The sequence below is a fragment of the Vasconcelosia minhoensis LEGE 07310 genome (genome assembly GCF_015207255.1).
Taxonomy (GTDB): domain Bacteria; phylum Cyanobacteriota; class Cyanobacteriia; order Phormidesmidales; family Phormidesmidaceae; genus Vasconcelosia; species Vasconcelosia minhoensis.
Window position 1 is genome coordinate 1 of record NZ_JADEXG010000020.1, and the last position, 57,671, is coordinate 57,671.

A 57,671-nucleotide genomic window follows, 5' to 3' on the forward strand; every position below is an offset into this window, starting at 1 on the left:
GCCGTTAAGCACAAAGCCGTTACTGCCATTCAGGCTAGAGAGCTCTAAACTGCCGCTGTTACCGACAGCGCTGCCGCCAAACACCACGTAGCTCTCGCCAGAATAGCTGCCGTTGGGGTCGGCCAGGTATGCGCCAATAATCAGGTCATCGATGCCGTCGCCGTTGAGGTCCCCGGCCCCGCTCACCGAAATGCCAGAGAAGTCACTGGCATCAATGCCGTTAAGCACAAAGCCGTTGCTGCCATCCAGGCTAGCCAGGTCGAGACTAGCGTTAAAGGCATTCTTGCTGCCAAACACCACGTAGCTCTCGCCAGAACCGCTGCCGTTGGGGTTAGCACCGTCTGCGCCAATAATCAGGTCATCGATGCCGTCGCCGTTGAGGTCCCCGGCCCCGCTCACCGAACGGCCGGAGCGGTCATAGGCATCAATGCCGTTCAGCACAAAGCCGTTGCTGCCATTCAGGCTAGAGAGTTCTAAACTACCGCTGTTACCGACATCGCTGCCGCCAAACACCACGTAGCTCTCGCCAGAATTGCTGCCGTTGGGGTTAGCACCGTCTGCGCCAATAATCAGGTCATCGATGCCGTCGCCGTTGAGGTCCCCGGCCCCGCTCACCGAAATGCCGGAGCGGTCACCGGCATCAATGCCGTTAATCACAAAGCCGTTGCTGCCATTCAGGCTAGCCAGGTCGAGACTAGCGTTAAAGGCATTCTTGCTGCCAAACACCACGTAGCTCTCGCCAGAACCGCTGCCGTTGGGGTCGGCAGCGAATGCACCAATAATCAGGTCATCGATGCCGTCGCCGTTGAGGTCCCCGGCCCCGCTCACTGAACGGCCGGAGACGTCACTGGCATCAATGCCGTTAATCACAAAGCCGTTGCTGCCGTCTAGATCAGAGAGGTTTAAGACTGAGTTAAATGCCATGGTGGTTCTATTTATACGAATAGGTCTAAGTGAATTCTCGGAAGTTATATTTTAAAATTTACCATCGGCTACCTGCTCTCCGATTCTGCATCGGTAAGTTTTGGATAAAATTTTACAAACGTGCGCCATGGGTATAGTTTGCAAAAAGTAGAAGCCTTTCCCCTTCTCCCCGAGGAGAAAGGGGAAAGGAACTCGGCCCGAAAGCTGAGCAAAACTCAAAGTCCCTCGCCCGGGGGAGAGGGATTTAGGGTGAGGGCTGGCAAAACTGGGATGCGCATGCGTGCTGCTGCCTGCACTGAGCCGGTGACGACTGGGGTAGCGCAGTCGTCACCGGCTCAGGCATCCCATTGCGAGGACCCGCCTAGCCAGTCGTGAAGATGTCCTGGTCGTTGAGCGCCAATGCTTCCCTAGCCGACTGAGGTCCCACTGCTAACCCTGTCTAGCCTTAGCAATTTGCCAGCTGAGTAAAACAACCGGCAACAGCCCCACCAGCAAAATCATCAGAGCTGGAGCCGCCGCCTCGATCAGCCGCTCGTCTGAGGCGTACTGGTAAACCTGCACCGCTAGCGTGTCAAAGTTAAACGGGCGCATCACCAGCGTGGCGGGGAGTTCCTTCATCACGTCGACAAAGACCAGCATCACCGCTGTCAGCAGGCTGCCGCTAAGCAGTGGCGCATGGACCTGAGCCAGCGTGCGAGTCGGCGTGTAGCCCAAGCTGCGAGAGGCGTCATCCAGGCTGGGACGAATTTTTGCCAGGCCAGACTCAACAGCGCTGAGGGAAACCGCCAGAAATCGCACCGAGTAGGCAAAAACCAGCGCCGCAATCGTACCGCTGATCAGCAGCCCCACAGAGATACCCAGCGGCTGGAGCCCGGTCGCGATCGCGCGATCCAGCCGGGTCACGGGCAGCAAAATGCCAACGGCAATCACCGAGCCGGGAATAGCATAGCCCATAGCCGCTACCCGCACGCCAAACCGCATGGGCGGACTGTTCTGTAACCGCACGCCATAGGCCAGAATCAGCGAGAGCACGCTGACGACTCCTGCCGTAATCAGCGCCAGCAGCAGGCTGTGATAGGTCAGGGGCCAAAAATTTGAGTCTAGAGTCTGGTCGGCATGGGTGACGGTCATATGCAGCAGCAGTCCGCCAGGCAGCAGCAGTCCCAGCCCAATCGGCAGGCTACAGGCCGCCAGCGCTAGCAGGGCTCGCCAGCCGCGCAGGTCATAGGCCGTGAGCGACTGAAACCGGTTCGCCGTTTGGTAGTATCGGGCCTGCCGCCGCGACCAGCGCTCCAGTAAAATTAGCACCAGGATAAACAGCATCAGCACCGCCGCCAGCTGTGCCGCCGCAGTGCGATCGCCCAGGCTCAGCCAGGTCCGATAAATACCCGTCGTGAAGGTAGAAACGCCAAAATATTGCACTGTGCCAAAATCGTTGAGCGTTTCCATTAGGGCCAGGGCGGTACCTGCCGCGATCGCGGGTCTAGCCAGCGGCAGGGCCACCGTAAAGAAACTGCGCCAAGGGGTACAGCCCAGTGCCCGACTGGCCTCTAGGGTACAGCTTGACTGCTCCAGAAAAGTAACCCTGGACAGCATGTAGACATAGGGATAGAGGGTAAGGCTGAAAAGCGCGATCGCGCCCCCGAGCGATCGCAAATTGGGAAACCAATAGTCCGCAACCCCTTCCCAGCCAAAAAGCGATCGCAGCGTGGTCTGGACAGGCCCAAAATATTCTAGAAAATCAGTGTAGGTATAGGCCAGCAGATAGGCCGGGGCCGCCAGCGGCAGCAGCAGCGCCCATTCTAAAATGCGGCTACCCGGGAACCGACACATTGACACCAGCCAGGCCGTCCCAACTCCCAGCAGCAATACGCCAGACCCGACCCCCAGCATCAGCCCCAGCGAGTTGAGGATGTACCGGGTCAGCACTGTCTCGGCCAGATGCGCCCAGACATCGCTGGAATTAGTGAATACGCTACTGAGGACAACCAGCACCGGCAGCATAGTCAGCAGCGCAATCAGCAGCACTGCTGCGGTCCAGCTATTCCATAATGAAGCGCTCGCCTGTTTAAGCGGAGCCAGAGCTTTAGCCAAAAGGGGCCATTTTGCAGTCATACTCCCTTTAGAGCGATAGTAAAGCTACTCTAGCATTCTGTATCGGTGGGCTGAATAGCAGACCGCTGGCGCTTCAGCCAGCCTGATGATCCGGCTGACCGAGTGCAGATAGGGAACTTTGTATACTGTCTCCGATGTCACTATGCTGCCGTTAAACTGGGCTATAGGGTTAAACGTACCTCCGAAGGGTACTGGTGAACGTGGATACTTTCTCTCAAAACTCGCACTCTGTGATTCATATGTCCGCAGGCTCTGTTTACGTTAACGGCGAAAAATATCCTCTGCCCGAGCAGGTGGTTCAGAACATTGAAACGGTCATTGGCCTTCAGGCCAAACAGGTCCAGACCGAGCCGCTGCATAAACAGCTGCTAGAGAAAGTAGCGGCGGCCTTTGGAACGGCCGCTTTTTTGTATACGCTAATCCTGTTTTTTGTCGTGTGGATAGGCTGGAGCCACCTAACAGGGGAACCTACGCTGCTGTTTAACCTGCCTAAGTACGATTTGCAAAATCAGATGCTGGATACGGCCGCTTTGCTAATCGCTACGGGGGTGCTGGTGCATCAAACTCGTCAAGAAAAGCTGGCCGAGCAGCGATCGCACCTGATGTTGCAAATCAACCTTTTAACTGAGCAAAAAACTGCAAAGCTGATCGCCCTGCTAGAAGAAATGCGGGCAGACCTGCCTGAGCTCCGCGATCGCAAAGACTGGGAAGCTGAAATCATGCAGCAGGCGACTGACCCGCAGGTCGTGCTAGATATTTTGCAGGAGAACCTGCAAGACGATGACGCAATCGCGGATTTGACCTCTGACGTCACCCCAAGCGCCTAGTCAGAAACTGAAGATTTAGCCAGCATGTGCCTCATTTCTACTACGTCTGTAATTTTCGCCGAGTGAGACGCCGCGGGCCGCGACTACCATAGAGGCAGAGAGTCACGTCAACCGGGCCGAGCGCGGTGCATCCGCCATTAGGGAGTCAGACTATGAGTGCTGAGAAAACGTTCCACCGCGCTAACTGTCGCTTTCACCTGCGCAACTATACGCGCTGGCGGCAGCTGCAAAGCAAGACTCAGATTCTGCGATCGCAGGTCGGCTTTGCCGAAACTCCGTCCACCTGTTCATCAGTCTGCCAGGGCTGTCTTAACTACCACGGCCTGAGCTACGGCACCCGCCAGGCCACTCGCACGCTGCTGGTTTGCGCTATCCATCCCTACGGCTGGCAGCAGGAAGCGCCTTGCCCCGACTGGGGCGGCTGAACCGGGTCAATTTTTTGCGCTTCACCCGAGAGTAGGCTTAATCAATCGCTGCTTTTAGCTCTCGGCAAAATTTGCCAATGGCCGCTAATCCTTCTTCAGAGGAACCCTCAGCCAGCCGTTTGACAAAGGCGCTGCCGACAATCACGGCGTCAGCTCCCCACTGCCTGAGCTGTTGAGCCTGCTCTGGGGCCGATACGCCAAACCCAACCCCGACCGGATTTTCAGTCGTGCTGCGCAGCTCGGCGAGCAAATCCTTAACCCGGTCGGCAATACCGCTGCGAACGCCGGTGACGCCGGTGACGCTGACCAGGTAGATAAATCCCTGGGAGCGGGCCGCGATTTCGCGGATACGGGCCGCCGGTGTCGTCGGTGCCACCAGCAGCGTTACTTCAATGCCAATGGCCTGGGCCAGAGATAGCAGACTCTCCATTTCCTCTAAGGGCAGATCGGGGACGACTAAGCCTCGAGCCCCAGCATTATAAATGTCTTGTAGAAAAGCTTCGATACCTCGATTCAAGATCGGGTTGTAGTAGGTAAATAGTATCAGCGGCGCTGAAAGCTGTGGGCTGATCTGCTCCACCAAGGTCAGCACGTCGTCTAGCCGGACGCCGCGCTGCAAAGCGCGCGTTGCAGCCGCCTGAATCACCGGGCCATCAGCCAGCGGGTCAGAGTAGGGGACGCCCAGCTCAATTAGGTCAGCACCGCTACGATCAAGCACCCGTAGGGCTTCAGCCGTCGTCTCTAATTCTGGGTCGCCCGCCGTAATGAAGGGAATTAGGGCGCACTGTTTGAGATCGCGCAGCCGCTTAAACTGTTCAGACACAGAGATCATAAAAACCTAATCGGGCGCTCGTTCACATTTTGTTCATATACAGTGCAGAACTCTAGATTACAACGCCTGGTTCAGCTATTTTGGCTGTTTCGGTTCGGCTTCTTTGATCTGCCGCTCTTGCTCAATCTCTGCCTGGAGCGCTGCCAGCTCCGCCGGCGTCATTTGGTCCAGCCGCTTTTGTAAGACGGCATCTTCGTAGTCTTTGAGCTGCTGATTGTAGGTCATGTTTTTACCTAGCACCCGGGTCAGGTAGGTAATCACCCAGCCGAGCAACCCACCGACAAAAATAACCTGGCTCCAGATTCCCGCTGACAGGCGATCAAACCCCGCTTGCAAGAACAGCAGATACAGCCCGCCGCCAGCGATAAATACCCCGAGGCCAATTCCAATTACGTCAATCCGCCGCATCGCCTGGCCTAGACTTCACGTCGCTGGGGGCGGAAGTTGAGCAGTGGGCTGAGCAGCAGCATACCCGGAAAAAAGACAAACATCAGCGCGTATAAAATCAGGCGCTCCACCGAGCTCACCGTATTCCAGCGCAGCTTCAGGTAGTACATCAGCGCCGCCGGAATCACCAGCAAATACAGTCCGCCCAGGGCAGCATAGAGGAGAGCCGCAATCAGCATAGGTTCCGTCACTCAGGTTCAGCTATATAATCTTAGCGCTTTCCCGGCGGGTGGGCGCGGGGTGAATAGCGCGATCGCGGCAATTCAGATTAGCTGAATAGGTTGCGCTTAACCCAAGTTGGTGCTCGAATAGATTGGGGAAAGCTTAGGCATCCTCTGGGGGCGTGGCGGAATGGTAGACGCTGCGGATTTAAAATCCGTTGACCGTTAAGGTCGTGAGGGTTCAAGTCCCTCCGCCCCTATTCAGAAGCCCGGATTGCCGCTCTGTGGATGAGCTGGTCGGAGCCCAGCGCCAATGCCGCCTGATGGACCTGCTTCCAGGGCACGCCGTGGATCTGGGCCAATCGGGCACAGTCTTCGTACTCAGGCTGGAGATTCAGAATCTCACCCCCGGCCTGGTAGCGGGCAATCTTGACCTGCACTTCGCCGTAGGGCGTTGCGATCGCGGCCCACTGCCGCTGCAAAACCTGCCGCTGCTGCACAGTCGAGCGTACGCCCAGAGTCGTCGTCTCACGGAAAAGTACTGCCGTACAGGCCGCTGCCGCCTGGGGCGGACAGAGCACCGTCACCAAAGTTCCGGGGCGGCACTTCTTCATACTCACCGGCTGGGTGAACACATCGACGGCCCCGGCGGCAAAGAGCTGGTCATAGAGATAGCCAATGCCCTGAGGGCTAAAGTCGTCGAGCTGGGTTTCAAGCTGGCTGATCGCTTCGGTCTGGGCGGCGGAGATAGAAGGTTTGGCATCAACATGCTGGTGCTCGGTAGGGCTAGCGGGGAACCGCTCAGGCTCGGACGCTGCCCCCACCCACAGCCGCAGAATATTCGGAATGGGCAGGTCATGGCCGCCAGCACCCAGCCCTACCTTCTGCAAAGTCATGGGCGGCGGTGGGCCAAACTGGGTGGCGAGGGCGGTCGCGATCGCAGCCCCCGTTGGCGTCACCAGCTCTTTCTCAATGCCGTTGCTGTAGACCGGCACCTGAGCCATCGTCAGCAGCCGCAGCACGGCGGGGGCAGGCACCGGTAGCAGGCCATGGGCCGCGCGGACTAATCCACCGCCGGTAGGCAGCGCCGAGCAGTAGAGCGTATCGACCTGGAGCCAGTCTAGGCCCAAGCAGGTACCAACGATATCGACAATGGCATCGACCGCGCCAACTTCGTGGAAATGAACCTGCTCAGGGGCAATACCATGTACGGCAGCTTCGGCCTGGGCCAGCTGTTGGAAGATAGCCAGACTCTGCGCTGTTACCGGCTCGGGCAGCTCCGCCGCCTGAATCAGGGCCTCAATTTGGGGCAGCTGTCGCCCCTGGGAATGACTGTGCCCATGGCTATGCCCATGGCTATGCCCGCGGCTGTGCTCACCTGTCTCGGGCGGAAGCAAATCGACATGCAGCTGGGTGGCGACCTGCTGCTGCCGTTCTACCCGCTCGGCCCAAAGCTTAAATTCTCCGTGCAGGGGAAGCCGTTCGAGCTGCTCCACCAGATAGTCTAGGGGAACGCCCGCATTGACTAGCGCCCCCAGGCACATATCTCCGGCAATCCCAGTGGGGCAGTCTAGATAGGCTAGGGTTTTCATAACAGGCATTCCAAAGCGGGAAGAGCCGCTGCGATAATGGAGATGCCCCGATTTTAAAGCAGATCCCTATTCGCGTTTTATTCCCGACTTCGTCTCTAATAGGCAGCATGACGACTCAGTATAGAATCCATCCGCAAAACCCCCAGCCGCGTCAGGTGGAAGCCGTGCGAGCCACGCTACAGCAGGGGGCTGTTTTGCTTTACCCCACCGATACGGTTTATGCCATCGGCTGTGACCTCAGCAATCAGGCCGCGATCAAGCGCGTCCGTCAGCTGAAACAGCTGTCTAACGATAAGCCCTTGACCTTTCTCTGCTCGTCGCTTTCCAATATTGCTCGCTTTGCCCAGGTGAGCGACCCGGCCTACCGCTTAATCAAGCATCTAATTCCGGGTCCCTATACCTTTCTGCTACCGGCGAGCCGCGAGGTGCCCAAGCTGGTAATGAATCCCAAACGGCGGACGACCGGCATTCGCGTGCCCAATAATCCGCTTTGCCTGGCAGTGATTAAGGCTCTGGGAAATCCAATTATTTCGACCTCAGCGCTCTCGGTCGCTAGGCAAGCCGATGACGAACCCCTGTCTAAAGCCGAGCTGTTCGACCGGTTGGGCAGCCAGGTGGATGGCATTGTCGATACCGAGACTGAGCTGGGCTATCAGGTGTCAACTATTCTGGATTTTACCGGCAAAGACCCGGTGATTACCCGTCAGGGGCAGGGCTGGCAGGACGCGATCGCATGGGGAGCCAGCCTTGCCCAATCGTAGACTGTTCGTTCAACTGGCACAGGCCATAGCGAGCGAGCTTAGCGCCTCTAGTGAATTTAGCCTAGATTCTGTAAGCCTTTTTGGTAAATTATTCTGGCGATTACATTCGGGACTAAGAACGGATTTTTGTCACTTCCTGGCAGGTTCAGCTGTGACAGTTTTCCGGGATACTGTCACAAGGATGAAACGGTCAAGGCGAAGCTCTTTTTAGAGTGAAATTGTCAAACGCAGCCGGGTTGGCAGACTCGCCCAGCGCTCTGGCAACCCGATGCAAGTCCCCAGGAAATTGTTATGAAAACCCAATCTACCTCCGGCTCCAGGACATGGCCGCGGCGGATATCGACCAGGTTCTGGGCCTGACCGCCCGCCAGCGCGACTACCTACAGCAGCGATTTAAATACCATGTCCAGCGGTTTGCTCAGTTCCATAGCTGGGAACTGGTGCACCAGTGGCTGGGGGCTGACCTAGAGAAAAATTTCGGCCTTACGCCCCAAGCCTGGCAGCGCTTTTTAGCGCAGCTCAACCCCGCACAGCGCCAGCTGCTCGAACTGAGACAGCAGGCCCAGCGGTCTGAGTTGCCCGACGGACTGAACGCGATCGCCCAGCGGCTGGGCCAAACCCCCAAGCAGGTGCGGCGCAGCTGGAGCCAAATTGTCAGCCTGGCCTGGCAGCTCCGCAACTCAGCCGACCGCTGAGCCCGGGCCTAGCCGACCACCTCTGTACTGCCAGCCATATCGGCGGGTGGCTCAAACTTATAGCCCACGCCACGTACGGTTTGAATCAGGGTGGGCTGGGTCGTATCGATCTCAATTTTTTTACGAATCTGGCCGATATGGACATCGACGACGCGCTGATCGCCTACGTATTCGTAATCCCAGACCTTTTGAATCAGCTCTGTGCGCCGCCAGACTCGCCCCGGATGGCTGGCAAGAAAATGCAGCAGGTCAAATTCCAGCGCCGTCAGCGGGACCGGATCTTCGGCCAGCGATACCTCTCGCCGAATCGGATCGATCGATAGCTTGTCAAAGGTCAGACATTGCTGCTCAGCGGCGGTCACCGGGCGCTGGCGCTTGAGGATTGCCCCCAGCCGCACTTCTAGCTCACCCAGGCTAAACGGCTTGGTAATGTAGTCATCCGCCCCCTGATTAAAGCCGCGAATCTTATCGGCCTCATCATTGCGGCTGGTCAACATCAGGACAAAGACGCCGGTGCGGGCCTGCATCTCTTTACAGAGGTCATAGCCGTTAGCATCGGGCAGGTTGACATCGAGGATCACCAAGTCGGGATTAAACTGCTCAAAAATGGCCAGAGCGCTTTTGCCGTCTTCAGCCGACTCCATTTGATAGGCCTGCTTAGCTAAGAAGCGGTGGATTAAGTTGCGGATAGCAGGCTCATCATCAACCACGAGGATTTTGGCGGTGGTCATAGTCATCACCCGATTGCTAAGAAACTATAAGCAATAAAAACGGCGGCTTGGGGCCATCTGTCCGTCAGGGCTGCCGATTTTGGGCTTAAACCCTCCATCTCCCCGATCTTCGAGCCCCCACAGCGCCCACAAAAATTTTTACAATGCATCCATAACCCTATCAGGAAAAGCTGTCGTTCGTTGAGTTTTATAGCGCAAGCTAGCATTAGATTAAGCCGATTTTATCTTTCGTAATTTGGTTTTGGCAATTCTCTGAAAATCTGGCAAAACTTTTCTGACAAAGTTTTTTGACATTGATGAGCTGCCGTTCTCGTTTCGGACTGTCCATGGTTACACTGGGGGCTAGGGCTTTTATACTGAAGCCACATCCTGATTATGCCCAATCTCTTCATGAAGTTTTCTATGCTGAGCATGGGTCTACGCTGAGGTTGGCTAGAGGTCTCTAAGATGAGCGAACAAAACGCCCACTACAAAACGCTAGGACTGGACGAGGCTTCGTCATTTGAGGAAGTCCAGTCGGCCCGAAAGCGGCTGGTTAAAGAATATGAAGATGACCCGAAAAAGCGGGAAAGCGTCGAGGCTGCCTACGACTCTATTCTGATGGAGCTCTTCCGGCTGCGTAAGGAGGGCAAGATTAAAGTGCCCGACCGGATTCGCTATGCCGAAAAGCAGGCCGACCCGCCAGCTACGGTTGGCAAGGGGCCAAGTCTGCCCAGCGGCGGCAGCCCCCAGTGGCTCCAAGATTTTTTAGACCAGCCGGAAAGAGAGGAGTTTCTCTGGCCTTCGGTGACCTTTTTAGGCCTGGCGATCGCGAGCTGGTTTGCCGCCTCGTCTGATCCGGCCAGCGCTTCTGCCCTACTCGGCTTTGGCGTGATGGCGAGCGTTTATTTTCTGAATCGCAAAGAGCGTAAGTTTTGGCGGGCGATTCTGCTATCTGCTGCCGCGCTGGCGGTCGGTTTGACCATTGGCTTTGTACTGGTGCAAATTTTAGCTTCCCAGGGGACGACCTTGCCCGCTGGGCAGGCTGCGGCGATCGCGTCCGTGATCGCCTTTATCGTGCTCTGGTTTGTCACCTGCTTCCTGCGCTAGCCCACGGCCTGTCTAAGGGCTATCCCGCTAAAGGCTGCCCCGCTAAAGGCTGCCCCGCTGCATCTGAGCCCGCTCAATCGCTTCAAACAGGGCGCGAAAGTTGCCTTCTCCGAAGCCCTGGGCGGTTTTGACCCGGCTGCCGTCGCGGTAGCGGCTGCGCTGGATAAATTCAAAGAAGAACGTCGGCTCAGCAAAAATCGGCTGGGTAAAGGTCTGTAGCAGCCGCGCCGCCGTATTGTCAGCGGCCCAGTCAACCAGGATGGACTGAGCCGCGATCGCGCGCCAGTCTACCTCAGCCTCAGCCGCCCCTGAACGCAGCTGGAGGCTGTCGTAGTAGGTGAACGGCACCGATATGAGGGGCAGGCCGCGATCGCGAAAGGCCGAGATCGTGCTGACCATATCCGGACAGCCCAGGGCGACATGCTGGATACCTGCGCCCCGATTGTGGGTCAGGAATTCCTGAATCTGGGAATTCTGCGAACTGGGCTGATTAATCGGCAGCTGGGCCGTTCCATCAGGATGGCCAATCACCTGACTACACAGGCCCGAATGCGCCGTCTCGATCGTAAATGACTGGCGCGGCTCGAAGCCGAAGACGGCTGCATACCACGCGATCGCGGCGGCTAGCTGCCCCTCAGGCACGTTCAGCACCGTGTGGTCAATCGTCGAGAGATAAGTTCCCCGAGGCTGACGTTCCAGCCAGTCGGGATCGACTTCTACCAGGGTGTGACACAGATCTCCCCAGCCCTGAATCTGACAGCAGCGCTCGGTCTGTCCTGGCAGCGCTGCAGCGGTTGGGTCCGGTAGCCTAGCGCCCTGAGCCCTGGCCCGGCTCACCCAGGCATCCAGGTCGGTTACGGCAAAGGCAATATCGGCGACCCCTGGCGGGTGGGCCTGTAAGTAGCAGGCAACGCTGCCATTCTGATCCAGCGGTGCCGATAGACGAATTTGGATGGCGCCTTGAGCCAGCACTTCGGTATGCCGATCTGCCTGTTGGAACGCGGTCAGCGGTTGAAATGCCAGCATTTGAATGAACCAGTCTCGCCAATTCGCAGCATTCTCAACATAGAAATGCAGATGGTGAAAGTGCATAGTCTCTCCGCTACAGATTCCTTCGCTCATCCTATTGTTCTTAGTGAACATTTGCACTCAAGTGCGCCTTGCGAGAGAATGCTCCCAATTCTGCCGTATTTTTTCGCAAAACGATGCCCCGCATTCGTATTATTCAGCACATTTGTCTGCTCGGTAGCCGGGTATAGCTTTTGCGGTGGAGGGTGCAGAGTAAAGAGTAGAGGGGTTTAGGCGACTTGGTTTTGAGCGGGAAGCGTTCCCTGGTAAACAGCGTCAATGTTGGCCAGTGTCGTTTTGGCAATTTGCTCCAGGGCATTGCGGGTAAAAAACGCTTGGTGGCCGGTGATCAGCACGTTCGGGAAGGTCAATAGGCGCTGGAAAACGTCGTCCTGGATCACCCGCTCGGACAGGTTTTCAAAGAATAAGTCGCTTTCCTGCTCATAGACATCGAGGCCCAGGTAGCCAATTTTATGGGTCTTGAGCCCGTTGATGATGGCTTCCGTATCGATTAGCGCTCCCCGACTGGTGTTGATCAGCATCACCCCCGCCGGCATCTGCTCAACCGCTTCGGCGTCGATCAAATGATGGGTCTGGGGCGTTAGCGGACAGTGTAGGGTCAGAATGTTGGCGGTCTTCAGCAGGGTTGGCAGGTCCGTGTAGGTTACGCCCAGAGCTTCGCAGTCGGGGTTGGGGCGGACATCGTAGGCCATCAGCCGACAGCCAAAGCCGTGGAGGATCTGACCGACCAGGGCACCGATTTTACCCGTTCCAACAATGCCTACGGTGCAGCCGTGCAGGTCGAAGCCCAGCATCCCTTCCAGGTCAAAATTGTTTTCCCGCACGCGGGCATAGGCGCGATGGATTTTTCGATTCAGGGCCAAGATGAGTCCTACGGTATGTTCAGCCACGGCGTAGGGTGAATAGTCAGGAACGCGAGCCACAGTCAGGCCCAGGCGCTTTGCAGCGGCAATATCGACCTGGTTGAAGCCCGCGCAGCGTAGCCCAATCAGCTGGGTGCCTTGAGCCGCGATCGCGGCTAGGACCGCTTCATCTAGCTCATCGTTAACGAAGCAGCAAACAACCTCATAGCCGTTGGCTAACGGCACCGTGGCGCGATTCAGCCGAGGTTCAAAGTAGGTCAGCTCGTAGCCATAGCCCTGATTGGCCCGGTCTAAAAACTGGCGGTCGTAGGGCTTAGTACTGAAGACGGCAATTTTCATAGGACTCAGTGGCGTTTAATCCGGTGGGCTTTGCTGCTAACGCTTGCGACAAAGGAGAGCGGATAGGAAAATCTATCAGTCATCTCTCATAGGATATCGGTGTCTCAACTTCAGCGACTGACGATCTCGGAGCAGCAATGTCAGGGGCGAACGCTGGATCTGCTGCCTGAGCAAGTGCACTATCTGCGCCGCGTCCTGCGGCTCGCGCCCGGCAGCCGCTTTATCGCGCAGGATGGCCAGGGACAGCAGTGGCTAGCGACGCTGGGAGATAAATTGGACCAGGCTGAGCTGGAGGAGGTGCAGCGGGGAGGGAGCGCGATCGCGCCTTTCATCCTGATTGCTGCTCTGCCCAAAGGCAGCGGCTTCGATGCGGTGGTTCGCCAGGCCACCGAAATTGGCGTCACCGATATCTATCCGGTTTTAAGCCAGCGCACCTTGCTCAACCCTAGCGACAGCCGGGTCAGCCGCTGGCAGCGGATTGCCCAGGAAGCTTCAGAACAGTCTGAACGGCTGACGATACCTGAAATTCATCCGCCGGTATCGTTTCCCGCCCTGCTTCAGCAGCCCGCCCTAGCTAGCCAGCAATACCTCTGCGTGGCCCGGGGCGAATATCCGCATTTGCTGACCCAGCTCCAAAAAGATTTGTCAGCCGCCGCAGCTGTCGCGATCGCTATTGGGCCAGAGGGCGGCTGGACCCCTGAAGAAATTGCTGAGGCCGCTGTGAAAGGATATCAGCCCGTCTCTCTAGGCTCTGCGATCCTACGGGCAGTGACCGCCTCTATTGTGGCATTGGCTATCGTTGCTGCGGTTAGGGAGCCTTACCGATAAAGAAATCTCAAGTATTTGCCCGGATGGCCAAACCAACTGCGCTTGCTTAAGCTGTGATTGTCGAGCATCTTTTGGCTAGTCCCTTAGTATAGCACAGACAAACGTTACGATATCCCATTCTTAAAGTGTGACGGTAATGCCTAAACCACTGACCTCTGAAACAGTTTTTTCTGGATTCCACGCTCTGTCCGAGCCGATTCGGCTTCAGGTGCTCGAACTGCTGCAAGGTGGAGAGCTCTGCGTCGGCGATATGTGTCAAAAGCTGAATATCGCCCAGTCAAAACTCTCTTTTCACCTGAAGACGCTGAAGGAAGCCAGCTTAGTCAGAGCCCGCCAGCAGGGGCGGTGGATGTACTACAGCCTCAATACCGACCAGTTTAATCTGCTAGAAAACTATCTGGCTAACTACGGCCAGATGAGCCAATATTCCGCTGAGAAACCTGCGCTCATTGATTACTAGAAAGGCCAGCCGCCAAGCGCCGAAGCTTTATGAATGAAGCTCCGGCGCTTGACAATCGGGCAATTTGGCTTCAGGCATCCACCATTTGCAAAATTTCAGTGGCCACAGCCAGACTTTCCTCAAATAGGACATCTTCGCCCCAGCGCTGTAGCTGCTGCCCAAGTAATAAGTCGGAGCGCTGGTCTGATAGCGCGGTGACTTCCTGAAAGAGGCAGCTCTGCGCTCCACCGCCGGACTCCATCCGCATACAGCCTACGGTTTCAGAGCAGAGCACCGTACAGCAGTTGGCTTCGGGATTAGTCGATGACAGCCGCAGTCCCGTCAGGTCGCCTAGAATTTCGCCCCAGTCAGCGATGGGCACGGCGGCTAGCTCTGTTTCAATCTGCCTACCGTCTGCTCGAGAAAACCGGATGCGTTGAATATCGTAGTCGCCCCCTTCATCCTTGTATGCTTCGGGCTGCCAGTCCAGGCGGCTAGCCATCCAGCCCAAATACATCAGTGCCTGAGCCGGGTTGCCGTTTTCATAGTCAATACTGACCTGATCGACCTCCATCAGCGCGACGCGACGCTCAGGCGGGTCGAAGGAAGATGCCGTTAGCTCTTGCCAAGGGGCCAGCCGATACCAGTTGAGGTCGGCGACGTTTGTGCCTGAGTCAATCAGTTTCTTGATTTTAGGCAGCTCGGCGGCGGCGTCGCTGAAATAGCTGGAGTCGAGGATGACGCAGCTGCTAGAGGCCGCCAGCGACCGAAAGAGTGGTTGCTCTTCATTCGGCGTGGCTTTCCACCAGACGAACTTAGGCAAATCCGATACGATTAGCGACTCCACCAGATCGCCTACACGCTCCAGCGCTGACTTGGTACCCCGCAGCGTGATGTATTCGCAGCAGATCAGGTTGCTGGTGTTGTTTTTCTGCACGGGGCAGTAGGCCGATACCTGAGCTGTGACGCCGGTATCTTCGCCCAGGATGGGGCAGAGGGTAATCACCCGGCAGGGATTTTGGGCGGCTAGAGACTCGCTGAAGGTAAAACCGCGAATATCAGAATTTTTGAAGCTGAGCCGGTCTGGCGGAAGGCGATCGCACTCTTCTCGCAGTCGCGCCAGCGTCTCGGTATCGACCCGGCCCGTAATTCTCAAATTGTAAGCCTTCTGAAAATCGGTCACGGCGGCTTTGGTCGCCGGGCCATGTTCCCCGTCGATGGCCTCTTTGTAAAGACTGAGTGCCGCCAGCCGCTGTTGAATCTCCTCTGGCTCGTAGATCACCATGCTAAAGGTGGTGGCCCGAGTGGCGCCCGGGGCCGAGCTGCCGTCGCTTTGACTGCGCCAGATGTTACGCAGTTCAGCTTCGATTTCATCCAGGGAAATATCTTTGGGCTTTTGGAGCGCAACGAGAGGAGTAGCCATAGTTACCTATGAGATGTGCTGCTGGGTCGAATCAGTCTTGAAATCTAGCGTTGACGGGTTGACTAAATTTAATGAGTATCTGCTTGAGGACGGTATTTCAATCTTAAGAAATTTTTGTCAAACCGATCAGAGCCGCCGCCAGCGCCGTCCGTTGCGGTTGAGCAGCAGCTCAGCTTCAATCGGCCCCCAGGTTCCCGCTTCATAGAGCGGGATTTGGTCGGGATCGGCAGCCGCATCCCAGACTTCTAGCAGCGGCGTCAGCACGCGCCAGGATTCCTCTACCTCATCCCCTCGGGTAAAGAGGGTTTGGTCACCCAGCATGGCATCGACCAGCAGGCGGCTGTAGGCGTCGGTGCTGGCCTTGCCAAAGGCCGCATCATAGCGAAAGTCCATATCGACCGACCGCGTCCGCAGAGAAGAACCCGGAGTTTTGACTTCAAAGCGCATGGCAATTCCCTCATCCGGCTGAATTCTCAGCGCTAGAATATTGCGGTTCATCTGCTTGGCTGCCGACTGGAACATCAGATGAGGTACTTCTTTGAAATGAATTGAAATCTCAGAGACCTTTTTAGGCAGGCGCTTACCCGTCCGCAGGTAAAACGGGACACCCTGCCAGCGCCAGTTATCAATCTGCAGCTCCAAAGCGGCAAAGGTGTGATTGGTCGAGCCTTCCGCTACGTCGCCTTCGTCTCGATAGCCGGGGACCTCTTTCCCCTTCATCCAGCCAGAAGAATATTGGCCGCGAATTGCGCTTTTCCCTAAGTCCTCAACGTTGGCCAGCCGCGTCGCCTGCAACACCTTGACTTTTTCATTGCGGATGCTGTCGGCGTTGAGCGAGTTGGGCGCTTCCATCCCAGTCAGGCAAAAGAGCTGCATGAGGTGGTTTTGCACCATGTCTCGAATCGCCCCAGCGGTTTCGTAATAGCCCGCCCGTCCTTCTAACCCGACGGTTTCAGCCACCGTAATCTGAACGTGATCAACGAACTGACGATTCCACAGCGGCTCGAAAATGGCATTGCCAAATCGAAACACCAGTAGGTTTTGCACCGTCTCCTTACCGAGATAGTGGTCGATGCGGTAGATTTGCTTTTCTGAGCAGACATTGCGAACCTTGTAGTTCAGCGACTGAGCCGACGCCAGGTCTCGACCAAAGGGCTTTTCGATCACCAGCCGCTGCTTGGCCTTGTCTTCTAGCATCCCCGCTGCGCCGAGCTGCTGAGCAGCCTCGGCAAAGAAACGAGGCGCCACAGATAGATAAAAGGTGCGGTTGCCCCGGGTACCCCGCTTTTCGTCTAGCTCTGAGAGAAAGTCTTTGAGCTCCTGATAGCTTTCGGGATTGTCAATGTTGCCCGGGCAGTAAAACAGCCCCTGGGAAAACTTTTCCCAAACCGCCTGATTGCCCAGCCCATCGCCATAGTCCTCGATCCCTTCTCGCATGTGCTCACGAAAGTAGTCGTGACTCCATTCCCGCCGGGCGACGCCGACAATCGTCAGCTCCGGCGGCAGCCGTCGCTCCTGACGCATCTGGTAAAGGGCGGGCACCAGTTTGCGCTGGGTGAGGTCGCCTGAGGCACCGAAAATGACCAAAATTTGCGGCTCGGGGATACGGTCTTTTTGGAGGCCAACGCGGAGTGGGTTTTCGAGGAGGGTGACCATGGGTGGGTAGTGCGTGGAGGGTGGTGGGTAGAGGGTGGCCGGTAGAGGGTGGCGGGTAAAGCGTTGATAGGAATAGTGAATCTGGATAGTAGGGTATTTTCTATCTCAATTCTGTACCCTGTCTAACCCACTGCCCTCTACCCCGGCTAAGCCGGTGATAGCTGCTTGACCTTCATCACCAGCGAGTCCATGAGCTGGTCAAAGGGTTGGACGAACTTATCGATACCTTCTTTGAGCAGCTCGTCCATTATCTGGTCAAGGTTGATTCCCAGCTCGGGCAGTGAATTGATCAGGGCGCGGGCCTCGTCTACGTCTTGCTCAATCCGGCTATCGACGTCGCAGTGATCGGCGCAGGCTTCGATTGTGCCCGGCGGTAGGGTATTGACCGTGTCTGGCCCGATCAGCTGATCAACGTACATGACATCGCTATAGGCGGGGTCTTTGGTGCTAGTGCTAGCCCAGAGTAGCCGCTGTACCTTAGCCCCTTTAGCCGCAAGGGCCTGCCAGCGATCGCTGCTGATAATCTGCTTATATTCCTGGTAGGCCAGCTTGGCATTGGCGATCGCGACTTTACCCTTAGTATTGGCCAGTCGCATTCGCTTTTCGGAACTTCCGGCTTTCTCAATGAGCTTATCCAGCTGGCCGTCCACCTTGGAATCAATCCGGCTGAGAAAGAAGCTGGCGACGGAGGCGATTTGGCTGATATCTTCGCCTGCCGCGACCCGCGCTTCAAGCCCCCGGATGTAGGCCCAGGCGGTTTTAACATAGCTCTTAACTGAGAAAAGCAGCGTCACGTTGACGTTGATGCCCTCGCGGATTGCGGTTTCGACAGCAGGCAGACCCTCCGGGGTGCCGGGAATCTTAATCATCAGATTGGGCCGATCAATCGCCTGAAAGTAGCGCCGGGCTTCGGCTATGGTCCCTTCTGTATCATGGGCCAGGCTCGGCGGTACCTCTAAGCTGACGTAGCCGTCTAGCCCCTGGGTCGATTCATAGACCGGCTTAAGGACATCACAAGCCTGGCGGATATCGGAGAATACTAAGGATTCGTAGATTTCCTCGACCGACTTACCCGCCCGGATGCCTGCCTCAATGTCTTCGTCATAGACCTGATTACCCGCGATCGCCTTTTCAAAGATGGCAGGATTCGACGTAATTCCATGCACATCGCGACGGTCGATTAGCTCTTTCAGCTCACCCGACTGGAGCAGGTTGCGGCTGAGGTTATCCATCCAGACGCTCTGGCCATAGTCCTTCAGATGCAGGATAGGATTGTCAGTCACGTTCATATAGAACCTCCTAATTCTCAAACTCTATTTTTAATTTATCGATTTTTGAAAGGGTCTGACAGCCTCAGCTCAGACCGAAGCTGCTGACTTTTCACGCTGTCCCTCTTTGATAAAGGACTCGACCAGGGACACATCTTCCGTACTTCCAATGACCAGGGGCGATCGCGCATGGAGCTTATCGGGGACCACATCCAAAATATCCTGAGTACCCGTACTGGCCCGCCCTCCGGCCTGTTCTGCTAGAAACGCCAAGGGAGCCGACTCATAGAGTACGCGCAGCTTGCCCTCAGGCTTTTTCACCGAACCCGGGTAGAGAAACACGCCGCCTTGCATCAAAATCCGGTGAAAGTCCCCCACCAGCGCCCCGCTGTAGCGAGCCGAGTAGCCTTCATGGCGATGAACATAGCGAATATAGTCCCGCAGAGACTCTTCCCACTGCCAGAAGTTACCTTCATTGACGCTGTAATTTGGCCCGTGGGCGGGAATCTGAATGTTTTCGCTGGCTAAAATAAATTCTCCCAGACTGGGATCGAGGGTAAAGGCATGGACGCCGTGGCCGATCGAGTAGACCAGTACCGTACTCGGCCCGTAGAGGATATAGCCTGCTGCAATCTGGTCACGTCCTGAGCTCAGCAAGTCTGACGCAGTCTGATCGAGATCGCTGCCCTGCTGCTGACGAATAGCAAAAATTGAGCCGACGTTTAAGTTAATATCAACATTGGATGAGCCATCAATCGGGTCGTAGAGCAGGGTGTAGCGCCCTAACGGGCAGTTCTCTGGAATATAGTAAGGCTCGTCCATTTCTTCCGACGCTAGGCGGCAGACCAAGCCGCTCTGCTTAAAGACAGAAATAAAGACATCGTTGGCGTAGATGTCCATCTTCTTCACCGACTCGCCCTGCACGTTGGTGCGACCCGTGAAGCCCAGCGCGTCTTCCACCAAGCCCGCTCGCGTCAGCCGCCGGGCGATCAGCTTACCTGCCAGCGCAATCCGGTTCATCAGGGCGCTCAGGTCCTGAGCATCAGGCCCAAAACTCTGAAGCTGCTGTAAGACATGGCGCGAAAGCGTCGTACTATCCCGGTCTAGGGTGCTACCCTGAGCGGGCTGATAGCCATCAGCCATAATATGTTTCCTCCCCTACGGGCCTGCGACTAGGAAAGTTTAACAGCTCGTCCTAAAGCCTGCCGTGAAGCTCCCCACAATCCCACTTTAAAGGCCCTGTCTCCTGATTCGATGAGACAGAGATTAAAGCTGCGTCATGCAGGCAGGGGGAACCCTGCCCCTACCCATCCCCCCTAACTTCCCTTGGTCGCCATTCCGGGATCACCCGCTGCGGAGCCCGCGACACCACTAGACAGTCATCCTGCACGTTCTTCGTCAGGACAGAGCCCGCCCCAATGGTGACATCGGAGCCGACTTCGATGGGCGCAACCAGGACGCTGTTAGAGCCGGTTTTAGTGCGATCGCCGATCACGGTCGGATGCTTTTGAAATCCGTCATAGTTGGCGGTAATCGTTCCCGCTCCGACGTTCACCTTCTCGCCGAGCGTGGCATCGCCGATGTAGGACAGGTGGGCGACATTGGTGCGATCGCCCAGGGTCGATTTCTTAATTTCAACAAAATTGCCAATCCGGCAGTTTTTGCCGACGCTGACCTGACCGCGCAGATGGGCGTAGGGACCGACGCGATCGCCCCCGGCCAGCGTACTCTCGCTGACGACGGAATAGAGCAGAGTGGTATTAGGGCCGATGGTGCTGTCTTCAACCAGGCAGCCGGGACCAATGCGGCAGCCGGTTTGAATCACGGTATGGCCACGCAGGTGGGTCTGCGGCTCAATTATGACATCGGGTTCAAGCTTGACCGTGGCGTCGATGGTAATGCTGTCAGGGTTGACCAGGGTAACGCCCGCCAGCATCCAGTCTTTCTTTATCCGGTCCTGAAGAATATCGTCGGCTTCGGCCAGCTGCTTGCGGTTATTGATTCCCAATATTTCATTGGGATCGGCTGCATCGACAGCCATTACGGGAGAAAGGCTTTTGATCACATCGGTGAGGTAGTATTCCTGCTGGTCATTGTCGGCCTTGAGCTGGGGCAGCACCGTCATCAAAGCTGACCAGTTGAAGCAGTAGATGCCTGCATTGACGCGGCGATTTTGCCGCTGGGGATCGCTGCAGTCGCGGTGTTCGACGATTTCCTCGACGACCAGGTTTTCATTACAGAAAACCCGGCCATAGCCGCTCGGGTCGAGCACTTGCGCCGTCAGAATCGTTGCCGCGTTGCCATTTTCATTGTGGGTCGCCAGCATCTGCGCAAGTGTCTCTGGCCGCAGCAGTGGCACGTCGCCGTTGAGCACCAGCAGGTTGCCTGAAAACCCGTCCAAAGCTGGGATCAGCTGCTGCACGGCGTGACCGGTTCCTAGCTGCTCGGTCTGCTTGATAAATTCCAGGTCGGGAACATCAGCCAGGGTTTTCTGAACCTGCTCCGCCGCGTAGCCCACAATCACCAAGCGCCGACTCGGACTGACCTGCCCCAGGCTGGCCAGCACGTTTTCTAATAAAGTCTGCCCGCTGAGCCGATGCAGCACTTTGGGCAGGTGCGATCGCATCCTCGTCCCCTTTCCTGCGGCTAGGACCGCGATCGCGAGTGAATCTGTACTCATATACCCCCTCAAGAATGACTGCTTGAGGGAGTATAGCTTGCCAACCCTGGCCAGCTAAAGGGGACAGGCCATTCCTGAGCTGCTGCTAAATCAATGCCCAGCGCCTGCGCCACTCGCCAGTAGAGGCGAGGGTTGAGGTTTGCTGCTCCAGCTGTCGTCGCTGTTGGATATCGTCAGCAGCAGCGCTCAGAGTGGGATCGCGGTAGGCCACAGCTGCTCGGGTGGTTAGGTGCTCCTGCTCTTGCTGCGGTAAGGCCGGTAGTCCACCCTCGTAGTTCGCCACTGTTCCCGGCCAGCGACGACCCGCCGTCGGGACTGAGTCGATGGATAGACCCGCCAGCTTCAGGGCCGTGCGTACTGCTGCGGCGCAAGAATAGGTGGCCAGCCGCCCATCGGGCTTCAGGCACCGGGCAACCTGCTGGATAAACTCAACCGTCCAGAGCTGGGGACAGCGGGGTGGTGAGAACGGGTCGAGAAAAATGACGTCGGCCTGCCAGGCTTGGGCTGTGAGGGTTTGGATAGTTTGACGGGCATCGCCCAGTAGCAGCTGAGCCTGGATTGGAGCCGTCACTAAAGGGTTTGAAGCTGACGGGATTGCCTGGGTTTCGGCGATCGCGCTCAAAACTTGAGCAGTACGAGCTGACCAAGGTGGGGTGGAATTTTGCGCGATCGCGGCTCTCGGCACAGTCAGATCAATTTCCAAGGCAAACAATTCCACTTGGCAGTCCGGGTTCACCTGCCAAATCGTCTCCAAAGCCGCCGCCGTGTTGTAGCCCAGCCCGTAGCAGACATCCAGGATGGCCAAATTCCCAAACTTTGCCCGCTCAGCCAGCTGCGTCGGTGCCACATAGGTCTGCTGCGCCTCCTGCCAGGCTCCGCCCCGGCTGTGGAAGCATTCGCCAAATTCTTCTGAGAAGAAAGTATTTGAGCCATCTTGGGTCGGAATCGGCGTAAATTGGCGCTTAGGCACGGACATTGAGAGATGTGGAGATACTTTTACACACTATATTAGGCAACGTTGGTCCGGTAGCTGAGCTTGGGCACTAGCTGGCAGAATAGGTACTCAGAACATCTAATTTATTTTCGATTCAATGGCAGTCAACCCAGGGTAAGCGCAAGAATCAATAAAGACTGCCTTATTGAGAAAAATGGCCGCGCCTATGTCAACAGGGTAAAGCTATTGAGAAAGGCGAGTACGAAAAACTGGGGCTTCTAGCCACGTCTGCAGCGCCCAAAAGCCAATGCATACTTTGGATACGATTTTCTTGCGCTTACCCTGGCAGTCAACCTTGATAAGCCCCATCTTTGGAAAATAGATATTGCTCAATCGGTGGATATGTATAACGACTGGTTTATGAATTTTGCTCCGAGGGCATTTCGAGAAACACGGATCGAGGTTACTAAAGATGTCGAAGCGACGCTGAGGGAAACGAATAACTTGACAAATGTTGCCCCTGCAATTTTACGTAAACATCCTGGAGTACTTCCTACTCTTAGAATGTCAACTTGTCCACCTTTGGCAGTTGATCGACTGATTGGCCTTGCAGCGATTCCAAGCAGCTTAGTCAAGAGAATGGAAAACAAGAAAAAACTGCCAGTTCGTCTCCGAGGAGCAGCCTTAGACATTGAACTTCAGAAGATTGGCGACATTATTGAGCGGATGGCAGATCCGGATATTTTTACATGGCTAAATCGAACTGAACCTCCTTTACAAGCTGAGATACGTCGTGCTGCTACCATTGTCGCAGATCGTCTATGCGGATCAGTCGCCAATCCTATTATCCGAAATGCCCAGGAAAAGAGACAGCTTGCAGCAATTCAAAGCTGGCTTGAAACTTTCCAATACAGGAAACTAACAGTACAAGATGGTATGAAATTTAGTGACATGCCTCCTGGAACTTTTAGTTTTCGCATGAATATACCTGTAACTCTAGAAACAGGAAAGATAATTAATATACCAATTGATGCTGTAATCAAGCCCAAATCGAGCCAAAGAAGAGAGATGCCCATTTTATTTGAAGCAAAATCTGCTGGCGATTTTACAAACGTTAACAAAAGGCGCAAGGAAGAGGCAATTAAAATGTCCCAATTGCGAAGAACATATGGAAATCAGGTACGATTTAGTTTATTTCTCTGCGGCTATTTCGATAGCGGCTACTTAGGCTATGAAGCTGCTGAAGGGATTGACTGGGTTTGGGAACATAGAATCGATGATCTAGCTAGTTTTGGATTATAGAGAGTTGAATATTAAAGAAATAGAAAAAAGGCGCTTTTTGTTGCAAGGCCAATTGGACGAGAAAAAAACTCAGAAAGAACGCAATAAATTAGGCCAATTTTCAACGCCTATGACACTTGCAAAAAGCATTCTAGAGCACAGTATCCCCCTGCTCGATTGTGGTGAAAAAATACGTTTTCTAGATCCAGCTTTTGGTACAGGGGTTTTTTATTCTGCTCTTCTGAATGCGACTGGATCCGACTCAATTCTTTCGGCACAAGGCTTTGAAGTCGATCCATGTTATGGAGAAGCAGCAAAAGAACTGTGGAAAGAAACTCTTTTGAATTTGAAAATTTTAGACTTCACTAAATTATCTCCACCAAAACGGCAATCTGATTGTTTCAATCTCATTATTTGTAATCCCCCTTATGTGCGCCATCACCACATAGAAAGTGAGGAAAAGATAAATTTACGATATTTATCTAGTAAAGCTTGCGAAAGTAAAATAAGCGGTTTGGCTGGTTTGTACTGCCATTTTCTTTGCCTTTCTCATCCTTGGATGCAAAGAGGAGGAGTTGCTGCGTGGTTAATACCTAGTGAGTTTATGGATGTGAATTATGGCAAAGCCATCAAGCAATATCTTTTGCAAAAGGTAACACTTATTCAAATTCATAGATTTGACTATGAAGACACCAAGTTTGATGATGCACTTGTGTCATCAGCAGTTGTTTGGATAAGAAATTCTCTGCCGCCTCCTAATCATAAAGTTTTATTTACTTTTGGAGAATCAATGCACTCGCCCAATATGTCTCGCCTAGTTAATTTGCCATGTTTGAAAGACGAGCCCAAATGGACACGCTTCCCATCTCTAGGCATCCGTGAAAAGGCCGAAAATCATTGTCTATCAGACCTATTCGAGATAAAGCGTGGGATTGCAACTGGCGATAATAAATTCTTTATTCTTACCAAGGAAAAAACCGAACATTATAGCCTTCCTGATGAATTCTTGCGTCCCATTTTGCCAAGCCCGCGATACATACTCGCTAATGAAATCCAAGCAGATCAGGAAGGGCTCCCTATACTAGAGCATCAGCTTTTCCTGTTAGACTGTCGTATTCCTGAGGAAGTAATTCGTGCGAAATATCCCAGTTTATGGAAATATCTTAAATCTGGGAAAGGTACTACGTCGGAGCGTTATTTATGTCGTACTAGAAAAACATGGTATTTCCAAGAGAAGCGGTTGCCTGCACCAATTATTTGCACGTATCTAGGTAGAAAAAAAGGCGGCAATGAACGTGCTTTCCGATTTATTCTCAATTCATCTAAAGCTGTAGCTCCTAACGTTTACTTGCTTTTGTATCCTCGTGACACATTGAAATACTACCTTTCGCGAGACCCAAATCAGATTCGACGAATTTGGGAAATACTCAATGCTTTGGAGCCCACCTCAATTTTAGAGGAAGGTAGAGTATATGGAGGAGGGTTACATAAGATAGAACCTAAAGAATTGGGAAATGTAAATGCTACAAGAATAGTCAATGCTATACCAAGCTATGCCAAAATATCAAAGGAAACTCAGCATAGTTTGTTTGAGTAGTTATGTGACTATAAGCTGACATTTTTTGGGGCAAACAGAGTAGAGTTTATTACATAGATTCGCAAAATGGGTAAGTGCTAACACTTTGAGAGAAAACTCAAGATTAGGCATTAAGAAGTGATAGATTCGTATTTAGTAGACGCTCAGTGGCTGTCGGCGCATCTTGAGCAGCCGCAGGTGGTGATTGTAGACTGTCGCTTTGCGCTGTCAGAGCCGGATTTGGGCCGTCAGCAGTATGAAGCCGGACACATTCCAGGGGCTTACTACCTCGATCTGAACCGAGATCTGTCGGGGCCGGTGCAAGCGCACGGTGGTCGGCATCCGCTGCCAGACTGGCAGACCTTTGTTCGCACTTTGAATCAGCTGGGAATCTTCTCTAAGCCTCCGCAAGGGCCAACCCAGGTCATTGCCTATGACGATTCGCAGTTTGCCTTTGCAGCGCGGCTGTGGTGGCTGCTGCGGTATTTGGGCCATGAGCAGGTGGCGCTGCTGGATGGCGGCTTTGAGGCTTGGAAGGCAGCCGGGCTGCCACTGAGTACGGGAATTCCCGAGCCCAAAGCAGGCGACTTTAAGCCGCAGCCCCAGCCTGACTGGACGGTCGATATCGAAACGGTCCGCCAGCGCAAAGACCAGCCGGGCGTGTTGCTGATTGACTCACGGGCCGAGGGCCGGTTTCGGGGTGAGTACGAGCCGATCGACCCAATTGCCGGGAGTGTGCCCAGTGCGGTGAACTATTTTTGGCAGGATGTAGTAGACGATTCAGGTCGGCTAAAGTCCCCAGCGGAACTGGCAAATCACTGGTCTGACTTGGACTCGGCAGACGAAGTGATTGTCTACTGCGGCTCAGGGGTGACGGCCTGCGTGAATTTATTTTCGCAAGCGATCGCGCACAAACCCATGGGCAAGCTCTACCCCGGCGGCTGGAGCGACTGGAGTTCTTACCTGACCTGAATGGCCATCCGCATCTACGGCAATCGTGCCATCAAAACCCTGCCAGGCCAGGCAACTCGTCCCACGTCGGCGCGGGTGCGAGAGGCGCTGTTTAACATCTGGCGGGGGCGGGTTTCCGGCTGCCGCTGGTTGGACCTCTGTGCAGGCAGCGGCGCGATGGGAGCAGAGGCGCTGTGTCGGGGTGCGGCAGTAGCGGTGGGGATCGATGCAGCCGGGGCGGCCTGCCGGGTAATTCGGCAGAATTGGACCCTAGTAGCCCAGCCTGAGCAGTCCTTTCAGGTGCTGCGGGGTGACGTCATCCAGCAGCTGCGCAAGCTTCAGGGATCGTTTGACCTGATTTATTTCGACCCGCCCTACGCCAGTGGGCTCTATCAGTCAGTGCTGGCTGGAATTGCGGAAAACGGATTGCTCGTAGAGGAGGGCGCGATCGCGGTTGAATACAGCCCTGAGTCCTGGCAGCCAGCTGAGACAGCCGGATTAGCCCTAGACCAGACTAAGCGCTATGGCAGCACCAGCCTGGCCTTTTTTAGCCCTGAGGGAATTTGATAACCTCTTCCTAAGGGCTTAATAAGCATTTATCACTACCCACATACTGCAACTTACGGCACAATGGAGTAAAGCAACTTAAAAGTTGTTAAATTCTCTTTTGAGATAGTTTGCTCAGGATGCTCTAGGAGGCTCTCAATGGTTGCAACCGCACCGGCACTCGAAAAGCGGCTCACCCTACAGACCGCACAGATTGGCCCCGATACGACAGCCATTCGCTGTCTGGACTGGGATCGCGATCGCTTCGACATTGAATTTGGCCTGCAAAACGGCACCACCTATAATTCCTACCTGATTCGGGGGGAGAAGACGGCGCTGGTGGATACCTCCCACGCTAAGTTCCGAGAGCTCTACCTCGACGCGCTGAAGGAGCAGATTGATCCCCGGGAGATTGACTACATCGTGGTCAGCCACACCGAGCCGGATCACAGCGGTTTGGTGAAGGATGTGCTGGAGCTCGCGCCGAATGCGATTATCGTGGGTGCAAAAGTTGCGATTAAGTTTTTGGAAGATCTGGTCCATCAGCCCTTTGAGCGACAGGTGATAAAAAGCGGCGAAACCCTAGACCTGGGCCAGGGTCACGTTTTGGAATTCATCAATGCGCCTAACCTGCACTGGCCGGATACCATTTTTACCTACGACCACAAAGACGAGACGCTCTATACCTGCGACGCCTTTGGGGCGCACTACTGTCAGGACGCGGTCTTTGACGAAGACCTAGAGGGCCTAGCCCCCGACTTCCGCTTCTACTATGAGTGCCTGATGGCCCCCAATGCCCGCTCCGTCCTGTCGGCGATGAAGCGGATGGATAAGCTGGAGGGCGAAATCAGCACCATCGCCACGGGCCACGGGCCGCTGCTGCGCCACAATCTGGTGGAGCTAACCGAGCGCTACCGCCGCTGGAGTCAGGAGAAGAGCAAGTCAGAAACGCTGATTGCCGTCTTTTACGTGTCGGACTACGGCTATAGCGACCGGCTTTCGCAAGCGATCGCGCACGGTATCACCAAGGCAGGCGTCGCGGTCGAAATGGTCGATCTGCGCTCCGCCGACCCCCAGGAAGTGAATGAGCTGGTGAGTCGGGCCACCGGCGTCGTGATTGGAATGCCGCCCTCATCGGGTCGCGGAGCTGAGCAAACTCAGTCTGCGCTGAGTACGATCCTGGCGGCAGTCAACGACAAGCAGACCTTTGGCCTATTTGAGTCCTACGGCGGCGATGATGAGCCGATTGACCCGCTGTACACCAAGCTACAAGAGCTGGAGCTGAAGGTCGCCTTTGAGCCAATTCGGGTTAAGGACACGCCCGCTGAGCCGGTTTATCAGCTCTGTGAAGAGACGGGGACAGACCTGGGTCAGGAGCTGGCCCAGTCGAAGAAAATCAAGAAAATCAAGTCCCTGGATGCCGACTTGCAGAAGGCGCTGGGCCGGATTAGCAGTGGTCTTTACATCATCACGGCGAGCAAAGGCGAACTCCAGAGCGCCATGCTCGCCTCCTGGATTACCCAGGCTAGCTTCGAGCCGCTGGGCTTCACGGTTGCGGTAGCCAAAGACCGGGCAATCGAGTCCCTGATGCAGACCGGCGATACCTTCGTGCTGAATATTCTGGAAGAGGGCAACCACCTGGGCCTGATGAAGCATTTCCTCAAGCGCTTCCCCCCCGGGGCCGACCGGTTTGCCGGCGTCCGCACCCGCCCGGCGGAGAATCGGTCGCCGATTCTAGCCGACGCCCTAGCCTATCTGGAATGTACGGTCGCGAGCCGGATGGAGCTGAGCGACCACTGGCTGGTGTACTGCACGGTGGATGACGGCAAGGTATCCAAGGAGGAAGCGCTGACCGCGGTTCACCATCGTAAGGTCGGGAACTATTATTAATCTCACCCTGTCCCTCACTCCCCCAACTCGCCATGGCTGAATCTAAAGAACGTGACGTACAAGTCTTCCCCATTGCGGCGAATACGCTCGTAATGCGCTGCCGGAGCTGGGAGCGGCTGCGTTTTGAGATTGAGTATGCGCTGGAGAAGGGGACGACCGCGAATTCCTATTTGATTAAGGGCGATCGCGTTGCCCTGCTCGACCCGCCGGGTGCCTCTTTCACGGAGATATTTCTGGCCGCGCTGAAAGAGCAGATTGCCCTATCCCAAATTGACTACGTGATCTTAGGCCACGTCAACCCCAACCGGATGGAAACGCTAAAGGCGCTTTTGGCCGAAGCGCCCCAGGTGAAGGTAGTTTGCTCAAATCCCGCCGCGATCGCAATTGAAGCCGCTGACGACCTCGATCCCACCCTTCAGGTGATCAAGGGTACGACCGACGACCTGCTCGACCTGGGCCAAGGCCATCAGCTCTCCTTCATTCCAACCCCGACACCGCGCTGGCCGGGCGGACTCTGCACCTACGACGACTACACCCAGGTGCTCTACAGCGATAAATTCTTCGGGGCGCACGTCTGCGGCGAGGCCATTTATGACCTCGACCGAGAATCGCTGAAGGAAGACCGCCGCTACTACTTTGACTGTGTGATGGCCCCCAATGCTCGCCAGGTTGAGGCGGCCCTAGAAAAGCTGGCTGACTATGCGCCCCGGCTTTATGCTGTGGGGCATGGCCCGCTGGTACGCTACGGCGTTACCGAGCTAACCCAGCAGTACCACCAGTGGAGCGCCCAGCAAAAAGAGCAATCCCTTTCAGTCGCGCTAATCTACGCCTCGGCCTACGGCAATACGGCGACGATTGCCCAAGCGATCGCGCGCGGCGTCACCAAAGCTGGGATTGCCGTCGAGTCGATCAACGCCGAGCAGGCCGAAACTTCAGACATTAAAACCGCCGCCGAAAAATGCGCGGGCTTCATCATGGGTTCCCCAACCCTGGGCGGCCATGCCCCGACCCAAATTCAAACGGCTTTAGGCACGGTTCTTTCTACAGCTTCTAAGACTAAGCTAGCCGGGGTCTTTGGCTCCTTTGGCTGGAGCGGTGAGGCGATCGACCTGCTGGAGAGAAAATTCAAAGATGCGGGCTATAGCTTTGGCTTTGAGCCGATTCGGGTCAAGTTCACCCCCGACGAAACGACGCTGAAGTACTGTGAAGAATCCGGTACGGACTTTGCCCAGACCCTGAAAAAATCAAAGCGGGCCAAGGCTCCGAAGACGCCAGCAACGTCAGTGGAAAGCGCCATTGGGCGGCTGGTGGGCTCCCTCTGCGTGGTGACGGCGCAGCGGGGCGAGCTGGCCAGCGCCATGCTGGCCTCCTGGGTAGCTCAGGCCACCTTTAGCCCGCCGGGGTTGACCGTTGCCGTTTCTAAAGATCGGGCGATCGAAACCCTGCTCTATCCCGACAGCAGCTTTGTGCTAAATATTCTGGCTGAGGGTAAGCATCTAGGCCCGATGAAACATTTTCTCAAGCCGTTTAAGCCGGGGGAAGATCGGTTTGAAGGCGTTGAAGTCGAAGAGACTGAAAACGGCGGGCTGATTTTGCCAGAGGCGATCGCGTATCTAGAATGCCGGGTCAAGTCGCGGATGGACTGCGGCGACCACTGGGTGGTCTACGCCACCGTCGAAAATGGCGAGCTAATCGACAGCGATGCCAAGACCGCCGTGCATCATCGGAAGACGGGGAGTCATTATTGATATGCTACCTATAAGACGCTTCCCTTCGTACGCTGACAGTACGCTGAACTTTCCATGCCAGCTGTGCCGCATCAGTCTGAATTTAAAGCTGAGTTTAAAACTGGGAATATCTATTCATTCTTAGCAGACTGTCAGCGGCAAACGCTGGACCAGCCCCAAGTGGTCAGCCTAATATTTCCACTTCCCGCGATCGCGCCCTGGGCGGTACTACAGGCGTTAGGCCAGCGACATCAGCGACATTTTTACTACGACGACGTGCTGCGGCAGCAGTCCGTCGTCGCCATAGACGTTGCCGTAGAGCAGATTGCTCAGGGACCCGACCGGTTTGTCCAAGCGCAGCGGTTTATCGATTTCTGGCTGAGCCACTCAATCCCGTCCCAGCCTTCATTTTTGTCTAAGCAGCCGCGCTTTTTTTGCAGTGCCACCTTTTTCGAAAGTCCGACTGCAAATTCCCAATTCGAGCCGATTCATATCTTTTTGCCCCGGCTCCAGGTCGTGACCGAAGCGGATAAATCGACGGCTGTATTCAACTACTTTTTAGACGAAACCACTGTTTTAGAGCAGATTGCAGCTGATATAGACCGGACGTTAGACGAATTACTGAAGCTAGAAAAGACTCGCCTGCCAGCAGACCGCTCCAGCTCCGCCAGCGCTAATTACCGTATCGTCAAGGACATCGACACCTTCCAGACGACGGTGCAGGCCATTTTAACGCTGATTCAGCAGCAGCTGCTGCATAAAGCGGTGATTGCCGATGTCCTAGAAGTTGTCGCGGCAACCCCGTTTAACTTGCCAACTTCCCTCCAGACTCTGCGGCAGAAGCATCCCGACTGCTGCATCTTTTCGGTAGGCAACGGACAGGGGCAGGCGTTTGTTGGCGCTAGCCCCGAGCGGCTGCTGAGCATCGCTGACGGACGGCTGAGGACTGACGCGCTAGCGGGTTCGGCGGCAAGAAGTGATGACCCTGGAGAAGATGCTCTGCTGGCCCAGCGACTGCTCCAGAGTAAAAAAGAGCGCTATGAGCATCGGCTAGTGGTCGAATTCATTACCCGTCAGCTGCGATCGCTCGGCCTGATTCCCAAGTTTAACGCTGCACCCAGCCTGCTCCAGCTTTCTCAGATTCAGCACCTGCATACGCCGATTTACGCCTATCTGCCGTCAACGACTCAGCCGCTGCAAATTCTCGATAAGCTGCATCCTACCCCAGCGGTGGCCGGCGTGCCGCGAGAGGTGGCCTATCAGCTGATTCGGCAGTATGAAACCTGCGATCGCGAACTCTACGCCGCCCCCCTTGGCTGGATTGACGCCCAGGGCAATAGCGAATTTATTGTCGGCATTCGCTCTGCCCTGGTCGACGGCTGCTGGGCCAGGCTGTATGCGGGAGCAGGCATTGTCGCCGGGTCGGAGCCGGGGAGGGAGCTGAGTGAGATTAGGCTGAAGCTGCAGACGCTTTTGGCGGCGTTGGTTTAGGTGGGGTGGATAGTTGGATGGTAGGGGCAGGGTTTCCCTGCCGAATAGATGGGGTGATGGGTGGCTGTTGACTTTCGTAATTTGAATTCGCTGTGGGCTTCGATTGCGGTGGAGACGCTGGCCCGGTTGGGTTTGCAGACGGCGATTATTTGCCCGGGTTCGCGTTCGACGCCGCTGACGATGGCGTTTGCTCAGCATCCGCAGATTGAGGCGATCCCTATGTTGGATGAGCGCTCTGCTGCCTTTTTTGGTCTGGGCTGCGCTAAGCGGCAGCATCGTCCGGTGGCTCTGATCTGCACGTCGGGAACGGCGGGCGCTAATTTTTATCCGGCCATCATTGAGGCGCGAGAAAGCGGTGTGGCGCTGCTGGTATTCACTGCTGACCGACCGCCTGAGCTGCGCGACTGTGCTTCGGGACAGACGATTGACCAGCAAAAGCTGTTTGGTGATTTTCCCAACCGATATAGCGAGCTGGCGACGCCAGCGGTTGAGCGACTGGACTATCTCAGACAGACGATGGTGCAGGCCTGGGCGCGATCGCGCTTTCCTCCCGGCCCGGTTCATCTCAACTGCCCCTTTCGCGACCCGCTACCGCCGCTACCTGACCCAGAAATTCAGCGCTTGCAGGCTAGCTTTGACGAATCGCGGTTTTTTGCCGGGGTGAAGGAGGCGCGATCGCGGTCGTCTTATTCGGATATTGACCTACCGTTGGATCAGTGGCGGGGGTGCGATCGCGGCCTGATTATTGCTGGCCCAGCCCAGCCGCCGGACCCAGCTGCCTACTGTCAGGCCGTCGGCAAAATTGCTCAGGCCCTGGGCTGGCCGGTGCTGGCGGAGGGGCTGTCTCCCCTGCGCAACTATCGCGACTTCAATCCGCTGCTGGTTTCAACCTACGACATTATTCTGCGTCAGCCGGAGCGAGCCGATGCCCTTAAGCCCGCCTGCGTCATCCAGCTGGGGCCGCTGCCGACGAGCAAAGTCCTCCGCCAGTGGCTTCAGCAGACCCAGCCGCAGACCTGGGTAATTACAGATCGTACCGGAGTCAATCTCGACCCGCTGCACGGCCTGACTCAAGCTGTTATTCTGTTACTGGAACAGCTTTCTAAGCAGCTGTCTATCTCGCCAAAGCCTACTGTCAGCCTGTACTGCCAGCAGTGGCTTAAGGGCGAATCAATAGCTCGCCAGCGACTGAATCAGAAACTCGAAAACCTCGATTCTTTGTTTGAAGGAAAGGTGGCCTGGCTGCTATCAAAACATCTCCCAGCTGAAACACCGCTGTTCATCGCTAACAGTATGCCGGTGCGCGATGTTGAAACCTTCTGGCAACCCAATCAGCTCAAGTTCCAGCCCGCGTTTAATCGGGGTGCAAACGGGATTGATGGCACGCTGTCTACTGCCATGGGCTGGGCGCATCAGAACCGCAGCAGCGTCTTGCTCACGGGCGACTTGGCTTTGCTGCACGATACAAACGGATTTTTGAACGTCCGCCAGCTGAAAGGTCATTTGACCATCGTATTGATTAACAATCAGGGCGGCGGTATTTTTGAAATGCTGCCCATCTCGCAGTTCGAACCCGAGTTTGAGCCCTACTTTGCCATGCCTCAATCGATTGATTTTGAACAGCTGTGCCGGGTTTACGGCATCCCATATTACCTCATAGAACAGTGGTCGGATTTGATAGGTGCCCTGAACCCGCTGCCTCAAAGCGGCGTCCGAGTGATTGAGATACGCACAGGTCGGAAGGCTGATGCTAGCTGGCGGCAGACGGAGCTGGTGGATGTTATTAGCTGATGGGGTGTAGACGCGATAGCGGCTTCCCGCAGGGTAGGGGTGTTCGCGAAGCGTCGCCGTAGGCGTTAGGGGTGATGGGGAAGATTATTCGCGAAGTGTCGCTTAGGGCGTTGGGAGCGATGCTTAGATGATCAGGCAGCTCCTGGCGGTAGGTGATTATCGGTTCAGCTATTGGGCTGTAGGGAATCCTCAGCATCCGCCGATTCTTTTTCTGCATGGCTTTATGGGGAGCGGTCAGGATTTTGCTCAGGTGATGACAGCGATCGCGGATCGGTTTTACTGTGTTGCGGTTGATTTGCCTGGCCATGGTTACACCCAAGTTTTAGGAAAACCCGCTAGCTATGGTATGGAACCCACTGCTGCAGGACTTATCCAGCTGATCACAGCGCTCGATCTTCGGCCCTGCCGACTGGTTGGCTACTCGATGGGTGGGCGTCTGGGGCTCTATCTCCTGCTGCAGTTTCCCGAGTATTTTTGCGCTGCCGTTTTGGAGTCGGCTTCGCCGGGGTTGCAGACGGCGGTGGAGAGAGAGGAGCGGGTTAGGCGCGATCGCGCCCTTGCCCAACAGCTCGAAACCCAAGACTTCCGAAATTTTCTCACTGACTGGTACAACAATTCCCTATTCACTTCGCTTAAAAGTTCTCCTAGTTTTGCCTCTATGTTCAAGCGCCGACTTCAGAACAATCCGAGAGAACTGGCCCAGTCAATCCGACATTTCAGCACCGGCTGCCAACCTTCTCTTTGGCACCGCCTATCTCAAAATCAGGTGCCATTGCTGCTGCTAGTCGGCAGCTTAGACTCAAAGTTCGTTAACCTCAATAGTCAAATGGCTGAGCTCTCCGGGCTTGCTCAGCTTAGAATCGTCGCTGACGACAGTCACAATATCCACTTAGCCGCACCCGAAAGATTCGTTTCTGAAGTAAAGCGGTTTTTTACTGGTACTTGAGTAGCTCAGCAGATCGGCATAATTAAGCTACGGATGTCATTTCGAGCAAAGTTGAGGTATCTCTCGATCCGTAAAATTTCTGATGTCAGGCTATAGCTCTAGGGGCATGGCTCCGCTTCCGCTAATGCCACTAAGGTTTTTCAACCCGGTCATTGGCTGGTGAGCCTGCGCTAACCCCTAATTGTCCGATCCCACCTCAGCCCAATCAAATCCGTTTACGGGGCTTGGCTTAGCCAAAAAAATACAGAATTATTTTAGAAGTTCATACAAACCAGGTGTTTATGCCGAAGCAGTAATCGGTTGGGTCCCTGAAAATAGGGTTTAAAGAGGATGAACTATGAAAAGCGCTGCTTTGCCCCAGGTCGGGACCAGCTCAATCGATAGCCAGAGCCCAATAGAGCACAAGCTAATCTCTGAGTTTGACTCGGCGAGCAATCCGCTTCAGTCCATTAGCACCCCAATTAAGCTTCTGCTGATTGCGCATAACATACAAGATGCCAGTCTGATCCGGAAGCTGCTAGCCCTGGCCGAGAATCGACAGTTTGAGCTGGTCCATATACGGAGCCTGCCAGAGGCCCTAAAGTTCCTGAGCCGAGAAGCCATCGATGTCATTTTACTCAATCTACCCCCTCCAGATGGATATGGTATAGACATCGTTAGTCAGGTCCATGGTGCAGCGCCTCAGGTGCCCCTAATTACGTTGATAGGCTGTAATGATGCCATGCTGTCGATTGAGTCGCTCAGGCTTGGTGCCCAAGACTGTATTGCCAAGGACCAATTAGAACACCACTCACTGCTCCGGACGGTTGACTACGCCATAGAACGCCATCAGATGCAGGCGCGCTCAAAGCAGCAGGTCGAGCGAGAACGCATGATAAATGGCATTGCACAGCGGATTCGTCAGTATTTGAGCCTGGAGAAGATTTTGAATACGACTGTCGCGGAGGTGCGGCAGTTGCTTCAGGCCGACCGGGTATTTATCTATCGCTTAAACCCAGACTGGAGCGGCACAATCATCGAGGAATCGGTCACTAGCCCCTGGAAGTCTATTCTAGGCGTGAGCAACCATGACCATAGCTTTGGCGAAAAATACGTTCCCCTGTATAAACTAGGTCGGGTTCAGGCCACCGAGGACATTTATACAGGCGGGTTGGACCAATGCCACATTGATTTTCTGGCCGAATATCAAATTCGCGCTAACTTAGTGACTCCAATTGTTCAGGGAGAAAAATTGTGGGGGCTACTGGTCGCCAATCAGTGTAGTGGTCCGCGGCAATGGCAGCCGTTTGAAATTTCTTTACTCCAGCAGCTAGACACCCAGGTGGCAATTGCCATTCAGCAATCTGAGCTTTATGAACAATCCCAAAGTGAATTGGCCGAGCGTAAGCGAGTCGAGCAGCAACTTCGGCACAATGCGTTTCACGACGCTTTGACGGATCTGCCAAATCGAGCTCTGTATATGGATCGGCTGGGCCAGGCCTTAAAACGATACAGGCGGTTTAATACCTGTCAGTTTGCTGTGCTGTTTCTGGATATCGATCGCTTTAAGCTGGTCAATGATGCTCTTGGCCACCACATCGGCGACCAGCTGCTGATTGCGCTCGCCCAAAGACTGAAAAGCTGTGTGCGGCCCGAAGATACGGTAGCCCGATTCGGAGGAGATGAGTTTGCCATTCTGTTGGAAGACATTAAAGATGCAAGTGTTGCAATACAAATTTCTGAACGAATTCTTCAGGCTTTAACTAAACCGTTTCTCCTGAAGTCTTATGAAATCGTCTCTACCACCAGCATTGGTATTGTTATTAGCACAACCGGGTATGACGACCCTGAAAAGCTCCTGCGGGATGCAGATATTGCCATGTATCGCGCCAAGAATCAGGGTAAGGCTGGCTACGCCATTTTTGATGCCGCCATGCATGCTCAATCTGTGACTCAGCTCCAGTTAGAAACCGACCTGCGGCAAGCCGTTGAACGGCAAGAATTTACGGTGCTCTACCAGCCTATTGTGTCGCTCAGCAGTGGCAGAATCAGCGGTTTTGAGGCTTTGATACGCTGGCTGCATCCCACCCGAGGAATGGTTTCCCCGACAGAATTTATTCCAGTAGCAGAAGAAACTGGCTTGATCATCCCGATCGGTGCCTGGATCCTGCGAGAGGCTTGTGCTCAGATGCAGGCTTGGCAGCAACAGTTTCAGATAGCCCAGACCCTGACTATGAGTGTCAATCTTTCGTCAAGACAATTCATGCAGCTGGATTTAGTTGAGCAAGTCAATCAAATTTTGCGAGAGAGCCATCTAGAGCCCCGGCATATCAAACTAGAGATTACGGAAAGCGTCATTATGGAAAGGCCTGACATGGCAGCTCTAACGTTGAAAAAATTGCACGAAAGTGGCATTCAAATTTCGATTGACGACTTTGGAACCGGATATTCGTCTCTCAGCTATCTCTATCGTTTTCCGATCGATACCCTCAAACTTGATCGCTCCTTTATCAAAGGCATTGACGTTGACGGCGAAAAGCTAGCCCTAGTCAAGGGGATTATCCAGCTAGCCAGGAACATGGACATGGATGTGGTGGCCGAAGGGATAGAAACAGCCCAACAGTTAGCCCAATTGAAAAAACTTCGTAGCGAATACGGACAGGGATATTTTTTCTCAAAACCTCTGAATAGTGAGACAGCAACCGCGATACTTGCCGAAGAATATCGCTGATGATTGATAATTTGCAGGCATCAATTTAGGGAATCTAGTTATAGATTCTCCGTAGAAAATCACTAAAGACGCCTCCTTTGAGTAGGGCGTTGGCGCGCGAGGGATAGACGAGCCAAGCAGCGGTACAATCGCAACAGAACCTTGCACAGACAGGCCGAAAGGCAGCCAAACCTGCGTTCCTCAGTCGGGTTAACGGACATCGCTTACACCGACCTGGGCACACATCGACTCCACCGGACAGATCGAACAGCGAGGCCGTGTTCCCTGACAAATCTGTTTGCCAAAGGGCATCAGCAGCTCGTTGGTTTCAATCCAGTGGCGCTGGGGGAGCTTTTGTTCTAGGGCCTGGGTTGTCTTTTCTGGCGTTTTGGTCTCAACATAGCCCCAGCGGTTGACCACCCGATGCACATGCACATCGACGCTGATGTAGGGCTGACCGCAGCCAATCCCCAAGGCCAGATGGGCGCACTTGGGACCGACGCCCTTAAAGCCGAGCATCACCTCCGCATCGCAGGGCAGTTCGCCTTCGTACTGCTCAACTAGGGTAGTCGCGATCGCGTGGATCTGCGCCGCCTTACGATCGGCAAAGGTGCTCCTGCGGATCAGAGATTCAATTTCTGCTACCTCAAGCTGGCTCATGGTCGCAGGAGTATTCGCCCTGGCAAACAGCTGACGAGACACCGGCAAACTCACCTCATCATAGGTGCGAATCGAAATCATGCAGGAAATCAGCTGCTCAAAGAGCGAATCGTATCCCTCCGCCGCCAGCTGAAACATCGCCGCCTTGGGATAGTCGCGCATGGTTTCACCGATCTGAGCGAGAGCTGTCTCAATCTTAAAATTAGGCAATGTTGGCATGTCGGTCTCAGGGCAAATGCTTAAGCTATCTGGAGTGGCCGCATTTGAAAGCTATCGTGGGTATTAAATTTGAGGCAATAGCATGAAAACCATTGGGCTAATTGGCGGCATGAGCTGGGAGTCCTCGTTTGAGTACTACCGCATTATCAACGAAGCGACCAAGCACAGGCTGGGCGGACTACATTCGGCCAAGAGCATCCTACATTTTTTCGACGCCGTTCTAACTGCAATGCCCATCAATTAAGAGAGCGTGTATAACGTCATCACTAAATGATTTGTTTCAGGTCTTTGCAATCCGGTTCGGCTTTGTTGCATGAATGAAAAAAGAGACAGAGGTTCCCCATCTCGGTCGTTTCCTATGCTTCAACACGTCATCGAAAAACTATCCGAACTCTGGTAGCCTTTGAGCTCTAGCTTTCAGCTACGCCCTAATACAGCGCGTGCTTCACCAGTCGCCTGCTCGCTCAAATACGATGCTGTGGCAAAATTGAAGCAGCTGATTGAGGGTTTGCCAGTTATGACCATTGCGGGTGTGCCAACTAAAACCTATACGGCTGAGGAATATTTGGCTCTGGAAGTAGAGTCTGATATTCGCAACGAGTTTCGCAATGGAGAACTTGTTGAGATGACAGGAGGGACGCCTGAGCATAATGAAATTACCAGTGTTCTCAATGCTCTGCTTAGGGTCATGCTAAGAGGAAACCCATACAGCATTTTTGTCGCAGACCAGCGGCTATGGATTCCTGCAGCCCAGGTCTATACCTACCCGGATATCATGGTCACACCCCGTCCACCGGAACGGCAGCCCGGGCGCAAAGATACCGTTATCAATCCAATTTTAATTGCAGAAACGCTCTCGAAATCGACCCAAGGGTATGACCGAGGCGAGAAGTTTGCCTACTATCGCACGATTGAAACCTTTCAAGAATATGTGCTGATTGACCAGTATCAGCCTCATGTTGAGCACTATGTCAAACAGGCCACCAAGCAGTGGCTATTTACGGAATACGACCATTTGGAGAACGCTTTTACGTTAGCTTCCATACCGGTCGAGATTGCGCTCGCAGATTTATACGAAGCCGTTGAATTCTAGAACCTAATACAGCTCATACTTTACCAGCCGACATTCAATTGAGCCATTGTAGATGGGAATGCGCTGCGATGACCGCAGACCAATCTGCTGAATTAGCTGCTTATTGCCGCTGAGGACAAAGGCCGTCCAGCCGGAGAAGCGCTGCTTTAGGACATCGCCGAGCTGCTTATAGAGTGCGCCTAGATCTTCGCCTTCGTCGATGCGGAAACCGTAGGGGGGATTGCAGAGAAGAATTCCGCTGGCGGCTGGCGGCACAATTTCTGAGAGGTCGGTCGGGAAAAACTGAACCTGGGACTCGACGCCGCAGAACCGGGCATTGTCCTCAGCCTGATTGATGCGTTCGGAGTCGCGATCGCTACCCCCCACAAAAGCCTTCAGCTCCGTCTGACGGCTGGCTTTAGCCGCTTCCAGTAGCTGCTCCCATAGGACTACGTCAAAATCAGGCCAGGTCTCAAAGCCAAAGCGATCGCGAAATAGCCCCGGTGCAATCTGCAAGGCTTGCTGGCTGGCTTCCAGGGGCAGCGTGCCCGAACCGCAGAAGGGGTCATAAAACGCCTGGTCGCTCTGCCAGCCCGATAGCCGAATCAGCGCGGCGGCCAGCGATTCCTTCAGCGGGGCGACCCCCACCGCCGGACGGTAGCCCCGCCGATGTAGGCTGCCGCCTGAGCTGTCCAGGCTAACCGTGCAGCGATCGCGGTAGATATGCACATTCACCGCTACGTCCGGCTCCTGCGGATCGACGCTAGACCGCTCGCCCAGCTGCGCCTGCTGCTGGTCCACGATGGCGTTTTTCACCTGGAGCGCGGTGAAATGGCTGTGGTTAAGGCGACGGCCCTTGCCTGTGAGCTGCCCGGTGGCGTGGACTGCCAGCGTCTGGAAGGGCGTCAGGTGGGGCTGCCAGTCAATCTGCTGGACGACCCGATAGAGGTCGTCGGCATCCTCACAGGAAAATTCGCCCAGCTTGACCAGAATCCGAAACGGCAACCTAGCCCAGAGGTTGACTTTATAGAGTAAAGCGCGATCGCCCTCGAAGCCAACGCCGCAAAATCCCGGCGTGACGGAACTGGCTCCTAACGCCTCTAGCTCCTCAGCCGCCAGCGTTTCCAACCCGCGAGCGACCGTTGCAAAATAATCGGTCATAATCTCCTCATAAGTTGTTCTTCAGCCAGCCAACCAGCAGCCCAGCAACAACGCTGGGCTGTTCTAGCTGGGGCAAAACGCCAGTATCGTCAACAATATGAAACTGCTGGACCTGCGAGCTGAGCGCCGCTAGCCGCCGGCCCAAGCTGAGAGGGGTAAACTGCGATCGCGCCCCCCACACCACCGCCGTCGGTACAGCAAGCTGGGGCAGGTCCTGAGCCAGATCAAAGTACAGGTCGCCGCGTAAAAAGGCCAGGGCTGCATAGTCGGCATTCGGCTGCTGGGCAGAGGCTAAGTAGGCCGCGACAATTTCGGGGGAGATGCGATCTCGCTTAGCAAACAAGAACTGCTCTAAGAAATTGCGCACGGCAAACTCGTTAGTCGCTCCCAGAGCATAGATCACCTGATCCAGCAGCGGCGTGTTGATAATCGGCGCGGGCAGCCGCCGTCCGGCCCCGGTCCCAAAGTCGTTAAACCCAGATGGACAGGTTAAAAAAAGCGAGCGAATCTTTTCTGGCAGCTGGTTTGCCAATCGCACCGCCAGTGCGCCCGTCCAGGACGCGGCCACTAAAGTCACCGGGTCTGGCAGCATCTGCAAAAACTCGCTTAGGCTGAGCAGGTAGTCCTCAATCCGATAGCGGCGAGCGGGATGGCTCGATTCACCCCAGCCCATCAGGTCGGGCGCAATAATTTGGTGGGTAGCCGCGATCGCGGGATACACCTTTGACCATTCATAGGCCGAGGCCCCACCCCCCAGGCTATGCAGAAAAACCACCGTTGGCCGCCCCGCCTTCAGGCTCCAGGGGGCTCGGGTCTGGGTGTAGTAAACCAGCGTCCCTAGCGACGTTTGAACGCTCTTCTGACCAAAACCGGCAGGCTGAAAGTCGATCATAATAGAGCATCGTAGCCTATCGTGAAGAAAGCTCGCTGTTTATATTATGCTAATGCCACCTGAAGAAACCCTGAAGCAAGTCGCCGCTGAACTGCCCGTTTTTCAAGCTAATGAGCAAAAGCAGCTATTCCTTTTTGTAATTGGAGCTCTGGCCGCTCGCTTGATCAGCCTACGTAAAGCTGCTGAACTCATGGCGCTCGAAACCGATACTTTGATCGAACTACTCGATACTATTGGCCTTGATTTTTCCTATCTATCCGAAGCTGATATTTCCATTGAGAAAGCTTGAGAGACTTAGCTGAATCGATGCGGACGGTCATCAACTCCTCACCCTTAATCTTTCTATCCAAGTTGGGGTATCTAGATGCCTTATTGACAGACGCTCAAACCTTCTATATCCCCGAAGCCGTGGTACAGGAAATTAGCGCCAAGCCTGACCAAACGGCTTCTAAAATTCAGGCTTTCTTAAAAAATTCTCAGATTCAAATTAGAGAAGCTCATCTACTTCAGCTAGTCAGCCAGTTATCTCTGAGGTTTGGTAAAGGTGAGGCTGAAGCTATTGCATTAGCGCTGGAATTGTCGGCTGACACCATCTTGCTAGATGATTTCGCTGCACGTCAAGAAGCTTTGCGGCTCGGTCTCAAAGTTAAAGGCACTCTCGCCATTATTTTTAGATTACGCCAGGAGAACCGCGTGCCGCAGACCTCGCTCGATGACCTTTATCAAGAGTTAATTAATATCCGGTTTCGGGTCAAACGCTCAATTTTTGACCAAATTTTTTTTGACTCGTGATGATGCAAAAATGGACTTATCGGGTTAACTCCATTCTCCAGTCAGTCAAGGCACCGTAGAGCCCCCAAATGGCCATCGGGCGGAGGTAGTGGCAGGCGCGGAAGGTGCCGACTGTCGTAATCGCTTCGGGGGTGCGGAACTGGAGGCCATGCTGGTAAATCTGTTGAACGACGGCGGCGGTGATTTCTAGCGCTGCGTCTCGTTTGCCCATCTGGGCGAAAAAGGCAGCTAGGCCAAAATTGATGCCTGTCCAGACCTCTAGCTGGTGGGTATCGTCGGGGTTCTGGGGCGAACCGTCGGGGCGAACGCCGTTGGCTGCGCCGATGCTAAGGCCGAGCTGGGCAGCGCTAAAGAAACCCGCTTGAGCGCCTTCGAACTTTTGATTTTGAGGAGCAGTATGGTGCTGGGCGTACTGGTTGAATTTGACAAAGCAGGCGTCGTAGATAGCTTCTAACGCCGATTCAGTAAACTCGGGTTCGACAATGTCGGGCAGCCCCATCAGCCGGGCAAAGAACTGGCCGCAGAGCTGGTCAGCCATCACCACGTCAGCGCCGCTGCCGGTATCGAGCCGGTAGTATTGGCCATTCCAAAGCTTGTTCTGAAAGACGACGCGGCCCTGGTCGGCCCAGCGGCGATATTGGGCCAGTAGGATAGCCAGATTGCCACTGCCGCGAGAATGCTGCTGGAGCTGGTTGCCGATCGCGATCGCGCTTTCCAAAGCCGCCAGCCACAGTCCACCGCAGTAGGCGCTGACGCCCTTAAGCTGCCAGTCGTCAAAGGTCTGGTCGGGGGCACCGCCGTTCTCGGGCATACCGTCACCGTCCCGATCAAACTGCTTCAGATAGGCCAGCGCTTCGACCACGGCGGGCCAGCAGTCTGCCAAAAAGTCAACGTCGGTTTCGCCGGTCATGACGAAGGCCCGATAGACCTGAATAACAAAATCGCTGGGTAAGTCTTTCCACTGGTTGCAGTCTTGATAGCTGGTGTAATTGGTCTGCTGCCAGGGATGCTCGTTTGGCGCACCTAAATCGTGCGGCGTGGCCCCTCGAAGCTTGCGGGCAGCCCAATGTTCGCCCTCGCCAATCGTGTAGTAGTAGCCAATAATCCGCTGTCGGCTGTCCTCGGCTGAAATCGCTCGGGCAAAGGCGCGGATGACGGACTTCTCAATCTCGGGCCACAGCATCAGGGTGGCAAAGCCGCCATACAGCCGCACATCTAAGCTTTCGTACCAGCAGTAGTCAAAGCATTCGAGGACGCCGAACTGGCCGATTGGGTCGGTTTCACTGGCGGCGGACCAAAGCGTGCCGCCGCTGGTCAGGTCGTAGAGTTCGTTAAATAGCGCCATTTTCAGCCAGTCGGGCAGGTCAGACCGGTTGAGGATGGGCTGCTGCCACTGCTGGATTTGTTGCTGCCAGCTGGGATATTTGGTAAGCGCGATCGCGGCCATGGCTTCGGCATTCCGACCGCTGCGGCCAAAGAAATCAGTGTAGCGGCGGTAGGCCTGCTTCCCGGCCGCGAATTCAGTCACCGGCAGGTCCCAGGTCAGGACGAAGGGAATTTCTGCCGTTTCGCCAGGGGATAGGGTGAATTTGACTGCGATCGCGCCGCCCACCTGTTCGCCCGCAGCGGCAGGCATTTCATCCGCTAAATTCGGCAGCGTCCCAGACTGGGAAAATGACTGCCAGAGGTCGCTCCCATCTCCTGCTGGATTCCAGCGGCTATGGTAGAAGATTTCGCCCTGTTCGAACGGTCTTGTTGCGATGCAAAACTGTCCCTGCCCCTCGGCAGGTTCCCCTGACCAGTCACCATCCATCACGCAGGTCACCCGGTCGGCCTGGACAATCCGCTGGTTGAAATTGCCTGCGCTCTTCCCCAGCCGGGGCTGGTATTTATAAAAAGGGCTGCCGTCATCCCGCTGCTGTACCGTGGGCGAGGGATTGGCATTGGTAAACCAGCCCACCATATTTTGCCAGCTCAGCATTAGGCTTAGCGTAATCAACCGATCGGTAGGATTATGGGCCGTCCAAACGAAGACCGCCACTGGATAGCTCGCCTCTTGATAGTTATCGGCCCAGATAGGAGAAAACTGCTCGCAGCTCAGCTCGGTCTGAAAAACACCGCGATAGGTAGATCCGCTGCGAGGGTATAGGGCGTGATAGGTACTCGCAGAGTTAGCCGGGTAAAACTCCCATTCGGAAAGGCTGCCATCGGTTGGGGGCTCGGTGGACATTGCGTAGGCCTGCTGCCGGTCTTCTGTCTGCTCAAAGACGCTGAACTGACAGGCCGGAAAGATTGCAAACACATGCTCGCCGCCGTCCAGATGCCACAGGTTAAAACTGCCGCTGGGGGCTCGACCGATACAGCCCGCGCCAAAGCCGCCGAGGGGAACACCATGGCCTGGGCCGTCATCCAAGTTGCTGGCGTAGCGGACAACATAGGGCGTTTCCCAACCTGCGCCAATTGGCCTTTGCCATGCGCAGTCGGGAATAAAGGGATCAGGCAAGGTCATAAAATCTGGAAATGAATGCTATTTTGGGTAGGGCTGACTGTCCATAGTACTGAACAGAGGGGACGAGCGCGCTTTATGTTTCTAGAGACTATACCATCGGGAACTTCACTGCCAGCGGCTAGCCAGATCGTTTTTATTGATCGCGCGATCGCGCGATAACCCAGCTCGCCGCCCGGTTCGAAGCCGGGTCTCCTCTGTTTGCCCCATTTATTGTCGTAGATGGCGCGGTAGCAGAGCTGCTTGACGGTAATTCCAGCAATGACCCAGCGATCTCTTTCCCCTTTATCGGGGCTCACTCGGACCGGCCCGATCACTTCCGCCTGCTGGCGGATAACCCATTCAGCGTTGAGGATTTGCCGTTTCCATTACGGCTTGAAAGCGCGATCGCCAATTCTCCGCTAGAGCGCATCGACCTCGTCAACGGCCAATCCTGTATAACTGGCGACGTCCTGTGGAGACATACCTGCCGCTTTTAGCCTTTTAGCAATTTGCTGCTGGCTCTCCGCTCTGCCTTCCTGTCTGCCTTCCTGTCTGCCTTCCTGTCTGCCTTCCTGTCTGCCTTCCTGTCTGCCTTCTTCTCTACCCTCCTGTCTACCTTCTTCTCTACCCTCCTGTCTGCCCTCTTGCCTTCCCTCTTCCCTAGCCTCCTGACGCAGGGAGTTCGTAATGTTGTACATGTCACGGTAATTCTTCAGGCTGCTTTGATAGCTGTTTTGTTCATCCGGTGAGAAATTCGCAATCTCGGCGACCTCAAACAGCTCGTTAAACACCCCTTCCTGCAGCTTCTCAGGCGGCTCCTCGAGCTGGGCTAGATGCTTAAACAGATATAGCCACTTGTCGAAATGTGTCTCTAACTCTTCCAGGGTCTTGGTGAACTTGGGCAGCTCGATATAGATCAACCTCAGCTTCTTATAAAAGACGTCGCAGTGCTGATTCTTCAGCTCTACCGTATGCAGCAGGTCGGGTTCGTCCTTGTGATCGTCAAAGATAAAATCCAGGATGCCGACGCTGTAGACCGCCGTTAGCTCATAGTTCCAAATGCCTTTTTGGGCCTGCTCCTGAATTGGGAAGGTGGCATAGAAGACGCTTCTGTCTTTGAAAAAATCCTGCTTGGCCTTCTGCACTTCGACGATGAAACGTTCTCCAGACTCTGCCTGACAGTAGATATCGAAAATGGCTCTGCGGTCAATCAGGGTATTGCCCTGGTTCTCGCTGTTCTTGAATGTCAGGTCTTGGATGCGATGATAGTCTGGCAGAAGCGTGTTCAAGAAGTCTATCAGCAGTCGCTTATTGGGCTCGGTGCCAAAGACGCGCTTAAAGCCAAAGTCCGTCAGCAGGTCGATGTAGATATCTGGCAGCTGATAAACCATGTTGGGGAAGCGGGTTAATCAAAATACTGAGAACGACGCTCTATCAGCTTATCGCAATCCTCCGACGAGCAGCTTCGAAGGATGGCTCAAGATGGCCCGTAATTTGCTAAAGCCAGCAGCCCGAGCTGAGTTAGGTTCCAGCCAATGAAGGCGATTAGACTGAAGAAGATAGCAATGCTGACGAGTTCTCGGACGGTTTTCATAGCGCTGTCGGGGGGTGGGGTGGAGGCGCGATCGCGCAGCGTCTGAGCTCAAGAATCTTAACGAACAAACCCCGCTCAGAGCTGACAGAACCTCACCTTTCACTATAGGCTGATCTTACGGTTCGTTCAGCGATCGCTCTATCTTATCTATTTGCTTTCCTATGCGCATTCGCATCATTGACCAGGCAGACAGCCGCTTTAGCCTTTCTCCAGAGGCGCAGACCGCCCTATTTGCCCTGCTGACGAGCGAATCTTTCTGCGCTCAGGTCTGCCAGGAAACCGGCGCTAGCCAGGTCGAATTTACCCACAAGCTATTCAAGCCGGTACCCTATACCACTGCCACCCCCAAGGGGATGGCTGCCGAATTTGAGCCCTACCATGAGTCGCCAGACTATGCGGTGATTAACGTGCCGCCGACATTCATGTTTAAAGCGAAGATTTTTAGCCCGAACCGCCTCTGCGCGATCTATCGAAAAGTTGCCCGATAACTATTAAGCTTGCCTTTTATGCCCGCTCCGTCTTTAAGTACGCTTCCTTTTCATCCCTACCTCACTCCAGACGGCCAGATTGCCACCGAGTTTGCAGGCGTGATCGGCATCTATGCTATCTATGACGAAGGCCAAACGCTGCAATATGTCGGGATTTCTCGCGATGTTGCCGCCAGCCTGAAGCAGCACCTGATTCGTCAGCCCGAAGCCTGCTACTGGGTGAAGGTCCATCCGGTTAAGCGCCCCAGCCGCACCGAGCTAAACGAGATTCGCGATGCCTGGATTGCTGAAAATGGGTCAGTGCCGCCTGGCAACGGCGAGCGGGCCGACGCCTGGGAAAAGCCGATCGACGTCAGAGCCCTGATGACCCCGGCTGAAATTGTGGCCGAAGATAAGAGCGATGGCCTGGGGCGGGTGAAAATTATGAAACAGATCGCCCGCCGGATTGAAGCTGACTTGCTAGAGAAGCTCAAGGCTCGCGGCGTGCAGATGGAGCTGCGATTTAACCCCAAGCTGAAGGAAGACGGGCTGCTAGACCTGAAGTAGCGCTATAGAGTGCGTTTTATTGCCGATATCATAGAGCTAGCGTCGCCAGAGAGTCCACCATGGTTCTGCAAATTTCTCGGACAAAGCCGCTCCAGATTGAATGGGAAGCGCTGCCGGACGACTACATCCTGCCGGATGACCCCGTGGAAAATATTCAACAGCCCTATCTAGCCGCCGCGCTGACCGACGCCCTGGGTGAAGCCGGTCTGATTCGGCCCGAGATGCTAATCGGGTCAAACTTTGGCCTAGTGGCCAGAGTGAACGAAGAAACCGTGGTCAAAGCACCGGACTGGTTCTACGTTCCCCGAGCGGAGCCGCTGCCGACCCAGACGATTCGGCGCAGCTATACACCTCACCGGCAGGGCGACCCGGTGGCGATCGTCATGGAGTTTCTATCAGATACTGAAGAGAGCGAATTTTCAGTCCGGCCCTTCTTTCCCTACGGCAAGCTTTTCTTCTACGAAAACATTCTTCAGGTGCCGACCTACGCCATTTTTAACCCCTACGATGTGGAACTCCGGGTCCTGGGGCTGGAAGCGGGTCAGTACCGAGAGCGTCAGGCCAATGACCAGGGGCGCTACTGGATTCCAGAACTGGGCCTGTGGCTCGGGATCTGGCACGGCTCACGGCTGGGACAGAAGCCGACGAACTGGCTGCGCTGGTGGGATGAGGCAGGCAATCTGCTGCTATGGAGCGCAGAAAAGGCCGAGCAGGAGCGCCAGCGGGCCGAGGCGGCTGAGCAGGAATTAGCCCGGCTGCGCGAGCAGATTACTCGGCAATCTCAAGATTTGGACGAGGGCTGAGCCGATTTTCTGACGTGATCGGCAGCACGCGCTCGGAGCGACTAGCCCAGAGGTTTTCCCAGCGGTTGGCGGGCATCATCAGGTACAGGACGGTATCGCTGAGCATGACCATTTCTAATAGCGCCTGGCCGTGGACACGCTTTGTCTTGACTTCCGCATAGAGGGGAGAAAACTGCTCGGTGGCAGCTGCCTCTTTGAGGACACGGTTATGAAAGGGGTGGTTGGGCGTGATTAGGGTGGCGATCGCAACCCACAGTCCTTCCCGGGTCATGCAGTCGCCAAAAATCCGACCGCTGATTGCCGCTGCGGCAAAGGCGGGGGCAGCTAGCTCGGTCGGGCTCATCACCATGTCAAATTCAAACACCTGCTGAATCTGGCGGGCAAAGTGGGGGTCATGGACGCGCACGAATACCGGCAGGCTGGGGGCAATGCTCTTAGCCGTGATCGCAATTTCTAGATTGATGCTATCGTTGCTGGTCACCGCCAGCAGCGCGTCGGCCTGCTCAATGTTGGCGGTTTGCAGCGTTTCAGGCACGCTGGCATCGCCGATAATGATCGGAATGTGGCGCGATCTCGCTGCTCCCAGAAAGCGCCCGTTGGGATTATGCTCAATCGCGATCAGCTCATCGCCCAGAGACTTAAGCTGATCGACAATTCGAATGCCGACCCCGCCCAGGCCGCAGACGATGCAGTGGCGGCTTTGGGGATAGCGGGTGACCGTCCAGATATGCTGGAGATGCGTCCCTAAAATAAAGTCATTCAGCAGGGCATAGCAAATGCCGACGACCCCTGCTCCTACCAGCATCATGATCGCGGTGAACAGCTTGATCGCCGCCGTCGCGTTCTCGGCCACCTTTTCCTGGCCGCCCGCCCCGGTAATCATGCCCACCGAGAAGTATAGGGCGTCAATCACGGAGGTGCCGGTTTCATTGCTAACGTAGGTGGTCGTCGCCACCCCAATCGTCACTAGCAGCGCCAGCAGCACCAGCAGCACTGAGCGGCTGCGGCGGCGGAACTGAATGATGCCGCTGCTGAAGCGTCGCAGAGACTGCTTTAGCGATCGCTGCGACCGCCGAACTGTGGGCTGTTGGGCTAAAATCAGCATATCGCCCGGCTGCAATACCTTGCCCTCTCGAATTGCCGCGCCCAGGTTGGTTGAGCCCTGAGCAGGCTGGTAGGCAATATAAATGCGGGTGAGGTCTTCCCAAATGTCGGTAATCAGCCGACCTCGCCAGGGATGCTGCTCGGTAATTTCCTCCTCGATAATCGGCCAGATCTGATCGAAGATCTGGAGCTGCCCGATGGCCCGGTTGCCCATGGCCGCAAAGGCAAAAATTGGTGCGATTAGCGCGGCAACGCTCATCGAGATATGGTCGGGCAGGGTCTGGTCGAGCCGAATTCCAAGCTGATTATTAAACAGCCGGTTAATAATCCGAATGCGCGGGTTGAGCAGCCGGGCCTGGGTGAGGACGGCCAGATTGATACTGTCGTCGGCGCTGGCCAGCACCAGCGTCTGGGCTGCGTAGATCTCTGCCTGCACCAGGGTTTGCTCGATCCGACTGTCGCCGACCACGATATCGCCGTCTGCCTCGTGGGGCATGGCGCGATCGCTAATTCCCGCTACGCGAACGCCCTGCTCCCGCAGCAGGCAGAATATGCGATAGCCGGTACGGCCTAAGCCGCAGACAATCACCTGAGGCTGCATGGTCCCTCCTCTGAATTTCTGAATCGGCGCACCTGCTCCATTCGCGGACGCAACCGAGCAATTTTACGAATAGCCGACTTCAGCATTCCCAGAGGTATCGACGGGTACCGCTCTGGCCAAATCTGCACAAAAATTAGCATAGCGCGGCCTGAAGCGCATCCGACTCTGATCGGGAAAGCCGGTAGCTACAGGCAGCAAGCCATAGGAAGGACAGAAGATGACAAGCAGCTAGAACTTCTCCAGAATTTTCTGTACGATTTGCACGCCAGTCACCGCCTGCCAGCCAAATAGCCCGACCAAAATCGTGTTTAACGTAATATGGGTATAGCGGGCAGCGTTATTGCCTTTCTGCATGAAGGGTACGAGCGAAGCTGAAACGGCAATCAGTCCCGTCATACTTAGCCCGGTTAGCAGGTGCGGGCCTAAGAATAGCTTGCCGTTATTGATATAGGTCGAGGCCATGCCGCCGAGGGTGCCGAGCACCATGAAGGCCAGAATTGCCGACCCCAACCGGTGGTGACGCGTGCCAAATTTGCCTTTGATCAGCGCTTTCTTCTCATCGCCTTCGGCTAGGCGAGTGCGCCGATGCTGCCAGCCCAGATAGGCGGCGTAAACTGTCACTGCTAAAACCCCCCACATTAAAGTGGGGTGGATAAAATTAAGCCAGGGCTTAATGGACTCAAACGTATCGGAATTCATGATGGCTTCAGAGCAATTGCTATCTATTGTTGACCCAGAGATCAGTATATTCGGTTCGCCTGTTTCCTGCTGAGCGTAATACTCTCCTGCTGCCTGTGCGTTTTGTCCGAAATAGTTTCTCCAGAATTTTCCCCTGACGCTTTTTACAATGAAATTACCCAAACCCTTTCTGCTGGCCCTGCCGACCGGATTTTTGCTAGCCCTGACGGTGGGCAGCGTTTTCCCAGTGCTGGGGCAGACCGCTGAGGATTTTTTGGAGCCGACGACGCCCAATTCTGACCCAGCTGAGCTGCTGACGATTGAGGACGATGCCCCCAACCCTGAATCGGCAAGGGATGAAGCTACCGTCGGTGAGGTTCTAGATTCGGAGCTAGAGGCAGATTCTGAGACTCTGCTAACTCAGGATTCTGAAGACATGCCTGACGAGGATTCCGAAGAATCTTCGTCAGAGTCTGAAAATGTGCCTGCGGAGGATTCTGAAGATGCCACAGCTGATGGCCCAGAGCAGCCTGAAGAATCCGCTACCGATGTCGATCCTGAAGCAGAAGCGGCGGCCCAGCTGCGGCGGGAGCGCCTGATTGAAGCCGACCGGCTCTATGAAGCGGGCGACATTGCCGCTGCCCAGGCGCTCTACCGCACTGCCAAATTAGGTGAGGCTGCTGCTGAGGCTGACCTGCCTCCTGAGCCGTTTAGCGACGAGGCACAGCTCTCCCCTGCTGCCGCCGTCTACTGGCGAGAAGCAAACGCCGGTATTGCCAATGATCGCGAATCCCAGGCTTTGGTATCGCTAGCGCTGCTGACCGAAGAATATCCGGCCTTCACTCCGGGCCATTTGCGCTACGCCGAAGTGCTCCAGCGCTATGACCAGCCAGAAGCCGCGGAGCAGGTGCTGGAGCAGGCCCTGACCCAGTATCCGGCAGCCCCCGAGCTGCTGGCGGCCCAAGTTGAGCTGATGATGGCCCAGGAGCAGTGGCTGGAAGCCTCGATTGCCGGGCGGCAGTTTGCTGCGCTCAATCCGGAGCATCCGACTGCCGAGCAGCAGACCGCTCAGGCAGCGGAGAACCTGGAGCGGTTCAAGCGGCGGACGCGATCGCGGTTGCAGACTAACGCGATCGCAAACGTCTTCACCGGCGTCGTCGGCTATGCCCTCACCGGCAGCATCCTGGGTCCCTTTACCGCCGCCGAATCCGCCATCATCCTGCTCCAGGGGGAAAGCACCATCGGCCGGCGCGTTTCAGAGCAGGCCCAGTCGCAGCTGCCGATGCTGGAAAATGAAGAAGTCTTGGCCTACGTGCGCGAACTGGGTCAGGAGCTGGCGGCGGTGGCTGGTCGAGAGGAGTTTGACTACGAGTTTTACGTCATCCTTGACCGTAACCTGAACGCCTTTGCTCTGCCCGGCGGTAAGGTGTTTCTTAACGCCGGAGCGATCCTGGATACGCGTTCTGAAGCCGAGCTGGCGGGGCTGATTGCCCATGAGCTATCCCACGCCGTCCTTTCCCACGGCTTTCAGCTGGTGACCCAGGGCAACCTGACCAGCAGTGTCGCCCAGTACCTGCCGCTGTCGGGCCTGGCGACCAATTTTTTCCTGGCTGACTACTCCCGCCAGATGGAGCGCCAGGCCGACGTGGTGGGCACCCAGATCCTGGCGGCTAGCGGCTACGCGGCGGATGGCCTCTATCACCTGATGGTTACCCTAAATGAAAAGGAAGAAAACCGAGGCGGCATCTCCTGGTTTAGAACTCATCCTTCGCCGCAGAACCGAGTGGACTACCTGCTTGCTCTAGTCGAGCGGGGCGGCTATAACCGCTATGCCTACGAGGGGGTCGCCCGCCACGAGGCGATTCAGGCCCTGGTCGAAGCTGAACTGGCTGCCCAAGAGGCGGAAGAAGCGGGTGAAAAGTCGCCTTTGGATGAGCTGCTAGACGCTGAATCTGAATCTTCGCAGCCTGAAGCCGAAGCGGACGAGCAACTCGAGCCTTAGGCAGCGCAATCGACAGACTTAGCGACTAACTGGATCGCGATCGCACCGCCTTCAGGCAGTTAATTACTCAAAATGTCAGTCTAAACCTTAGAATTGGCCTATTGTTTAGACGATGAAGCAATTGACCAAGCCGATGTTCTCATCTGTGAATACGGGGCTGCGCTGGCTCCGATTGCTGGCCCGGCAGCCCTTTTCTCGCCGCCGTCTGTTTCGATGGGGTCAGTATGCTGGGTTGTTCAGCCTGTGTCTGCTGCTGGCCGTGAGCTGTGGCGGGCAGGCAAATGAGTCTGCGGATTCGGCCGGGGGCGCGGCCGGTGAAGCGAGCGATCGCGTTGCCATCGGTACCACGCTCACGGCCCGAACGCTAGATCCCGCCGACGCCTACGAAATTTTTCCCGGCATTTTGCTCTACAACATGGGCGACCGGCTCTATACTTACGAGCCGGGCACCACGGAGCTGACGCCGCAGCTGGCGACGGAGATGCCCGACATCAGCGAAGACGGGCTGACCTATACAATTCCCCTGCGGGAGGACGTGACGCTGCATGACGGCACGCCGTTTACCGCTGAAGTCATGGCCTTTTCCATCGAGCGGTTCATGGAAAATGGGGGACGGCCTGCCTTCTTACTGTCCGAAAAGATTGAGTCGGTCGAGGCAACGAGTGACTATGAGCTGACGATCACGCTGAAGCAGCCCTTCGCCGCTTTTCCGTCGCTGCTCACCTTTTGGGGTGTGACGCCGGTTCCACCCGACCAGTACGAAGTGGCCGAAGGCAGCTTTCAGCCGGATACCTTCGTGGGCTCGGGTCCCTACAAGCTGGCCTCCTTCAGCAGTGACGTGATTAAGCTCGACGCCTACGAAGACTATTGGGGCGAAGCGCCTGAGAACCAGGGCATTGATATTCAGATTTTCACCAGCCCGGCAAACCTCTACAACACCTTTCTATCGGGTGGCCTGGACGTGGCCTACCAGACTCTCGACCCCGAGCAGATCGCCAGTCTTGAAAGAGATGCCGACTCGGGCGGCTGGCAGGTGATCGAAGCGGGTTCTACCGTCGTCAACTACATGTCGCTCAACCAGAAAATTGCCCCGTTTGACGACCTTAACGTACGTAAGGCCGTCGCCTCCATGGTCGATCGCGAGCTGATTAACCAGCGGGCCTTTCAGGGGCAGGCCGAGCCGCTCTACAGCCTCATTCCGAAAAGCTTTGAAGTCTATGAGCCGGTGTTCGAGGAAGCCTACGGCGACGGCAACTATGACCAGGCCAAGCAATTCCTCAGCGAAGCCGGAATCAGCGAGGCCAACCCGCTGGAGTTTGAAATCTGGTATCCCTCAGCTTCAACGACTCGCAGCGTCGTGGCCAATACGATGAAGGAATCGATTGAGCAAAGCCTGCCGGGTTTGGTCAATGTCACCGTCAGCACGGCTGAAGGCGCAACCCTGTGGGAAAACGTCGAGAAGGGCGTCTATCCCAGCGTGCTGTCCAACTGGTATCCCGACTACTTCGATCCGGATAACTTCGTGCAGCCCTTCCTCAGCTGTGACCAGGGCTCAGCGTCGGGTCTGTGCGAAGAAGGTGCGACCCAGGGCAACGGCTCCTTCTACTACAGCGACCAGGCCAATGAGCTGCTCTCAGAGCAAAGTGCTGAGCTGGACGAGTCGAAACGCGACGAGCTGTTCGAGGACCTCCAACAGCTGATGGCGGAAGATGTGCCCTATATCCCGCTGTGGCAGAACAAGGACTATGTGTTTGCCCAAAGCGGTATTGAAGGCGTCGGCATAGAGCCCAACCAGCAGTTCCTGCTCTGGCAAATTAGTAAAGAAGGGTAGCTGACCAATGGCGACGCGCTCTAACGCGCTGCGGATTTACGTCCTATCGCGGCTGCTGCTGGCACCGCTGATGATCTGGACGATTACAACTGTTGTGTTTTTGCTGATGCGGGCGACCCCTGGCGACCCAGTGGATGCGCTGCTGGGTCCCAGGGCCCCGGAGTCGGCGAAGGCGGCACTACGATCGCAGCTGGGCCTCGACGCGCCCCTCTGGCAGCAGTATTTCAACTACCTGGGCAAGCTGCTCAACCTTGACCTGGGCAGCTCCCTGACCAGCCAGGGACAAACGGTTTGGCAGATTATCCGAGCCCACTTTCCGGCCACGGTGGAGCTGACCCTGTGCGGGCTGCTGATCGCGGCGGTAGTGGGGCTGACGGTGGGCGCGATCGCGGCATCCCGACCGAATACGCCGCTGGATGCGGGTGGGCGGCTGTTTGGGATCATCACCTACGCTGTGCCGATGTACTGGTTTGGAATGCTCTTGCAGCTTTTGTTTGCCGTTCAGCTGCGCTGGTTCCCGATTGGCACACGCTTTCCTTTAGGGCAGTCGCCTCCGCCAGGGCCGACCGGGCTATACCTGCTCGACAGCCTGCTGCACGGTAGTCTGGCTCAGTTTGGCACCACGCTCTACTACCTGGCCCTGCCTAGCCTGACCCTGGGCATTCTGATCAGCGGCGTCTTCGAGCGGATTGTGCGGGTCAACCTGAAGCAAACTCTCCAGGCTGACTATGTGGAAGCGGCCCGGGCGCGGGGCATTCCCGAATTCCGTATCGTCACGGTGCATGCCCTGAGGAACGCCATGATTCCGGTGATTACAATCCTGGGTCTCACCTTTGCCTCGCTGCTAGGCGGTGCCGTCCTGACGGAGGTGACTTTTTCCTGGCCGGGGCTGGCGAATCGGCTGTTTGAGGCGATCTCCCAGCGCGACTATCCGGTGGTGCAGGGGCTGATGGTTTTCTTTGGCGGTATTGTGGCAATTGTTAGCATCCTGATTGATATTTTGAACGCCTACGTAGATCCTCGGATTCGGTATTAGTTGGGATGGGAAACAGGGGGGATCATCCGCAGAACTGCGAAGATCTATGGTCACTGATTTGACACCTAATATGAGAGACTGACATCGTTTTTAGCGGATTTAGTTTCTACAGCTTTTCTTAAGATTGACCGAATTGGCGGCTGTTTCCAGGCGAAGTAAAAACCGCCAAAGGGCATAGATACCTAACGCTTTCGGGCTATGCAGTAGGTCGCATTCAGCATCGGGATCGGTTTGACAGTGGGCGATCCCCGCCCTATTTCTGTCCTTTGGTTCGTTGCGGATGTCTGAAATGCTTGACATAATAGAGAAGTCCACATCAGCCGGGTGCTGTTCTTGACCACAGGTCATTTTCCTGTCAGATCGCTCAAGAGCCGACCCATAAATCTAATAATTCATGTTAATAAATCTTACGTCCAGCGCTTCGCCAGACAAGTCATCCGCTTCCGGAGCATCGCCCCTTTTACAGAAGGATAAAACGATGGCGACGATTATTCAGCACGTCCATTGCCCAAACTGCGGCAGCGACGCAGAACGCTACCATCTGACTCAGGAGCGGCTTGTGCGCACTCAATGCCCGACCTGCGACTACCTGATGATTACCTGTGCCGGTACGGGAAAAGTGATTGAGGCCTATGCGCCGGGTTTGCCCGCTTGAGCCGATCTTCAGAACAGGCTAATCGGTTTTCTTAACTAACCCATTGCCTGATGCTGCGCCCCCGTGAAAGCTAGGGCGCAGTTTTATGCTGATTGGCCCGACTGAGAAGCCCTGAGCTGGCCGCAGGCCGCATCTTCTTGCAGTCCCCGAGACTGGCGGACGCTGACGGCAATCCCCAAATCCTGGAGCTGCTGCATAAAGGTCTGAACCTGCTGCCGACTGGGGCGCTTATAGTCCACCTCAACAATCGGGTTATAGGGAATGAGGTTAACGTGGCTCTGAAAGCCCCTCAGCTGAGCGGCAAGCTCCTGGGCCTGGGCCGCGCTGTCATTCAGTCCAGCCAGCAGGATATATTCAAAGGTGACGCGGCGACCGGTCAGCTCGACATAGTCCCGACATTCCTGTAGCAGGTCGGCGAAGGGATAGGGCTGGGCGCTGGGAATGAGCTGGGTCCGGAGGGCCTGATTAGACGCATGCAGGCTGACGGCGAGGGTCACCTGGAGCCGGTGCTGGGCCAGACGGCGGATATGTCCTGGAATGCCGACCGTAGAAACGGTGATTTGCCGTTGGCCAATGCCGATGTCCTGATTTAGGCAGCGTACGGCTGCCACAACGCTGTCTGCGTTAAGTAGGGGCTCGCCCATACCCATAAAGACGACATTGCTCACCCGCTGCTGAAAGTCGGTCTGCACCGTTAGTACCTGATCGACAATCTCATGCAGGGCCAGATTGCGGGCAAAACCGCCTTTGCCCGTGGCGCAAAAATCACAGCCCATCGGACAGCCGACCTGAGATGAGACGCAGACGGTCAGCCGTTTGGCGGTCGGTATGCCGACGGTCTCGATGATATGCCCATCGCCCAGCCGCAGCAGATACTTGACCGTTCCATCTGGGGCCTCCGCCCGATGGTGCAGCTCGGAGCGGCCAATCGCAGCTGCGGCCTGCTCAGCTCGCCACTGTTTGGGAAAGACGGTGATGTCTTGGAGCAATCGCGCCCCTTTCCGATAGATCCACTGGTGGAGCTGTTTGCCCCGATAGGCGGGCTGCCCCTGGGCCTGCACCCAGGCCGTCAGCTGGGACAGCGACTGTCCCAGTAGCGGTAGGCGATCCGATTCGACGGCCGATTCTATCGGGGAGACGGTGGGAGGAGTGACAGCGGGCATGTCGGTTTCTAAGGCTTTAGCGGCTTCAGTAAGGCTTCAGCCTCCATTGTAGGCGCTGGCCCGGCGGCCCGGCGAAGCCGGCCTAGTTATCACCCTCATTCATCAGGTCTACGAGCCCTTCGGTGAGGGCACGGGGATCCATAAACAGGACCTTAGAGTTATCGCTCTCACCGATCTTTTGATTGGCTTCAACATAGCGCTGGGCCAGCAAAAAGTTGAGAATTTCGCGCCGACCCTCACTTTTGTCTAGGGCCTGGGCCAGCAGACGCATCGACTGCACCGTGCCCTCAGCTTCTAAAATAGCCGCTTTCTTTTTAATGGCGGCGGCCTGCTCCTGCTGCATCGATTCGATCACCTCTGGCGGCGGCTTGATCTCCTGAAGCTCCACCCGGTTGACCTTGACGCCCCAAGGCTCAGTCGCTTCGTCCAGCACGTCGAGCAGTGCCTTATTAATGCTTTCTCGGGAAGAAAAGGTACTTTGCAAATCCATTTTGCCAATTTCCGACCGCAGCGAGGTGACAACCAGTTCCTGCATCGCAAATTCCACATCTTCGACGGCGTAAAAGGTCTTTTCCAGATCGAGGATTCGCCAGTAAATAATTGCGTCTACGCTGAGGCTGACGTTATCGCGGGTGATCGCCGTCTGGGGCTTAATGTCGAGCGTCTGCTCTCGGAGCGTATCTTCTAAAACGACCGTATCTAGAAACGGAACGATCAGGTTAAGCCCTGGTCGGAGCGTGGTTTTAAATCGGCCCAGCCGTTCTACTAGAGCCTCGTTGCCCTGCTTGACAATACGCACTGAGCCAACGGTATAGCCAATAATGATCAGCGAGAGAATGGCTAAGATTGAGGAACCCATCTATGGAAACTCCTGAGAGGT

Annotated in this window: 50 protein-coding genes, 1 tRNA gene and 2 pseudogenes; 29 read left to right on the forward strand and 24 right to left on the reverse strand. The window is 55.4% G+C overall.

The genetic code is table 11. From position 1 onward, the window contains the following. Together IQ241_RS10220 and IQ241_RS10225 are read right to left on the reverse strand one after the other, a co-directional pair. Positions 1–924 (reverse strand): annotated as a pseudogene (locus IQ241_RS10220) (hypothetical protein); the annotation flags it as partial. A 429-nt stretch (positions 925–1,353) separates the two neighbouring features. Continuing rightward, on the reverse strand, positions 1,354–2,928 hold the full coding sequence (locus IQ241_RS10225; RefSeq protein WP_228021567.1) for an ABC transporter permease: 1,575 nt from the start codon (positions 2,926–2,928) through the stop codon (positions 1,354–1,356). 350 nt (positions 2,929–3,278) lie between these two features. Between IQ241_RS10225 and IQ241_RS10230 the strand changes: the two genes are divergently transcribed. Continuing rightward, positions 3,279–3,866, forward strand: a complete 588-nt coding sequence (locus tag IQ241_RS10230; protein ID WP_193906676.1) for a DUF1003 domain-containing protein — start codon at positions 3,279–3,281, stop codon at positions 3,864–3,866. A gap of 152 nt (positions 3,867–4,018) precedes the next feature. After that, entirely contained in the window at positions 4,019–4,291 is a 273-nt protein-coding gene (locus IQ241_RS10235; RefSeq protein ID WP_193906678.1) for a hypothetical protein, read from the forward strand. 37 nt (positions 4,292–4,328) lie between these two features. On the opposite strand, the gene trpA is transcribed toward IQ241_RS10235, so the two are convergent. From trpA to ndhL, 3 genes are all read right to left on the reverse strand, one after another. Then, complete coding sequence (gene trpA, locus IQ241_RS10240; RefSeq protein ID WP_193906680.1) at positions 4,329–5,123, reverse strand: tryptophan synthase subunit alpha; 795 nt, start codon at positions 5,121–5,123, stop codon at positions 4,329–4,331. Between the two features lie 75 nt (positions 5,124–5,198). Further along, positions 5,199–5,531: a DUF3007 family protein gene (locus IQ241_RS10245; RefSeq protein WP_193906682.1), complete on the reverse strand. Its 333-nt coding sequence runs from the start codon at positions 5,529–5,531 to the stop codon at positions 5,199–5,201. An 8-nt stretch (positions 5,532–5,539) separates the two neighbouring features. Then, entirely contained in the window at positions 5,540–5,749 is a 210-nt protein-coding gene (gene ndhL / locus IQ241_RS10250; RefSeq protein ID WP_193906814.1) for an NAD(P)H-quinone oxidoreductase subunit L, read from the reverse strand. Positions 5,750–5,907: 158 nt separating this feature from the next. On the opposite strand from ndhL, the gene IQ241_RS10255 reads away from it, so the two are divergent. Next, a tRNA-Leu gene (locus IQ241_RS10255) sits at positions 5,908–5,991 on the forward strand. Here the strand turns inward: IQ241_RS10255 and larC are convergent. Beyond that, complete coding sequence (larC, locus tag IQ241_RS10260; protein WP_193906684.1) at positions 5,989–7,323, reverse strand: nickel pincer cofactor biosynthesis protein LarC; 1,335 nt, start codon at positions 7,321–7,323, stop codon at positions 5,989–5,991. The genes IQ241_RS10255 and larC overlap by 3 nt on opposite strands. Before the next feature lie 107 nt (positions 7,324–7,430). On the opposite strand from larC, the gene IQ241_RS10265 reads away from it, so the two are divergent. Together IQ241_RS10265 and IQ241_RS10270 are read left to right on the forward strand one after the other, a co-directional pair. After that, positions 7,431–8,084, forward strand: a complete 654-nt coding sequence (locus tag IQ241_RS10265) for an L-threonylcarbamoyladenylate synthase (protein ID WP_193906686.1) — start codon at positions 7,431–7,433, stop codon at positions 8,082–8,084. A 218-nt stretch (positions 8,085–8,302) separates the two neighbouring features. Then, complete coding sequence (locus IQ241_RS10270) at positions 8,303–8,779, forward strand: hypothetical protein (RefSeq protein ID WP_228021559.1); 477 nt, start codon at positions 8,303–8,305, stop codon at positions 8,777–8,779. Between the two features lie 8 nt (positions 8,780–8,787). On the opposite strand, the gene IQ241_RS10275 is transcribed toward IQ241_RS10270, so the two are convergent. After that, on the reverse strand, positions 8,788–9,510 hold the full coding sequence (locus tag IQ241_RS10275; RefSeq protein ID WP_228021560.1) for a response regulator transcription factor: 723 nt from the start codon (positions 9,508–9,510) through the stop codon (positions 8,788–8,790). Between the two features lie 447 nt (positions 9,511–9,957). Here IQ241_RS10275 and IQ241_RS10280 point away from each other — a divergent pair, with 447 nt between their 5' ends. Beyond that, entirely contained in the window at positions 9,958–10,599 is a 642-nt protein-coding gene (locus IQ241_RS10280) for a CPP1-like family protein (RefSeq protein ID WP_193906692.1), read from the forward strand. Between the two features lie 42 nt (positions 10,600–10,641). Here IQ241_RS10280 and hppD read toward each other — a convergent pair whose 3' ends face one another. After that, positions 10,642–11,691, reverse strand: coding sequence for a 4-hydroxyphenylpyruvate dioxygenase (gene hppD, locus IQ241_RS10285; RefSeq protein WP_193906694.1), 1,050 nt, complete (start codon positions 11,689–11,691; stop codon positions 10,642–10,644). A 206-nt stretch (positions 11,692–11,897) separates the two neighbouring features. After that, complete coding sequence (locus IQ241_RS10290) at positions 11,898–12,890, reverse strand: 2-hydroxyacid dehydrogenase (RefSeq protein WP_193906696.1); 993 nt, start codon at positions 12,888–12,890, stop codon at positions 11,898–11,900. 99 nt (positions 12,891–12,989) lie between these two features. Here IQ241_RS10290 and IQ241_RS10295 point away from each other — a divergent pair, with 99 nt between their 5' ends. Together IQ241_RS10295 and IQ241_RS10300 are read left to right on the forward strand one after the other, a co-directional pair. Next, complete coding sequence (locus IQ241_RS10295) at positions 12,990–13,718, forward strand: 16S rRNA (uracil(1498)-N(3))-methyltransferase (protein WP_193906704.1); 729 nt, start codon at positions 12,990–12,992, stop codon at positions 13,716–13,718. Between the two features lie 136 nt (positions 13,719–13,854). Further along, a complete protein-coding gene (locus tag IQ241_RS10300; RefSeq protein ID WP_193906706.1) occupies positions 13,855–14,178 on the forward strand; it encodes an ArsR/SmtB family transcription factor in 324 nt (107 codons plus the stop codon). A gap of 70 nt (positions 14,179–14,248) precedes the next feature. Here the strand turns inward: IQ241_RS10300 and opcA are convergent, their stop codons facing one another. From opcA to IQ241_RS10330, 6 genes are all read right to left on the reverse strand, one after another. After that, the gene (gene opcA, locus IQ241_RS10305) at positions 14,249–15,580 is read right to left on the reverse strand and encodes a glucose-6-phosphate dehydrogenase assembly protein OpcA (RefSeq protein ID WP_193906708.1); all 1,332 of its coding nucleotides are present in this window, start codon (positions 15,578–15,580) and stop codon (positions 14,249–14,251) included. Between the two features lie 126 nt (positions 15,581–15,706). Further along, on the reverse strand, positions 15,707–17,236 hold the full coding sequence (gene zwf, locus IQ241_RS10310; protein WP_193906710.1) for a glucose-6-phosphate dehydrogenase: 1,530 nt from the start codon (positions 17,234–17,236) through the stop codon (positions 15,707–15,709). A gap of 146 nt (positions 17,237–17,382) precedes the next feature. Next, positions 17,383–18,519, reverse strand: coding sequence for a transaldolase (tal, locus tag IQ241_RS10315; RefSeq protein WP_193906816.1), 1,137 nt, complete (start codon positions 18,517–18,519; stop codon positions 17,383–17,385). 75 nt (positions 18,520–18,594) lie between these two features. Further along, entirely contained in the window at positions 18,595–19,647 is a 1,053-nt protein-coding gene (fbp, locus tag IQ241_RS10320; RefSeq protein ID WP_193906712.1) for a class 1 fructose-bisphosphatase, read from the reverse strand. A gap of 160 nt (positions 19,648–19,807) precedes the next feature. Then, the gene (gene glmU / locus IQ241_RS10325) at positions 19,808–21,184 is read right to left on the reverse strand and encodes a bifunctional UDP-N-acetylglucosamine diphosphorylase/glucosamine-1-phosphate N-acetyltransferase GlmU (RefSeq protein WP_193906714.1); all 1,377 of its coding nucleotides are present in this window, start codon (positions 21,182–21,184) and stop codon (positions 19,808–19,810) included. A gap of 85 nt (positions 21,185–21,269) precedes the next feature. After that, positions 21,270–22,160, reverse strand: a complete 891-nt coding sequence (locus tag IQ241_RS10330) for a tRNA (5-methylaminomethyl-2-thiouridine)(34)-methyltransferase MnmD (RefSeq protein ID WP_193906716.1) — start codon at positions 22,158–22,160, stop codon at positions 21,270–21,272. A gap of 300 nt (positions 22,161–22,460) precedes the next feature. On the opposite strand from IQ241_RS10330, the gene IQ241_RS10335 reads away from it, so the two are divergent. The 10 genes from IQ241_RS10335 to IQ241_RS10380 all read left to right on the forward strand — a co-directional run bounded on the left by IQ241_RS10335 (position 22,461) and on the right by IQ241_RS10380 (position 37,027). Beyond that, entirely contained in the window at positions 22,461–23,420 is a 960-nt protein-coding gene (locus IQ241_RS10335) for a XamI family restriction endonuclease (protein WP_193906818.1), read from the forward strand. Between the two features lie 4 nt (positions 23,421–23,424). Next, complete coding sequence (locus IQ241_RS10340; RefSeq protein WP_228021563.1) at positions 23,425–24,996, forward strand: Eco57I restriction-modification methylase domain-containing protein; 1,572 nt, start codon at positions 23,425–23,427, stop codon at positions 24,994–24,996. 120 nt (positions 24,997–25,116) lie between these two features. After that, positions 25,117–25,947: a sulfurtransferase gene (locus IQ241_RS10345; protein ID WP_193906822.1), complete on the forward strand. Its 831-nt coding sequence runs from the start codon at positions 25,117–25,119 to the stop codon at positions 25,945–25,947. Beyond that, positions 25,948–26,493, forward strand: a complete 546-nt coding sequence (rsmD, locus tag IQ241_RS10350) for a 16S rRNA (guanine(966)-N(2))-methyltransferase RsmD (RefSeq protein WP_193906718.1) — start codon at positions 25,948–25,950, stop codon at positions 26,491–26,493. Positions 26,494–26,631: 138 nt separating this feature from the next. Next, the gene (locus IQ241_RS10355; RefSeq protein WP_193906720.1) at positions 26,632–28,362 is read left to right on the forward strand and encodes a diflavin flavoprotein; all 1,731 of its coding nucleotides are present in this window, start codon (positions 26,632–26,634) and stop codon (positions 28,360–28,362) included. A 32-nt stretch (positions 28,363–28,394) separates the two neighbouring features. Beyond that, positions 28,395–30,110, forward strand: coding sequence for a diflavin flavoprotein (locus tag IQ241_RS10360; protein WP_193906722.1), 1,716 nt, complete (start codon positions 28,395–28,397; stop codon positions 30,108–30,110). Positions 30,111–30,164: 54 nt separating this feature from the next. After that, a complete protein-coding gene (locus IQ241_RS10365; protein ID WP_193906724.1) occupies positions 30,165–31,580 on the forward strand; it encodes an isochorismate synthase in 1,416 nt (471 codons plus the stop codon). 60 nt (positions 31,581–31,640) lie between these two features. After that, positions 31,641–33,371 (forward strand): 2-succinyl-5-enolpyruvyl-6-hydroxy-3-cyclohexene-1-carboxylic-acid synthase, encoded by a 1,731-nt coding sequence (menD, locus tag IQ241_RS10370; protein ID WP_193906726.1) that lies wholly within the window; start codon positions 31,641–31,643, stop codon positions 33,369–33,371. 127 nt (positions 33,372–33,498) lie between these two features. Further along, positions 33,499–34,317, forward strand: coding sequence for a 2-succinyl-6-hydroxy-2,4-cyclohexadiene-1-carboxylate synthase (gene menH, locus IQ241_RS10375; RefSeq protein ID WP_193906727.1), 819 nt, complete (start codon positions 33,499–33,501; stop codon positions 34,315–34,317). Between the two features lie 337 nt (positions 34,318–34,654). Then, positions 34,655–37,027: an EAL domain-containing protein gene (locus tag IQ241_RS10380; RefSeq protein WP_193906729.1), complete on the forward strand. Its 2,373-nt coding sequence runs from the start codon at positions 34,655–34,657 to the stop codon at positions 37,025–37,027. 189 nt (positions 37,028–37,216) lie between these two features. Here the strand turns inward: IQ241_RS10380 and IQ241_RS10385 are convergent, their stop codons facing one another. Next, positions 37,217–37,885, reverse strand: coding sequence for an endonuclease III domain-containing protein (locus IQ241_RS10385; RefSeq protein WP_193906731.1), 669 nt, complete (start codon positions 37,883–37,885; stop codon positions 37,217–37,219). 82 nt (positions 37,886–37,967) lie between these two features. Here IQ241_RS10385 and IQ241_RS10390 point away from each other — a divergent pair. After that, positions 37,968–38,099: pseudogene (locus IQ241_RS10390) on the forward strand (aspartate racemase); the annotation flags it as partial. 303 nt (positions 38,100–38,402) lie between these two features. Continuing rightward, positions 38,403–38,978 (forward strand): Uma2 family endonuclease, encoded by a 576-nt coding sequence (locus IQ241_RS10395; protein WP_193906824.1) that lies wholly within the window; start codon positions 38,403–38,405, stop codon positions 38,976–38,978. Positions 38,979–38,981: 3 nt separating this feature from the next. Here IQ241_RS10395 and IQ241_RS10400 read toward each other — a convergent pair whose 3' ends face one another. Beyond that, on the reverse strand, positions 38,982–40,118 hold the full coding sequence (locus tag IQ241_RS10400) for a THUMP domain-containing class I SAM-dependent RNA methyltransferase (RefSeq protein WP_193906733.1): 1,137 nt from the start codon (positions 40,116–40,118) through the stop codon (positions 38,982–38,984). Between the two features lie 7 nt (positions 40,119–40,125). Beyond that, positions 40,126–41,010 carry an alpha/beta fold hydrolase gene (locus IQ241_RS10405; RefSeq protein WP_193906735.1) on the reverse strand — a complete coding sequence of 295 codons (885 nt, stop codon included), beginning with the start codon at positions 41,008–41,010 and terminating at the stop codon, positions 40,126–40,128. A 52-nt stretch (positions 41,011–41,062) separates the two neighbouring features. On the opposite strand from IQ241_RS10405, the gene IQ241_RS10410 reads away from it, so the two are divergent. Continuing rightward, positions 41,063–41,299 carry a hypothetical protein gene (locus IQ241_RS10410; protein WP_193906737.1) on the forward strand — a complete coding sequence of 79 codons (237 nt, stop codon included), beginning with the start codon at positions 41,063–41,065 and terminating at the stop codon, positions 41,297–41,299. Positions 41,300–41,316: 17 nt separating this feature from the next. After that, complete coding sequence (locus IQ241_RS10415; protein WP_193906738.1) at positions 41,317–41,802, forward strand: DUF3368 domain-containing protein; 486 nt, start codon at positions 41,317–41,319, stop codon at positions 41,800–41,802. Positions 41,803–41,818: 16 nt separating this feature from the next. On the opposite strand, the gene IQ241_RS10420 is transcribed toward IQ241_RS10415, so the two are convergent. Then, positions 41,819–44,311 carry a GH116 family glycosyl hydrolase gene (locus tag IQ241_RS10420; RefSeq protein ID WP_193906740.1) on the reverse strand — a complete coding sequence of 831 codons (2,493 nt, stop codon included), beginning with the start codon at positions 44,309–44,311 and terminating at the stop codon, positions 41,819–41,821. A 398-nt stretch (positions 44,312–44,709) separates the two neighbouring features. Next, a complete protein-coding gene (locus IQ241_RS10425) occupies positions 44,710–45,681 on the reverse strand; it encodes an Rpn family recombination-promoting nuclease/putative transposase (protein ID WP_193906742.1) in 972 nt (323 codons plus the stop codon). 364 nt (positions 45,682–46,045) lie between these two features. On the opposite strand from IQ241_RS10425, the gene IQ241_RS10430 reads away from it, so the two are divergent. The 3 genes from IQ241_RS10430 to IQ241_RS10440 are packed head-to-tail and all read left to right on the forward strand — an operon-like array spanning position 46,046 to position 47,721. Beyond that, positions 46,046–46,372 carry a hypothetical protein gene (locus IQ241_RS10430; RefSeq protein ID WP_193906744.1) on the forward strand — a complete coding sequence of 109 codons (327 nt, stop codon included), beginning with the start codon at positions 46,046–46,048 and terminating at the stop codon, positions 46,370–46,372. An 18-nt stretch (positions 46,373–46,390) separates the two neighbouring features. Beyond that, positions 46,391–46,918, forward strand: coding sequence for a GIY-YIG nuclease family protein (locus IQ241_RS10435; RefSeq protein WP_193906746.1), 528 nt, complete (start codon positions 46,391–46,393; stop codon positions 46,916–46,918). 59 nt (positions 46,919–46,977) lie between these two features. After that, positions 46,978–47,721 (forward strand): Uma2 family endonuclease, encoded by a 744-nt coding sequence (locus tag IQ241_RS10440; protein WP_193906748.1) that lies wholly within the window; start codon positions 46,978–46,980, stop codon positions 47,719–47,721. Here the strand turns inward: IQ241_RS10440 and IQ241_RS10445 are convergent. Both IQ241_RS10445 and IQ241_RS10450 read right to left on the reverse strand, forming a co-directional pair. Beyond that, complete coding sequence (locus IQ241_RS10445) at positions 47,687–49,426, reverse strand: potassium channel family protein (protein WP_193906751.1); 1,740 nt, start codon at positions 49,424–49,426, stop codon at positions 47,687–47,689. The two genes, IQ241_RS10440 and IQ241_RS10445, sit on opposite strands and share 35 nt — an antisense overlap. Before the next feature lie 228 nt (positions 49,427–49,654). Continuing rightward, positions 49,655–50,125, reverse strand: coding sequence for a DUF4079 domain-containing protein (locus tag IQ241_RS10450; RefSeq protein ID WP_193906753.1), 471 nt, complete (start codon positions 50,123–50,125; stop codon positions 49,655–49,657). 148 nt (positions 50,126–50,273) lie between these two features. On the opposite strand from IQ241_RS10450, the gene IQ241_RS10455 reads away from it, so the two are divergent. From IQ241_RS10455 to IQ241_RS10470, 4 genes are all read left to right on the forward strand, one after another. Continuing rightward, positions 50,274–52,106 (forward strand): M48 family metalloprotease, encoded by a 1,833-nt coding sequence (locus IQ241_RS10455; RefSeq protein ID WP_193906756.1) that lies wholly within the window; start codon positions 50,274–50,276, stop codon positions 52,104–52,106. Between the two features lie 112 nt (positions 52,107–52,218). Beyond that, positions 52,219–53,937: an ABC transporter substrate-binding protein gene (locus IQ241_RS10460; RefSeq protein ID WP_228021564.1), complete on the forward strand. Its 1,719-nt coding sequence runs from the start codon at positions 52,219–52,221 to the stop codon at positions 53,935–53,937. A gap of 7 nt (positions 53,938–53,944) precedes the next feature. Continuing rightward, positions 53,945–54,973, forward strand: a complete 1,029-nt coding sequence (locus IQ241_RS10465; RefSeq protein WP_193906758.1) for an ABC transporter permease — start codon at positions 53,945–53,947, stop codon at positions 54,971–54,973. 478 nt (positions 54,974–55,451) lie between these two features. Next, positions 55,452–55,628 carry a replication restart DNA helicase PriA gene (locus IQ241_RS10470; RefSeq protein WP_193906760.1) on the forward strand — a complete coding sequence of 59 codons (177 nt, stop codon included), beginning with the start codon at positions 55,452–55,454 and terminating at the stop codon, positions 55,626–55,628. Positions 55,629–55,711: 83 nt separating this feature from the next. Here the strand turns inward: IQ241_RS10470 and rlmN are convergent, their stop codons facing one another. Beyond that, complete coding sequence (gene rlmN, locus IQ241_RS10475) at positions 55,712–56,791, reverse strand: 23S rRNA (adenine(2503)-C(2))-methyltransferase RlmN (protein ID WP_193906762.1); 1,080 nt, start codon at positions 56,789–56,791, stop codon at positions 55,712–55,714. 82 nt (positions 56,792–56,873) lie between these two features. Then, on the reverse strand, positions 56,874–57,650 hold the full coding sequence (locus IQ241_RS10480; RefSeq protein WP_193906764.1) for an SPFH domain-containing protein: 777 nt from the start codon (positions 57,648–57,650) through the stop codon (positions 56,874–56,876). Positions 57,651–57,671: the final 21 nt, after the last annotated feature.

Coding starts and splice junctions, on each gene's coding strand:
- IQ241_RS10410 (WP_193906737.1), top strand. CDS start 41,063: ATGCCACCTGAAGAAACCCTGAAGCAAGTCGCCGCTGAACTGCCCGTT.
- IQ241_RS10435 (WP_193906746.1), top strand. CDS start 46,391: ATGCCCGCTCCGTCTTTAAGTACGCTTCCTTTTCATCCCTACCTCACT.
- ndhL (WP_193906814.1), bottom strand. CDS start 5,749: ATGCTGATTGCGGCTCTCCTCTATGCTGCCCTGGGCGGACTGTATTTG.
- IQ241_RS10225 (WP_228021567.1), bottom strand. CDS start 2,928: ATGCTGCCGGTGCTGGTTGTCCTCAGTAGCGTATTCACTAATTCCAGC.
- IQ241_RS10280 (WP_193906692.1), top strand. CDS start 9,958: ATGAGCGAACAAAACGCCCACTACAAAACGCTAGGACTGGACGAGGCT.
- hppD (WP_193906694.1), bottom strand. CDS start 11,691: ATGCACTTTCACCATCTGCATTTCTATGTTGAGAATGCTGCGAATTGG.
- IQ241_RS10265 (WP_193906686.1), top strand. CDS start 7,431: ATGACGACTCAGTATAGAATCCATCCGCAAAACCCCCAGCCGCGTCAG.
- IQ241_RS10235 (WP_193906678.1), top strand. CDS start 4,019: ATGAGTGCTGAGAAAACGTTCCACCGCGCTAACTGTCGCTTTCACCTG.
- IQ241_RS10440 (WP_193906748.1), top strand. CDS start 46,978: ATGGTTCTGCAAATTTCTCGGACAAAGCCGCTCCAGATTGAATGGGAA.
- IQ241_RS10360 (WP_193906722.1), top strand. CDS start 28,395: ATGGCTGAATCTAAAGAACGTGACGTACAAGTCTTCCCCATTGCGGCG.
- rlmN (WP_193906762.1), bottom strand. CDS start 56,791: ATGCCCGCTGTCACTCCTCCCACCGTCTCCCCGATAGAATCGGCCGTC.
- fbp (WP_193906712.1), bottom strand. CDS start 19,647: ATGGCTGATGGCTATCAGCCCGCTCAGGGTAGCACCCTAGACCGGGAT.
- glmU (WP_193906714.1), bottom strand. CDS start 21,184: ATGAGTACAGATTCACTCGCGATCGCGGTCCTAGCCGCAGGAAAGGGG.
- opcA (WP_193906708.1), bottom strand. CDS start 15,580: ATGGCTACTCCTCTCGTTGCGCTCCAAAAGCCCAAAGATATTTCCCTG.
- IQ241_RS10415 (WP_193906738.1), top strand. CDS start 41,317: ATGCGGACGGTCATCAACTCCTCACCCTTAATCTTTCTATCCAAGTTG.
- larC (WP_193906684.1), bottom strand. CDS start 7,323: ATGAAAACCCTAGCCTATCTAGACTGCCCCACTGGGATTGCCGGAGAT.
- IQ241_RS10290 (WP_193906696.1), bottom strand. CDS start 12,890: ATGAAAATTGCCGTCTTCAGTACTAAGCCCTACGACCGCCAGTTTTTA.
- IQ241_RS10470 (WP_193906760.1), top strand. CDS start 55,452: ATGGCGACGATTATTCAGCACGTCCATTGCCCAAACTGCGGCAGCGAC.
- IQ241_RS10275 (WP_228021560.1), bottom strand. CDS start 9,510: ATGACCACCGCCAAAATCCTCGTGGTTGATGATGAGCCTGCTATCCGC.
- IQ241_RS10395 (WP_193906824.1), top strand. CDS start 38,403: ATGACCATTGCGGGTGTGCCAACTAAAACCTATACGGCTGAGGAATAT.
- IQ241_RS10300 (WP_193906706.1), top strand. CDS start 13,855: ATGCCTAAACCACTGACCTCTGAAACAGTTTTTTCTGGATTCCACGCT.
- IQ241_RS10365 (WP_193906724.1), top strand. CDS start 30,165: ATGCCAGCTGTGCCGCATCAGTCTGAATTTAAAGCTGAGTTTAAAACT.
- menH (WP_193906727.1), top strand. CDS start 33,499: ATGATCAGGCAGCTCCTGGCGGTAGGTGATTATCGGTTCAGCTATTGG.
- IQ241_RS10330 (WP_193906716.1), bottom strand. CDS start 22,160: ATGTCCGTGCCTAAGCGCCAATTTACGCCGATTCCGACCCAAGATGGC.
- IQ241_RS10400 (WP_193906733.1), bottom strand. CDS start 40,118: ATGACCGATTATTTTGCAACGGTCGCTCGCGGGTTGGAAACGCTGGCG.
- rsmD (WP_193906718.1), top strand. CDS start 25,948: ATGGCCATCCGCATCTACGGCAATCGTGCCATCAAAACCCTGCCAGGC.
- IQ241_RS10450 (WP_193906753.1), bottom strand. CDS start 50,125: ATGAATTCCGATACGTTTGAGTCCATTAAGCCCTGGCTTAATTTTATC.
- IQ241_RS10355 (WP_193906720.1), top strand. CDS start 26,632: ATGGTTGCAACCGCACCGGCACTCGAAAAGCGGCTCACCCTACAGACC.
- IQ241_RS10425 (WP_193906742.1), bottom strand. CDS start 45,681: ATGGTTTATCAGCTGCCAGATATCTACATCGACCTGCTGACGGACTTT.
- IQ241_RS10465 (WP_193906758.1), top strand. CDS start 53,945: ATGGCGACGCGCTCTAACGCGCTGCGGATTTACGTCCTATCGCGGCTG.
- IQ241_RS10420 (WP_193906740.1), bottom strand. CDS start 44,311: ATGACCTTGCCTGATCCCTTTATTCCCGACTGCGCATGGCAAAGGCCA.
- zwf (WP_193906710.1), bottom strand. CDS start 17,236: ATGGTCACCCTCCTCGAAAACCCACTCCGCGTTGGCCTCCAAAAAGAC.
- IQ241_RS10460 (WP_228021564.1), top strand. CDS start 52,219: ATGAAGCAATTGACCAAGCCGATGTTCTCATCTGTGAATACGGGGCTG.
- IQ241_RS10430 (WP_193906744.1), top strand. CDS start 46,046: ATGCGCATTCGCATCATTGACCAGGCAGACAGCCGCTTTAGCCTTTCT.
- IQ241_RS10445 (WP_193906751.1), bottom strand. CDS start 49,426: ATGCAGCCTCAGGTGATTGTCTGCGGCTTAGGCCGTACCGGCTATCGC.
- IQ241_RS10380 (WP_193906729.1), top strand. CDS start 34,655: ATGAAAAGCGCTGCTTTGCCCCAGGTCGGGACCAGCTCAATCGATAGC.
- IQ241_RS10480 (WP_193906764.1), bottom strand. CDS start 57,650: ATGGGTTCCTCAATCTTAGCCATTCTCTCGCTGATCATTATTGGCTAT.
- IQ241_RS10405 (WP_193906735.1), bottom strand. CDS start 41,010: ATGATCGACTTTCAGCCTGCCGGTTTTGGTCAGAAGAGCGTTCAAACG.
- IQ241_RS10385 (WP_193906731.1), bottom strand. CDS start 37,885: ATGCCAACATTGCCTAATTTTAAGATTGAGACAGCTCTCGCTCAGATC.
- trpA (WP_193906680.1), bottom strand. CDS start 5,123: ATGATCTCTGTGTCTGAACAGTTTAAGCGGCTGCGCGATCTCAAACAG.
- IQ241_RS10230 (WP_193906676.1), top strand. CDS start 3,279: ATGTCCGCAGGCTCTGTTTACGTTAACGGCGAAAAATATCCTCTGCCC.
- IQ241_RS10245 (WP_193906682.1), bottom strand. CDS start 5,531: ATGCGGCGGATTGACGTAATTGGAATTGGCCTCGGGGTATTTATCGCT.
- IQ241_RS10455 (WP_193906756.1), top strand. CDS start 50,274: ATGAAATTACCCAAACCCTTTCTGCTGGCCCTGCCGACCGGATTTTTG.